Annotated in this window: 51 protein-coding genes and 1 pseudogene (2 of these 52 only partly in view); 38 read left to right on the top strand and 14 right to left on the bottom strand. The window is 62.5% G+C overall.

Translation table 11 applies throughout. The features are described 5' to 3' along the window. The 8 genes from ACNQP3_RS14335 to ACNQP3_RS14300 all read left to right on the top strand — a co-directional run. Positions 1 to 462 carry the end of a glycosyltransferase family 2 protein gene (locus ACNQP3_RS14335; protein WP_012272357.1) on the top strand. It extends 495 nt beyond the left edge of the window, so 462 of the gene's 957 nt are visible here — the last part of the coding sequence; its start codon lies off the left edge, out of view; it ends in the stop codon at positions 460 to 462. Between the two features lie 8 nt (positions 463 to 470). After that, the gene (locus ACNQP3_RS14330; RefSeq protein WP_012272356.1) at positions 471 to 995 is read left to right on the top strand and encodes a serine O-acetyltransferase; all 525 of its coding nucleotides are present in this window, start codon (positions 471 to 473) and stop codon (positions 993 to 995) included. 5 nt (positions 996 to 1,000) lie between these two features. Further along, positions 1,001 to 1,978, top strand: coding sequence for a glycosyltransferase family 2 protein (locus ACNQP3_RS14325; RefSeq protein ID WP_012272355.1), 978 nt, complete (start codon positions 1,001 to 1,003; stop codon positions 1,976 to 1,978). 9 nt (positions 1,979 to 1,987) lie between these two features. After that, entirely contained in the window at positions 1,988 to 2,992 is a 1,005-nt protein-coding gene (locus ACNQP3_RS14320; RefSeq protein WP_264317268.1) for a VirK/YbjX family protein, read from the top strand. A 49-nt stretch (positions 2,993 to 3,041) separates the two neighbouring features. Beyond that, positions 3,042 to 4,244 carry a glycosyltransferase gene (locus tag ACNQP3_RS14315; protein WP_264317267.1) on the top strand — a complete coding sequence of 401 codons (1,203 nt, stop codon included), beginning with the start codon at positions 3,042 to 3,044 and terminating at the stop codon, positions 4,242 to 4,244. Continuing rightward, positions 4,241 to 5,428 carry a glycosyltransferase family 2 protein gene (locus ACNQP3_RS14310; RefSeq protein ID WP_264317266.1) on the top strand — a complete coding sequence of 396 codons (1,188 nt, stop codon included), beginning with the start codon at positions 4,241 to 4,243 and terminating at the stop codon, positions 5,426 to 5,428. Before ACNQP3_RS14315 ends, ACNQP3_RS14310 begins: the two co-directional genes overlap by 4 nt. Beyond that, positions 5,428 to 6,180: a WecB/TagA/CpsF family glycosyltransferase gene (locus tag ACNQP3_RS14305; RefSeq protein WP_060494289.1), complete on the top strand. Its 753-nt coding sequence runs from the start codon at positions 5,428 to 5,430 to the stop codon at positions 6,178 to 6,180. The genes ACNQP3_RS14310 and ACNQP3_RS14305 overlap by 1 nt, the downstream gene beginning before the upstream one ends. A 177-nt stretch (positions 6,181 to 6,357) precedes the next feature. Further along, a complete protein-coding gene (locus ACNQP3_RS14300; RefSeq protein WP_060494290.1) occupies positions 6,358 to 7,779 on the top strand; it encodes an undecaprenyl-phosphate glucose phosphotransferase in 1,422 nt (473 codons plus the stop codon). 10 nt (positions 7,780 to 7,789) lie between these two features. On the opposite strand, the gene ACNQP3_RS14295 is transcribed toward ACNQP3_RS14300, so the two are convergent. Next, positions 7,790 to 8,731 carry a LysR substrate-binding domain-containing protein gene (locus ACNQP3_RS14295; protein WP_012272349.1) on the bottom strand — a complete coding sequence of 314 codons (942 nt, stop codon included), beginning with the start codon at positions 8,729 to 8,731 and terminating at the stop codon, positions 7,790 to 7,792. Between the two features lie 146 nt (positions 8,732 to 8,877). Here ACNQP3_RS14295 and ACNQP3_RS14290 point away from each other — a divergent pair, with 146 nt between their 5' ends. Next, positions 8,878 to 10,254, top strand: a complete 1,377-nt coding sequence (locus tag ACNQP3_RS14290; protein WP_264317265.1) for an L-serine ammonia-lyase — start codon at positions 8,878 to 8,880, stop codon at positions 10,252 to 10,254. A 69-nt stretch (positions 10,255 to 10,323) separates the two neighbouring features. Here the strand turns inward: ACNQP3_RS14290 and ACNQP3_RS14285 are convergent, their stop codons facing one another. From ACNQP3_RS14285 to ACNQP3_RS14270, 4 genes are all read right to left on the bottom strand, one after another. Beyond that, positions 10,324 to 11,001, bottom strand: coding sequence for a DUF3313 domain-containing protein (locus ACNQP3_RS14285; RefSeq protein WP_264317264.1), 678 nt, complete (start codon positions 10,999 to 11,001; stop codon positions 10,324 to 10,326). A gap of 169 nt (positions 11,002 to 11,170) precedes the next feature. Continuing rightward, complete coding sequence (locus ACNQP3_RS14280) at positions 11,171 to 12,466, bottom strand: NAD(P)/FAD-dependent oxidoreductase (RefSeq protein ID WP_012272346.1); 1,296 nt, start codon at positions 12,464 to 12,466, stop codon at positions 11,171 to 11,173. Positions 12,467 to 12,479: 13 nt separating this feature from the next. Beyond that, entirely contained in the window at positions 12,480 to 13,568 is a 1,089-nt protein-coding gene (locus tag ACNQP3_RS14275; RefSeq protein WP_060514988.1) for a polyamine ABC transporter substrate-binding protein, read from the bottom strand. Between the two features lie 65 nt (positions 13,569 to 13,633). Next, the gene (locus tag ACNQP3_RS14270) at positions 13,634 to 14,992 is read right to left on the bottom strand and encodes a glutamine synthetase family protein (RefSeq protein WP_012272344.1); all 1,359 of its coding nucleotides are present in this window, start codon (positions 14,990 to 14,992) and stop codon (positions 13,634 to 13,636) included. 183 nt (positions 14,993 to 15,175) lie between these two features. On the opposite strand from ACNQP3_RS14270, the gene ACNQP3_RS14265 reads away from it, so the two are divergent. Together ACNQP3_RS14265 and ACNQP3_RS14260 are read left to right on the top strand one after the other, a co-directional pair. Continuing rightward, positions 15,176 to 16,075 carry a helix-turn-helix domain-containing protein gene (locus tag ACNQP3_RS14265; RefSeq protein WP_012272343.1) on the top strand — a complete coding sequence of 300 codons (900 nt, stop codon included), beginning with the start codon at positions 15,176 to 15,178 and terminating at the stop codon, positions 16,073 to 16,075. A gap of 59 nt (positions 16,076 to 16,134) precedes the next feature. Further along, the gene (locus tag ACNQP3_RS14260; RefSeq protein ID WP_264317263.1) at positions 16,135 to 18,045 is read left to right on the top strand and encodes an AAA family ATPase; all 1,911 of its coding nucleotides are present in this window, start codon (positions 16,135 to 16,137) and stop codon (positions 18,043 to 18,045) included. A 38-nt stretch (positions 18,046 to 18,083) separates the two neighbouring features. Here the strand turns inward: ACNQP3_RS14260 and ACNQP3_RS14255 are convergent, their stop codons facing one another. After that, the gene (locus ACNQP3_RS14255; RefSeq protein WP_012272341.1) at positions 18,084 to 19,469 is read right to left on the bottom strand and encodes an aldehyde dehydrogenase family protein; all 1,386 of its coding nucleotides are present in this window, start codon (positions 19,467 to 19,469) and stop codon (positions 18,084 to 18,086) included. Between the two features lie 107 nt (positions 19,470 to 19,576). Between ACNQP3_RS14255 and ptrR the strand changes: the two genes are divergently transcribed. The 4 genes from ptrR (at position 19,577) to ACNQP3_RS14235 (ending at position 22,542) form a co-directional block, all read left to right on the top strand. Continuing rightward, entirely contained in the window at positions 19,577 to 20,446 is an 870-nt protein-coding gene (ptrR, locus tag ACNQP3_RS14250) for a putrescine utilization regulator PtrR (protein WP_012272340.1), read from the top strand. Positions 20,447 to 20,579: 133 nt separating this feature from the next. Then, the gene (locus tag ACNQP3_RS14245; RefSeq protein WP_264317262.1) at positions 20,580 to 21,023 is read left to right on the top strand and encodes a carboxypeptidase regulatory-like domain-containing protein; all 444 of its coding nucleotides are present in this window, start codon (positions 20,580 to 20,582) and stop codon (positions 21,021 to 21,023) included. A 54-nt stretch (positions 21,024 to 21,077) separates the two neighbouring features. Continuing rightward, the gene (locus ACNQP3_RS14240) at positions 21,078 to 21,824 is read left to right on the top strand and encodes a phytanoyl-CoA dioxygenase family protein (protein ID WP_069942667.1); all 747 of its coding nucleotides are present in this window, start codon (positions 21,078 to 21,080) and stop codon (positions 21,822 to 21,824) included. Positions 21,825 to 22,020: 196 nt separating this feature from the next. Next, positions 22,021 to 22,542 carry an acyloxyacyl hydrolase gene (locus ACNQP3_RS14235; RefSeq protein WP_012272337.1) on the top strand — a complete coding sequence of 174 codons (522 nt, stop codon included), beginning with the start codon at positions 22,021 to 22,023 and terminating at the stop codon, positions 22,540 to 22,542. Between the two features lie 71 nt (positions 22,543 to 22,613). Here ACNQP3_RS14235 and ACNQP3_RS14230 read toward each other — a convergent pair whose 3' ends face one another. Continuing rightward, positions 22,614 to 23,504 carry a universal stress protein gene (locus tag ACNQP3_RS14230; protein ID WP_012272336.1) on the bottom strand — a complete coding sequence of 297 codons (891 nt, stop codon included), beginning with the start codon at positions 23,502 to 23,504 and terminating at the stop codon, positions 22,614 to 22,616. A gap of 288 nt (positions 23,505 to 23,792) precedes the next feature. Here ACNQP3_RS14230 and mntP point away from each other — a divergent pair, with 288 nt between their 5' ends. From mntP to ACNQP3_RS14215, 3 genes are all read left to right on the top strand, one after another. Then, on the top strand, positions 23,793 to 24,359 hold the full coding sequence (gene mntP, locus ACNQP3_RS14225; RefSeq protein WP_264317261.1) for a manganese efflux pump MntP: 567 nt from the start codon (positions 23,793 to 23,795) through the stop codon (positions 24,357 to 24,359). Between the two features lie 62 nt (positions 24,360 to 24,421). Then, positions 24,422 to 25,213: a histidinol-phosphatase gene (gene hisN, locus ACNQP3_RS14220; protein ID WP_264317260.1), complete on the top strand. Its 792-nt coding sequence runs from the start codon at positions 24,422 to 24,424 to the stop codon at positions 25,211 to 25,213. A gap of 223 nt (positions 25,214 to 25,436) precedes the next feature. Next, complete coding sequence (locus ACNQP3_RS14215) at positions 25,437 to 26,168, top strand: hypothetical protein (RefSeq protein WP_264317259.1); 732 nt, start codon at positions 25,437 to 25,439, stop codon at positions 26,166 to 26,168. Positions 26,169 to 26,170: 2 nt separating this feature from the next. Here ACNQP3_RS14215 and ACNQP3_RS14210 read toward each other — a convergent pair whose 3' ends face one another. Both ACNQP3_RS14210 and ACNQP3_RS14205 read right to left on the bottom strand, forming a co-directional pair. Further along, on the bottom strand, positions 26,171 to 27,055 hold the full coding sequence (locus tag ACNQP3_RS14210) for an alpha/beta hydrolase (protein ID WP_012272332.1): 885 nt from the start codon (positions 27,053 to 27,055) through the stop codon (positions 26,171 to 26,173). A gap of 93 nt (positions 27,056 to 27,148) precedes the next feature. Then, a complete protein-coding gene (locus tag ACNQP3_RS14205; protein ID WP_060493652.1) occupies positions 27,149 to 28,129 on the bottom strand; it encodes a LysR family transcriptional regulator in 981 nt (326 codons plus the stop codon). Between the two features lie 361 nt (positions 28,130 to 28,490). Between ACNQP3_RS14205 and ACNQP3_RS14200 the strand changes: the two genes are divergently transcribed. The 16 genes from ACNQP3_RS14200 to ACNQP3_RS14125 all read left to right on the top strand — a co-directional run bounded on the left by ACNQP3_RS14200 (position 28,491) and on the right by ACNQP3_RS14125 (position 46,164). Further along, positions 28,491 to 29,651, top strand: a complete 1,161-nt coding sequence (locus ACNQP3_RS14200; RefSeq protein WP_012272330.1) for a quaternary amine ABC transporter ATP-binding protein — start codon at positions 28,491 to 28,493, stop codon at positions 29,649 to 29,651. Positions 29,652 to 29,694: 43 nt separating this feature from the next. Then, the gene (proW, locus tag ACNQP3_RS14195) at positions 29,695 to 30,648 is read left to right on the top strand and encodes a glycine betaine/L-proline ABC transporter permease ProW (RefSeq protein WP_012272329.1); all 954 of its coding nucleotides are present in this window, start codon (positions 29,695 to 29,697) and stop codon (positions 30,646 to 30,648) included. Between the two features lie 70 nt (positions 30,649 to 30,718). Beyond that, entirely contained in the window at positions 30,719 to 31,747 is a 1,029-nt protein-coding gene (gene proX, locus ACNQP3_RS14190) for a glycine betaine/L-proline ABC transporter substrate-binding protein ProX (protein ID WP_060493653.1), read from the top strand. Between the two features lie 78 nt (positions 31,748 to 31,825). After that, a complete protein-coding gene (locus tag ACNQP3_RS14185; RefSeq protein WP_264317258.1) occupies positions 31,826 to 32,881 on the top strand; it encodes a GlxA family transcriptional regulator in 1,056 nt (351 codons plus the stop codon). 223 nt (positions 32,882 to 33,104) lie between these two features. Then, on the top strand, positions 33,105 to 34,061 hold the full coding sequence (locus ACNQP3_RS14180; protein WP_012272326.1) for an AraC family transcriptional regulator: 957 nt from the start codon (positions 33,105 to 33,107) through the stop codon (positions 34,059 to 34,061). Between the two features lie 127 nt (positions 34,062 to 34,188). Continuing rightward, on the top strand, positions 34,189 to 35,547 hold the full coding sequence (benA, locus tag ACNQP3_RS14175) for a benzoate 1,2-dioxygenase large subunit (RefSeq protein ID WP_069942614.1): 1,359 nt from the start codon (positions 34,189 to 34,191) through the stop codon (positions 35,545 to 35,547). Next, positions 35,544 to 36,029 carry a benzoate 1,2-dioxygenase small subunit gene (gene benB / locus ACNQP3_RS14170; protein ID WP_012272324.1) on the top strand — a complete coding sequence of 162 codons (486 nt, stop codon included), beginning with the start codon at positions 35,544 to 35,546 and terminating at the stop codon, positions 36,027 to 36,029. Before benA ends, benB begins: the two co-directional genes overlap by 4 nt. 72 nt (positions 36,030 to 36,101) lie before the next feature. Then, entirely contained in the window at positions 36,102 to 37,112 is a 1,011-nt protein-coding gene (benC, locus tag ACNQP3_RS14165) for a benzoate 1,2-dioxygenase electron transfer component BenC (protein WP_264317257.1), read from the top strand. Positions 37,113 to 37,257: 145 nt separating this feature from the next. Continuing rightward, entirely contained in the window at positions 37,258 to 38,019 is a 762-nt protein-coding gene (locus tag ACNQP3_RS14160; protein WP_012272322.1) for a 1,6-dihydroxycyclohexa-2,4-diene-1-carboxylate dehydrogenase, read from the top strand. Between the two features lie 57 nt (positions 38,020 to 38,076). Further along, on the top strand, positions 38,077 to 39,405 hold the full coding sequence (locus ACNQP3_RS14155) for an MFS transporter (RefSeq protein ID WP_012272321.1): 1,329 nt from the start codon (positions 38,077 to 38,079) through the stop codon (positions 39,403 to 39,405). 28 nt (positions 39,406 to 39,433) lie between these two features. After that, positions 39,434 to 40,348, top strand: a complete 915-nt coding sequence (gene catA / locus ACNQP3_RS14150) for a catechol 1,2-dioxygenase (protein WP_264317256.1) — start codon at positions 39,434 to 39,436, stop codon at positions 40,346 to 40,348. Positions 40,349 to 40,464: 116 nt separating this feature from the next. Continuing rightward, complete coding sequence (locus tag ACNQP3_RS14145; protein WP_041166493.1) at positions 40,465 to 41,664, top strand: benzoate/H(+) symporter BenE family transporter; 1,200 nt, start codon at positions 40,465 to 40,467, stop codon at positions 41,662 to 41,664. Between the two features lie 54 nt (positions 41,665 to 41,718). Next, positions 41,719 to 42,969 carry an OprD family porin gene (locus tag ACNQP3_RS14140; RefSeq protein ID WP_012272318.1) on the top strand — a complete coding sequence of 417 codons (1,251 nt, stop codon included), beginning with the start codon at positions 41,719 to 41,721 and terminating at the stop codon, positions 42,967 to 42,969. 74 nt (positions 42,970 to 43,043) lie between these two features. Beyond that, a complete protein-coding gene (locus ACNQP3_RS14135; protein ID WP_060515000.1) occupies positions 43,044 to 44,102 on the top strand; it encodes a metal-dependent hydrolase in 1,059 nt (352 codons plus the stop codon). 69 nt (positions 44,103 to 44,171) lie between these two features. Further along, on the top strand, positions 44,172 to 45,083 hold the full coding sequence (locus ACNQP3_RS14130; RefSeq protein ID WP_012272316.1) for a LysR family transcriptional regulator: 912 nt from the start codon (positions 44,172 to 44,174) through the stop codon (positions 45,081 to 45,083). A 100-nt stretch (positions 45,084 to 45,183) separates the two neighbouring features. Continuing rightward, positions 45,184 to 46,164, top strand: coding sequence for an LLM class flavin-dependent oxidoreductase (locus ACNQP3_RS14125; RefSeq protein ID WP_264317255.1), 981 nt, complete (start codon positions 45,184 to 45,186; stop codon positions 46,162 to 46,164). A gap of 47 nt (positions 46,165 to 46,211) precedes the next feature. Here ACNQP3_RS14125 and ACNQP3_RS14120 read toward each other — a convergent pair whose 3' ends face one another. The 4 genes from ACNQP3_RS14120 to ACNQP3_RS14105 all read right to left on the bottom strand — a co-directional run bounded on the left by ACNQP3_RS14120 (position 46,212) and on the right by ACNQP3_RS14105 (position 51,523). After that, positions 46,212 to 47,309 carry an alkene reductase gene (locus tag ACNQP3_RS14120; RefSeq protein ID WP_264317254.1) on the bottom strand — a complete coding sequence of 366 codons (1,098 nt, stop codon included), beginning with the start codon at positions 47,307 to 47,309 and terminating at the stop codon, positions 46,212 to 46,214. A gap of 95 nt (positions 47,310 to 47,404) precedes the next feature. Next, entirely contained in the window at positions 47,405 to 48,415 is a 1,011-nt protein-coding gene (locus ACNQP3_RS14115) for an aldo/keto reductase (protein WP_060493662.1), read from the bottom strand. Between the two features lie 72 nt (positions 48,416 to 48,487). Then, on the bottom strand, positions 48,488 to 50,008 hold the full coding sequence (locus ACNQP3_RS14110; protein ID WP_060515001.1) for an FAD-dependent oxidoreductase: 1,521 nt from the start codon (positions 50,006 to 50,008) through the stop codon (positions 48,488 to 48,490). 186 nt (positions 50,009 to 50,194) lie between these two features. Continuing rightward, positions 50,195 to 51,523 (bottom strand): MFS transporter, encoded by a 1,329-nt coding sequence (locus tag ACNQP3_RS14105; protein ID WP_012272311.1) that lies wholly within the window; start codon positions 51,521 to 51,523, stop codon positions 50,195 to 50,197. Positions 51,524 to 51,686: 163 nt separating this feature from the next. On the opposite strand from ACNQP3_RS14105, the gene ACNQP3_RS14100 reads away from it, so the two are divergent. Both ACNQP3_RS14100 and ACNQP3_RS14095 read left to right on the top strand, forming a co-directional pair. Continuing rightward, on the top strand, positions 51,687 to 52,784 hold the full coding sequence (locus ACNQP3_RS14100) for a sugar diacid recognition domain-containing protein (protein WP_012272310.1): 1,098 nt from the start codon (positions 51,687 to 51,689) through the stop codon (positions 52,782 to 52,784). A 125-nt stretch (positions 52,785 to 52,909) separates the two neighbouring features. Further along, a complete protein-coding gene (locus ACNQP3_RS14095) occupies positions 52,910 to 54,055 on the top strand; it encodes a glycerate kinase (protein ID WP_264317253.1) in 1,146 nt (381 codons plus the stop codon). A 6-nt stretch (positions 54,056 to 54,061) separates the two neighbouring features. Here ACNQP3_RS14095 and ACNQP3_RS14090 read toward each other — a convergent pair whose 3' ends face one another. Further along, a complete protein-coding gene (locus ACNQP3_RS14090; RefSeq protein ID WP_012272308.1) occupies positions 54,062 to 54,961 on the bottom strand; it encodes a LysR family transcriptional regulator in 900 nt (299 codons plus the stop codon). Between the two features lie 127 nt (positions 54,962 to 55,088). Here ACNQP3_RS14090 and ACNQP3_RS14085 point away from each other — a divergent pair. Both ACNQP3_RS14085 and ACNQP3_RS14080 read left to right on the top strand, forming a co-directional pair. After that, positions 55,089 to 55,649: pseudogene (locus ACNQP3_RS14085) on the top strand (SDR family NAD(P)-dependent oxidoreductase); the annotation flags it as partial. 54 nt (positions 55,650 to 55,703) lie between these two features. Next, positions 55,704 to 56,771: the 5' portion of an SMP-30/gluconolactonase/LRE family protein gene (locus ACNQP3_RS14080; protein WP_223296415.1), read on the top strand. The gene runs 42 nt beyond the window's last position; only the first 1,068 of its 1,110 coding nucleotides appear in the window; it begins with the start codon at positions 55,704 to 55,706; its stop codon lies beyond the right edge, outside the window.

Below are 56,771 nucleotides of genomic sequence, written 5' to 3'. Positions count from 1 at the left end.
TCGGTGCGCGAGTGTGACTGGCTGCCTGGCTGCTTCTACCTGGTACGCCGCGAAGTGCTCGACACGGTGGGTTTGTTCGACCCACGCTACTTCCTTTATTACGAAGAGGTGGACCACTGCAAACGGGTGAAGGAGGCTGGCTGGAAGGTGGTGTTCTACCCGCATACCACGGTGGTGCACATCGGTGGCGAAAGCTCCAAGTCGGTGGCGGAACTGGAAGCGGCCAGCCGGCAGATCTCGTCCTACCAGATCGAAAGCGAGTTGCTGTACTTTCGCAAGCATCACGGGGTGGCGGGGCTTGCCCTGCACATGCTGTTGGTCACCCTGGGCGACCTGGTGCTGGCACTCAAGGCGCTGTTGAAGCGACGCGGCTGGGGCGCGATACAGGCCTGCTGGCGTCATTGCCGGGCAACCTGGTCACTGTTGTACAAGACCCGGTACGCCAGCCAACCGACAAGGTAGGTGGAGCCATGTTCGAGAATATTCGGGCCGACCTGCGGGCCCATGGCGGGGATTGGGGCGCCCAGGGTTTCTGGGTATTGCTGGTGTACCGCTTTGGCCGCTGGCGCTATACCGTGCGCCCGGCACTGCTGCGCAAACTGTGCTCATTGATCTACAAAGTACTGTTCAAATTCGTCCAGATCATCACCGGTATCGAACTGCCTTGCGAAGTGGTGATCGGGCGCAACTTCGTCATCGACCATTTTGGCGGCATTGTCGTCAGTGGCTATGCCCGCTTTGGCGACGACTGCCGCATCCGCAACGGCGTGGTGGTGGGCCTGAAGAATGTCGAGGAGCCGATTGCCCCGATATTCGGCAACAACGTCGATATTGGCACCGGTGCCAAAGTGCTCGGCAGCATTCGCATTGGCAACAACGTGATCATCGGCGCCAATGCTGTCGTGCTGGTGGATGTGCCTGACAATTCTTTGGCGGTGGGGGTACCGGCCATCATCAAGGCTCGGCAACCGGCTGCTGCAGCGCCAGTCGAGTGAGGCCCATGGCGACTGTGATCGGTGTGGTAGTGATCGGCCGCAATGAAGGCCAGCGCCTGGAGCGCTGCCTGCGTTCGTTGGCCCAGGGGGCGGACAAGGTCATGTATGTCGACTCGGGTTCCACCGACGGTTCGCTGCAGTTGGCCGCCAACCTGGGGGTGGAGGTGCTGGCGCTGGACATGAGTACCCCGTTCACTGCGGCACGTGCTCGCAACGAAGGCTTCGCCGCCTTGCAGCAGCTGTTGCCACAGATGCAACTGGTGCAGTTCGTCGATGGCGACTGCGAGGTGGATGCCAGTTGGTTGGCCACCGCGCAGGCATTTCTTGAGCAGCACCCTGCAGTGGCGGTGGTGTGTGGTCGCCGGCGAGAGCGCTTCCCTCAGCGCTCGGTGTACAACCTGCTGTGTGACCTTGAATGGGACACCCCTGTCGGTGAGGCCAAGGCCTGTGGCGGCGATGCGCTGATGCGCGCAGATGCCTTTGCTGCGGTTGAGGGCTTTCGCCCTGACCTGATCGCGGGAGAAGAGCCAGAGCTGTGCGTGCGTTTGCGGGCCAACGGCTGGAAAGTCTGGCGCCTGGCCGCCGAAATGACCCTGCACGACGCCGGCATGACCCGCTTCAGCCAATGGTGGCGGCGTAGCCTGCGCGCTGGGCATGCCTATGCCGAGGGTGCCTACTTGCATGGCCAGCCACCCGAACGGCACTGGCTGCGCGAGTCGCGCCGGGCCTGGATATGGGGGCTGGGCATACCCGTGTTGATCGTACTGGCCTGCCTGGTGTCAGGCGGCTGGGGCCTGCTGTTGCTGTTGATCTACCCACTGCAGGCGCTGCGCCTGGCCCGCCGTGGTGGCAAGTCGGCGCGCGAGAACTGGCTGCAGGCGGTGTTTCTGGTGTTGGGCAAGTTCCCGGAAATGCTCGGCCAGCTGAAGTTCCTGCGCCACCGCCTGGCGGCTGGTAAATCGGCTTTGATCGAGTACAAGTGAGAGAAACCCATGATGCTCGGCACCCTCGTGAAAAGCGTGTTCACCTTGCAACCGGGTTACTCGTTGCGGGCGTTGCACAACAAGTACAAGTTGACGCGGCAGATCGCCAGGCAGTGGCCTGAGCTGAACGGGTTCATGCGGCGCATGACCTCGGCGCTGGGCCCGGATGGTTTGCATCGGCTGGGTGTGGATTGCATTGGTGTCGTTCAATGGCCTTACATCAGCCAATGTTGGGAGGCCCCACAGCGTTTGGATGTGGTGGCTACGCACTTCGAACTGGTGACTGGGCAGTTTCCGGCGTTGTTACTGCTGGGGCGCGACGAAAGCCTGCGGCTGTGTGACCTGTCCAGCCATTCGCCGGGCTGCAGCCTGGTGCTGGACCGGCCGATCTGGTTCAAGCGCGAAGGCGAGCTGGTGTTGAACCTGTTCCAAGGCGACCTGCGCGTGGCATCCCTGGCCTTTACCCTGGGCCATGGCCAAGGTGAACCAAGCCTGTTCATCGGTGCGGTGCAGGGCATCCATAAAGGCATCGACAGTGAAACTTCGCTGGCCATCTACCGCGACCTGACCAAGGACTTCGAAGGGCTGCGCCCACGCAGCCTGCTGCTCGAAGCATTGAAATGCCTGGCCAGGAGCTTGGGTGTGACGCGGCTGTATGCCGTCAACGATACCTGTCGGCACCATCGACACCCGTATTTTGGCAACGACAAGGGCCAGGACCTTGCAGCCAACTATGACGTGATCTGGCAGGAGCACGGCGCCACCGCGTCTGACCGTGAGGACTTTTTCACCCTGCCGCTGGCCCCGGCGCAACGGGCGCAAGCCGACATCCCGGCGAAGAAACGGGCGATGTACCGCCGCCGCGAGGCGTTGCTCGACGATGTTTTTACCCGCTTGCAGGCAGCATTGCCAAGCAGCAATCACAACCTTGGACTACAAGGAAAACAGGGGGATGCATTTGCTGTGAGTGCATCGGCAGTGGACAGACCTCCCGTGGTCGACAGCCTGAAGTGAAGGTTGCCAGGGAAGGTACGTCATCAAGCGGGTTTGGATCTGGATTCGTATGCGCATTGCTTACTTCATCAATCAGTACCCGAAGGTCAGCCACAGTTTCATACGTCGCGAAATTCTGGCGCTGGAGCGCCAGGGGATGGATGTGCAGCGTATAGCGCTGCGCGGGTGGGACGCCCAGGTGCAGGATGCCGAGGATGCAACCGAACGGGACAAGACCCGCTACGTACTGCAAGGCGGGCTGAAGGGGCTGCTGGGGCCTACGTGGCAAGTGCTGCGTGCGCAGCCGCGGCGGTTTTTCCAGGCGCTGTGGCTGGCCATGCGCCTTGGTTTACGGGCCGATCGTGCCTGGCCCTACCATCTGGTCTACCTGGCCGAGGCCTGCCAGGTGCTGCAGTGGTTGCAGGCAGGGGAGGCGACACACGTGCATGCACATTTCGGTACCAACTCTACTGAAGTGGTGATGCTGGCCAACGTCCTGGGCGGGCCGGCTTACAGCTTCACCGTGCATGGGCCGGAAGAGTTCGATAAACCACAGTTCCTGCACATGGGTGAGAAGGTGCGGCGTGCCGCCTTTGTCGCGGCGGTAAGCTCGTACGGGCGCAGCCAACTGTACCGGTGGGTGGCCCACGAGCATTGGGGCAAGGTGAAGGTGGTGCATTGCGGCCTGGAACGTGGTTTCCATGATGTGGCGCCGGTTAACGTGCCTTGCGCACCACGCCTGGTGTGTGTCGGGCGCCTTTGCGAACAGAAAGGCCAGTTGTTGCTGCTTGAGGCGGCGCACCGCCTCGCGGCCCAATCAATCGACTTCGAGCTGGTGCTGGCAGGTGACGGGGAAATGCGCGAGGAGATCGGGGCGTTGATTGCCCGACACGGCCTGCAGGCGCAGGTGCGCATCACCGGCTGGATCAGCAGCGCGCAGGTGCGCGAAGAAATCCTTGCCGCCCGTGCGCTGGTGCTACCCAGCTTCGCCGAGGGCTTGCCCGTGGTCATCATGGAAGCCATGGCCTTGCGCCGACCCGTGCTGACTACCTATGTGGCGGGTATCCCTGAGCTGGTACGCCCTGGCGAGAACGGCTGGTTATTCCCTGCCGGTGCCGTGGACGAGCTGGCGGCAGCCATGGCCGACTGCCTGGCGCAACCGGCCGAAGTGCTGCAGCACATGGGCGAAGCGGCCTACCAGCGAGTCTTGCAGCGGCATGACATCGACACCGAGGCGGCCAGGCTGGCCGGCTATTTCAAGGCATACGCATGATAAGTGTATTGGGTTGGTTACTGGGCCTGCTGGCGATCATCGTCCTGGTGCCGGTGTTGGTGCTGTTGCTGCAGGTGTTGCTGGCCTGCCTGCCGGCGCGGTCTAAGCCCCAGGGCACTGGCGGGCGCCCGTCGGTAGCGGTGTTGGTGCCTGCCCACGATGAGGCTTCGATCATTCGCGCGACGTTGGCCAGTATTGTCCCGCAACTGCTGGACGGTGACCGCTTGCTGGTGGTGGCGGACAACTGCTCGGACGACACTGCCCAGCTCGCGCGAGAGGCTGGTGCGCAAGTGGTCGAGCGCTACGATACGCGGTTGCGCGGCAAAGGCTACGCCTTGGACTTTGGCGTGCGTCACCTGGCTCAGCGGCCACCCGAAGTCGTCATCGTGGTGGATGCCGACTGCCAGGTGGGCGAAGGGGCAATCGACTGCCTGGCGCGCCGCTGCCGCGAAGTTGCCCGCCCAGTACAGTCGCTGTACCTGATGCGTGCCTCGGCAGGTGCTGGGTTGAAGGTGCAGGTGGCCGAGTTCGCCTGGCGCGTCAAGAACCTGGTGCGGCCACGCGGCTGGTCGCGCCTGGGCCTGCCATGCCAGCTGATGGGTGCAGGCATGGCGTTTGGTTGGCATGACCTGAGCCTGATCAACCTGGCCAATGGTCACCTGGTCGAGGATGTGAAGCTTGGCCTGGACCTTTGCCAGCAGGGCAAGCCCCCTGTGTTCTGCCCCGAGGCATTGGTTACCAGCCAGTTTCCGCTCAGCCAGCAAGGCCTCAACAGCCAGCGCACGCGCTGGGAGCACGGCCATCTGGGTTTGATGCTGGCCGACGCGCCCAAACGGGCGCTGGCTGCCATTACTCAGCGCAACGGCAGCCTGGCGGCCATGACCCTGGACTTGCTGGTGCCCCCCCTGGCGTTGCTGGTGTTGTCCTTGCTCGGGCTTAACCTGCTGGCCTGGCTGGCGTACCTGCTGTTCGGCCTGGCGGCACCGGCGTGGCTGGCACTTGCCGCCTTGGCCATGCTGGGCTTGGCCGTGGTGTTGGCCTGGGCGCGTTTCTGCCGTGAGCTGATACCGTTCTCGGTACTGTTGTACGCGCCGTTCTACGCGGCAAGAAAGGTCCCCTTGTACTTGAGTTTCCTGATCAAGCGCCAGGTTGAATGGGTGCGTTCAAAACGGGATGACGACTGATGGCACAGTGGCCACATCGCTGGAAGCGTGTTATCGAAAAGCTGGAAGTGGTCGTCGACGACGCTGCCGCGCAGCACCTGCTCGAGCGCCTGGCCACGCCGGAGTCGGCCACCGTGCTGGGCTTCGTCAATGCCCATGCGATGAACCTGGTGGTGCGCGATGGCGCCTACTGCGGGGCACTAACTGCCGCGGATGTGCTGCTGCGTGATGGTTCTGGCATGGCGATCCTGTATCGCCGGTTGGGGCTGGAGCCTGGGCTGAACATGAACGGCACCGACTTCATTCCCCGCCTCATGGCTGCATACCGTGGGCGCAAAGTCGCTTTCTGGGGCACACGGCAACCTTATCTGGGCCAGGCGGTACAACGCTGTGAAGCCGAGTTTGGCATTGTGCCGGTGTCAGTTCACGATGGTTTTGCCAACGTTGAAACCTATCTGCAGCTGGCCCGCGAGCAGCAGCCCGAACTGATCGTACTGGGCATGGGCATGCCCAAGCAGGAAGCGGTAGCGGCAGAATTGGCAGCCATTGGCGTGCCCTGCCTGATCGTCTGCGGCGGGGCGATTCTGGACTTTCTCGGCGGCAAGGTCAGCCGGGCCCCCGAGTGGTTGCGGCGTCTGGGTGGCGAGTGGCTGTACCGGTTGTTGCGCGAACCCAAGCGCCTGTTCCTGCGTTATGTGGTGGGTAACCCGCTGTTCCTGTTGCGCACGTTGTTGTACCGGCGGGCGGCGGTTTCGGCCAGGCGCACCGTATGAATCGGCCAAAATGCGTAGCAGCGGCGATTCCGGGCACGCCAGCGGCGGGTGGCTGCTACAGTGAGATCAATGGCTTGGGGGCCCCGCGAACCTGCTTCACTGGCTTTGCATAAGCTGGTTTCAAGACTTGCTGTTTGATGGAAGGCACTTGCTACGCTCAAATTGATGAGGTCTGAAATGGTTTTCGAACCCAGAAGCAGTCGTTCCTTACTCCAGAGAAGAAGCAGTGTCAGTAACGCCATTCAGGCCGGCCTCGATGGCATTGCCGTGACCGGTATCGCCTGGTACCTGATCTACGACCAGTTCGGCTACATCACCTCCGATTACGTGATCATGCTGCTGTTGCTGATTGGCGCACTGGCCGTGATTTATGATCATTACGCCATTTATCGCACCAACGTGGGGCTTTCGATCAAGGCCTTCCGCCTGTTCAAAGCCTGGTCGGCAACCTTTTGCTTCCTGGTGGTCATGGCCTTCCTGACCAAACAGAGCGAAACCTATTCGCGGCTATTGGTGGGGCAGCTATTCGTCATTGGCTATATCGCCCAGTTGTTTTTGCATTTTGCCGTACGCGAACTGCAAAAACGCTTTAGCGCGCATGCGCGCCTGGACAATGCGCTGATCATTGGCGCCGGCGACCTGGCCAATTTCCTGTACCAGAAGATCAGCAACAACCCCTGGTTTGGCGAGCGGGTGCTAGGTTGTGTACTGATCGACAAGGCCGATGAGCAGGGGCGCGAGAATGCCGAGGGCAAACAGCGCCTGCCAGTGTTGGGGCACATTGCCGACCTCGACGAACTGGTGGCCCAACATGCAATCCGCACCGTGTACCTGGTAACGCCATTGGGCGGCTCTGAAGTCATCAATGACGTGTATTTCAAGTTGCTCGACAAGTGCATTGCGGTCAACTGGGTACCGGATATCTTCTCGTTGCGCCTGATCAACCACAGCGTGCGGGAAATTGCCGGCATTCCGGTGCTGACCTTGTCGGAAACGCCGCTGACGGGCATGAGTCTGTTCTTGAAAAACCTCGAGGACCGGGTGCTGGCAGCCTTGATTCTGCTGTTCGCATCACCGGTGCTGTTGGCGGTTGCGTTGGCTATCAAGCTCGACAGCCGCGGCCCGGTGTTCTTCCGCCAGGAACGCACCGGTTGGACAGGGGAATCATTCCGTATCTGGAAATTTCGCAGCATGCACGTTCACCAGCCAGAGAATGGCGAGGTCAAACAGGCGCAGAAAAACGACCCACGGCTCACGCGTATTGGCGCGTTCATCCGCCGTACCAGCCTGGATGAACTGCCGCAGTTGTTCAATGTGCTGACCGGGGAAATGTCGCTGGTCGGGCCCAGGCCACATGCCTTGCAGCACGACACCTTGTATTCGCAGGATATCGTCGACTACTTTGCCCGCCACAACATCAAGCCCGGCATGACAGGCCTGGCGCAGGTGCGCGGGTTCAGAGGGGAGACCAAAGACATCGAGCAAATGATCCAGCGGGTGGACTCGGACATCGAGTACATCAACAACTGGTCGTTGTGGCTGGACTTCGTGATCCTGGTGCGCACGCTCAATGCGTTCACAGGTAAACAGGCCTATTGAACCTGTTGGGCTATTCCTTGTTCAGCGGATGCAGCTCCCTGAACACACGCGCTTCCTCCACCAGCCAGTCATGCACTGCCCGCGCGCCTGGCTGGTTCAAGCCACCTGGCGGGTAATGCACCACATAACGCTTGTGGTTGGCGATTGGCACACCAAACGGCACGATCAAAGCGCCGCGCTCCAGTTCGTCGTTGAGTAGCGTGCGCCGGGCGATCGCTACGCCGATGCCGGCAATCGCGGCCTCGATGGTCAGGTGGTTGCGGTTGAAGGTATGCCCACGCCGCACATCCAGCCCGACGGCGCCAATGCCTTCCAGATAGAACTCCCACTCGGCATATTCCGAACTACCGCGCCAGGCAGTGATGTCGTGCAGCAGCGGGTAGTGCGCCAGATCGGCGGGCCCGTGTAACGGCGGGCGCCCGCGCAACAGCATGGGTGAGCACACCGGGAAGATCTGCTCGTCCAGCAGTGGCGTCGAGAGCATGCCGGGGTAACTGCCATCGTTCAGGTCGATGGCCAGGTCGAAGTCACCCGGGGTCAGCGCCTGGGCGCTGTCTTCGGCTACCAGACGCAGTTCGATATCCGGGTAACGCTGTTGAAAACGCGGTAAGCGAGGCGTGAGCCATTTGGCCAGGAATGAGGGGATTGAACGGACGCGCAACGTGCCGCGAATTTCTCCTGCGTCCAGCCGCAGCAGCTCGGCCTCGATGCTGCCATAGGCCTCGGCCACAGTCTGGGCGAGGCGTTGCCCCTCGGCGCTCAGTTCCACGCCCCGCGCTCGACGCAGAAACAGCCGATAGCCCAGGCGTTCTTCCAGCTGACGCATCTGCTGGCTGACCGCGCCCGGGGTGATGTGCAGTTCTTCGGCGCAGCGGGTGAAGGATAGGTGCCGGGCTGCGCAGGCGAATACATGCAGCCAGACGAACATCTGACCATTGAGTTGTCGTCGCATCGTTTAGTACCACTAAAGCCTTGCTTAGAAAGTTTCGTTGGTCATCCGTGAGTCAGCGCGTCAGTATCGCGCAAAATCGCAATATCGCTCAATTTCTTCAGACAACCGTACTGTGGATGCATATCAGGGTACGGTCAGGCATTAGCATGGCTATCAGTGTTTTCGACCTTTTCAAAATCGGCATCGGGCCGTCCAGTTCTCACACCGTCGGCCCGATGCGGGCGGCCGCTACCTTTGCCCAGGCCCTGCGCGAGCAGGGGCTGCTGGCGCGGGTAACGCGCGTGGAGGTGCGGCTGTATGGCTCGCTGTCGGCGACCGGGGTTGGCCATGCCACCGACCGTGCGTGCCTGCTTGGCCTGATGGGCCAGTGGCCAGACCGCATCGACCCAGCCACTATCGAATCGCGTATAGGCCAGGCCCTGCAGGAGCACTGCCTGATGCTCGATGGCAGCCATCCGCTGGCCTTCGAATATGGCCGTGACATGCTGCTGCTCGACGAGAACCTGCCTTATCACCCCAATGCCATGAGCCTGGAGGCCATGGACGGGCAGGGTAGCCTGTTGTGCCAGACGTATTATTCGGTGGGCGGCGGTTTCATCGTCGAGCAGGCCGAGATCGATGCGCCGGCAGGCGAAACGAATGCAGTGCGACTACCCTATGAGTTCGACAGTGGCGCCCAATTGCTGGCTTTGTGCAAGGGCCATGACCTGAGCGTGGCGCAACTGATGATGGCCAACGAATGCGCCTGGCGCCCGGAGGCCGAGGTCCGGGAAGGGTTACTGCGCATCTGGGCGGCCATGCGTGAGTGCGTGGCGAACGGTCTGCGCAATGAGGGCATCCTGCCAGGCGGCTTGCACGTCAAGCGTCGCGCCGCGCGGCTGCACCGCAGCCTGCAGGAACTTGGCAAGCCCAACGTGATTGGCTCGACCCTTGGCGCCATGGAATGGGTCAACCTGTTCGCCCTGGCGGTCAATGAAGAGAATGCCGCCGGTGGGCGTATGGTTACCGCGCCCACCAACGGTGCCGCCGGTATTATCCCGGCGGTATTGCACTACTACATGAAGTTCAATCCCAACGCCTGCGACGCTGATGTCGTGGACTTCCTGCTTGGCGCAGCGGCAGTCGGCATCTTGTGCAAGAAGAATGCATCGATCTCCGGTGCCGAAGTGGGTTGCCAGGGGGAGGTCGGCTCAGCCTGCTCGATGGCCGCTGCTGGCCTGGCGCAGGTGCTGGGGGCTACGCTGCCGCAACTGGAAAATGCGGCCGAGATTGCCCTGGAGCACAACCTTGGGCTGACCTGCGACCCGGTGGGCGGCCTGGTGCAGGTGCCGTGCATCGAGCGCAATGCGATTGCTGCAGTCAAAGCGATCAACGCTGTACAGATGGCGCTGCGGGGAGATGGCGAGCACTTCATCTCGCTCGACAGGGTCATCCGCACCATGCGTGATACCGGTGCGGATATGCATGCCAATTACAAGGAAACCTCGCGCGGCGGTTTGGCTGTTGCGTTTGTTGAGTGCTGAGTTTTAACGCAGTCGCTTGCAGGCGTGCTCCTGCAAGCGACCGCATTGAACAACCGGGTCAAAACCGCATCAGCGAGCTTTCTGCTTCGCCGCCAGGAAGCTCGCACGCATGTCCTTGGCCCAGCCATCGAGCACTGGCTTGACATCATTCAAGGTCAGCTTCTGGGTATCGTTTTCCAGCTCCTGGCCGGTACCTTTGCGTACCACCTGGGCCAGTACCTTCTGGCTGGCACCATCGAGGAATGCTGCTTCCACGCCGACATCCACCTCCTGATCACGGCCACCCATGGCGGTGTTCACCCCCGCCGAAATCAGCGCGATAGGGATCACCTCGTACGGCTTGAGTCCCTCGTTGCTGGTAGACACCGCGGTGATTGCAGGGCGCACCACGATCACCCCGGGGCCTGGCCCCTTGGCCAAGGGCACTACGCTACCCATTTCACGGCGCAGAGCTTCATTGAAGTAGCGGGTGATCTCCTGCAAGGTCTGCTGCGAGATCACCGCTGTCGGCTGCGGCTTGGGGTAGAACTGGCTGGGCTCGATGAACACCTGGCTGTACTGGTTGACGTTGACCTTGGGGTCGATCCAGCGCATTACCGGGTCACCCGACGGGCTCTTGGCCTCCTGCAGCCGGCTGTAATCCTTGAGGAAGCCGGAGTAATCCTTGGGGTCCACGCGATTGCTGGAGCAAGCGGCCACCGCAAGCAGGGCGGCGCACAACAGGGTAATGCGATGCAGTGATTTCATGATGAAGAGGCATCCTTGAGAGGTCGGCCTCAACAACGCTAGCAGGTGCGTGACAGTTGGCCAGTGGGTTTAATCCCAAGTGCTCGTCTTGGATCATCTGGTGCCTGGAAGACCGAGCGCCGCCCGCGCGGCGCTCGATCTCCCGGGCGCCGCAAAATCCACCCCGAACTCACCCCAGCGCTTCGCGCAACCGGTACCACAGCATGCCCAGTGCCAGCAACGGCGAGCGCAATGCCTTGCCGCCAGGGAAGGTGAGGTGCGGCACGGCGCTGAACACATCCAGGCCGTGGCTGTGACCAAGGGCGATGCTTTCTGCCAGCAGCTTCGCTGTCCAGTGCGTCACGTTCAGCCCGTGCCCGGAATAGCCCTGGGCGTAATAGACGTTGGGGTGCTGGTTCAGGCGCCCGACCTGGGGGAAACGGTTGGCGGTGATGCCGATCATGCCACCCCATTGGTAGTCGATGCGCACGTTGGCCAGTTGCGGGAATACCTTCAACACCTTGGGCCGCATGTACGCGGCAATGTCCTTGGGGTCACGCCCGGAATAGTGGCAGGCCCCGCCAAACAGCAGGCGCCGGTCGGCGGTGAGGCGGTAGTAGTCCAGGCCGACCTTCTGGTCGCACAGCGCCATGTTCTGCGGGATCAGGCTGCTGGCCAAAGCTTCGGGCAAGGGCTCGGTGGCCACTACATAGCTGCCGGCCGGCAGCACCTTGCCGCTCAGGCGCGGCTCCAGCTCGTCGAGGTGGGCGTTGCAGCCCAGCACCAGGCTGCTGGCGCGCACCTTGCCACGGGCGGTGTGCAGGGTCACGCTGGGGCCGTGCTCGATGCGCAGTACCGGGCTTTGTTCGAAGATGCGCACCCCCAGGCTGTGGGCTGCGCGGGCTTCGCCCTGGACCAGATCAAGTGGGTGCAGGTGGCCCGAGCCCATGTCCACCAAGCCGCCAGCGTACTGGTCGCTGGCAACGACCTCGTTCAGTTGCGCAGCACCGACCAGGCGGGTTTCATGGCGATAGCCCAGGGCGGCCAGGTCGTCCTGCTCATCCTTGAAGGCGGCGAACTGCGCCGCTGTGTTGGCCAGCTCGCAAAAGCCCCAGCGCAGGTCGCAGTCAATGCCATAGTGGGCGATACGGTCGGCCACCAGCTCCACCGAATCGATGCCGGCCTGCTTGAGGTAGCGCACACCGTCCTGGCCGACATGCCGGGCAAAGCCGCTGACATCATGGCCAATACCGCGAATCAGCTGGCCGCCATTGCGACCACTGGCGCCCCAGCCGATGCGCCGGCCTTCCAGCAGCACCACCGAGAGGCCGCGCTCGGCCAGCTCCAGGGCCGTATTGACCCCGGTCAGCCCGCCGCCCACCACGCACACGTCGGCTGTCAATTCGCCGTCCAGGCTAGGGTAGGGTGCCGCGTCGCGCGCCGTGGCGGCGTAGTACGAAGCGGTGTGTTGGTTGTTCAAAGGCATGGGCGTTCTCGACTCAGCGGTTGGACTTGATCTTGCTCCAGGAACGGGTCATGACGCGCATGATCTTCGGGCTCGGGGTGCTGGAGATGTACAGTTTGTCCAGCACCTCCTGGGGTGGGTAGATTTCGGGGTTGTTCACCAGCGATGCATCCATGTAGGCGTTGGCGTCCGGGTTGGCGTTGGCATAACCGACCGTGGCGCTGACCTTGGCAATCACCTTGGGGTCGAGCAGGTAGTTGATGAACGCCAGGGCTTGCTCGGGGTTGTTGGCGTCCTTGGGGATGGCCAGCAGGTCGAACCACAGGTTGCTGCCTTCCTTGGGAATGCTGTAGGCCACCTTCACGCCGTTTTTCGCCTCCACAGCGCGGTTGGCGGCCTGGAACACGTCGCCGGAGTAGCCGAACGCCACGCAGACATCACCGTTGGCCAGGTCGGAGACGTACTTGGAGGAATGGAAGTAGGTGATATAGGGGCGCAGTTCGAGTAGACGGGCCTCGGCCTTTGCATAGTCGCCCGGTTTTTCGCTGCGTGGGTCCATGCCCAGGTAGTTGAGGATGGCCGGGAACAGTTCGTCGGGCGAGTCCATGAATGCCACGCCACACTGCTTGAGCTTTTTCAGGTTTTCCGGCTCGAACAGCACCGCCCACGAATCGATATGGTCCACACCCAGGGCTGCCTTGACCTTGTCGACGTTGTAGCCAATGCCATTGGTGCCCCACAGATAGGGTACGGCGTACTGGTTGCCGGGGTCATTCTGTTCAAGCTGCTTGAGCAGCTTGGGGTCCAGGTGCTGCCAGTTCGGCAGCTTGCTGCGGTCCAGCGGCAGGAAGGCACCGGCCTGGGCCTGGCGGGCGAGGAAGTGGTTGGACGGCACCACCACGTCATAGCCGGTGCGCCCGGCCAGCAGTTTGCCTTCCAGGGTTTCGTTGGAGTCGAACACGTCATAGACCACCTTGATTCCGCTGCTGGCCTGGAAGTCGGCCAGGGTGGTGTCACCGATGTAGTCGGTCCAGTTGTACACGCTTACCGAAGGGGTGGCGTGGGTGGTGGTGGCGAACAGCAGGGTGAATGCGGCGGGGATCAGGGCTTGCAGATGACGCATGGGGACACCTCGTTGGTCTTGTTCTTCGAGTTAGGTGCAGGGGGCTGCAAAGCCCCCATGGTGGATCAGACGCTCAGCATCAGGAATTCACGCTCCCACGAGCTGATCACACGCTTGTAGTTTTCGTGCTCGGCCCGTTTGACCGCCACGTAGCCCTGGACGAACTGCTTGCCCAGGTACTGCTGTACGGTCTCGCAGTCTTCCATGTGCTGCAGCGCGTCCTCGATGGTGATCGGCAGGCGCAGGTTGCGCCGTTCATAGGCGCGGCCCTGTACCGGCGCGCTCGGGTCGATCCGCTCCACCATGCCCAGGTAGCCGCACAGCAGGCTAGCGGCGATGGCCAGGTACGGGTTGGCATCGGCGCCTGGCAGGCGGTTTTCCACGCGCATCGCCTCGGGGCTGGACGTGGGCACGCGCAAGCCGGCGGTGCGGTTTTCTTCACCCCACTCGACGTTGACCGGCGCCGAAGTGTCCGGCAGGAAACGGCGGAACGAGTTGACGTTGGGCGCGAACATCGGCAGCAGTTTGGGGATGTACTTCTGCAGGCCACCGATGTGGTGCAGGAACAGCTGGCTCATGCTGCCGTCTTCGTTGGCGAAGACCGGTTTGCCGGTGGCGATGTCGACCACGCTCTGGTGCAGGTGCATGGCACTGCCCGGTTCGTCGGTGATCGGCTTGGCCATGAACGTGGCGGCCACGTTGTGCTTGAGTGCCGCCTCGCGCATGGTGCGCTTGAACACGGTGATCTGGTCCGCCAGGTCCAGCGCGTCGCCGTGGCGGAAGTTGATCTCCATTTGCGCCGGGCCGTCTTCGTGGATCAGCGTGTCCAGGTCCAGGCCCTGGATCTCGCACCAGTCGTAGACGTCTTCGAACAACGGGTCGAATTCGTTGGCGGCATCGATCGAGAACGACTGGCGGCCGCTTTCGGCACGACCGGAACGCCCCAGTGGCACCTGCAGTGGCAAATCCGGGTCTTCGCAGCGCTTGGTCAGGTAGAACTCCATCTCTGGTGCGACAATCGGCTGCCAGCCCTTGTCGGCGTAGAGCTTGAGGACCTTCTTCAATACGTTGCGCGGCGACAGCTCGATCGGGTTGCCTTGTTTGTCGAAGGTGTCGTGGATCACGATCGCGGTCGGCTCGATGGCCCACGGGATCTGGTACACGGCGGTCGGGTCGGGGCGGCAGACCATGTCGATGTCGGCAGCGTCGAGCAGGTTGTAGTAGATGTCATCGTCAACGTAGTCGCCGGTGACCGTCTGCAACAGCACGCTTTCAGGCAGGCGCATGCCGCGCTCGTGGAGGAACTTGGCGGTGGGCGCGATCTTGCCGCGGGCAATGCCGGTCAGGTCGCTGATCACGCATTCGACTTCGGTGATCCGGTGTTCTTTCAGCCAGGTGGACAGCTGATCGAAGGGGGCGTTCATACAGACCTCTTGGTTGGGTTTTAGTGTGGGAGCCACTTCGCTGACGAAAGTCGTTACACGGTTTCGAAGGCGCTGCGCTTCCCAGGTGACGCGCTGGAGACTATCTTGGTCGCAGCCCCCCGGGGCAATCTATCCACTTTCTCCGGTATCGAATGCACCAAAAGAGTGCATACAGGAAGATGCGTGACAATCGCCAATGCGTTGCAGGTCCAGGCTTTCCACACCACCGACGTCACCGAACAAGTGCGCGCCACCCCTGGGTGGCAGCAGCAGTACCGGCAGATGTCACCGGGGCATTTCAGCGGTGAGCTGCGTTGCCTGGGGCTCGATGGCGTGGAGGTGTACGAAGAGCGGCTCAACACCCGGGTGGAGCAGTTTTTCCGTGCGCCAACGGGTTCGCTGGCGTTCTGCTTCGACCGCAGCGAGAACAGCCTGTACCTGCTGAACGAACAAAGCCGCAATATCTGGATCACACCGGAGAACTACCAGGAGGTGGCGGTCGTGTTCGACCAGGCCTTCCTGGCCCGCCATGGGCTGGACCCGCAGCGCCTGGAAGGGTTGTTCATGGTGCCGCTGGGCAGCGGCCAGAATGCACTGTTCGGCAGTTGGCTGAGCGCAACGCTGACCCGGTTGGGCGAGGCCGATTGCCCGCTGCAGGGGCAGGCCCTGGCAGAACAACTGCTCGAAGACTGCTTGTTCATACTCGACAACGCCTGCCAGCGCTTGCAGGGCGTGGCTTTGGGGCGGCGTGACGAGGAGCGGGCGATCATGCGGCGGGTCAGCGAATGGGCGGCCGACTGCCCGGAGGAGACGCTGAACCTGGTGGAGTTGGCTGAGGTGGCCGGGGTTTCATTGCGCCAGTTGCAGCAGGCCTTCAAAGCGTTCACCGGTATGCCGCCTGCGCACTGGTTACGGTTACGCCGGCTCAATGGTGCGCGGCGTGATCTCTTGCGCGGGGGTGGGGTGACGGTGGCCGAGGTAGCAATGCGTTGGTCGTTTTGGCATTTGGGAAGGTTTTCAGAGAGTTACAGGCAACTGTTCAAGGAGTTTCCCAGCGAGACGTTGAAGCGGGGCAGGGGTTAAAACCAGCATTCCTCACTGAAAGTTGCTATCGTGCCGCCCTGTTTCCACCCGAGGTGCCGATGTTCTACCTGCCTTTGCCCAGCGACCAGGCCGACCGCCTCGCCAACGCGCCTGACAGCGACTTCTTCACTACTGCCAGCATGCTTGATGCCGCTGCGGTACTGTTTATCCAAAATCTGCCACGCCAGCCCGCCACCGCCTCGGCCGACGCGCAGGAGCGCCGTTTTGCCGAAATCGTGCGCATCGCCAACGAAGTCGAAGGCGTCGCGCCTGGGCGATTCCAAGGTCAGGTGGCGCAGCATTTCGATCATGAGGCGTTCGCCATGGGCCTGGGTATGCTCGGCGAAAATGGCATTGCGCTGCTGTCGGCCGAAGTGGCGTATCAGGCAGTCGAGCTGCTCGATGGCGAGGGCCAGTGGAACTTCCAGTTCGCCGACAGCTACCGCCAGCGTGTCACCCCGCTGCATCCGGTGCACCTGCCGTCGTTGGCCAACGACCTGATGCTCAGCGACCAGCAGAACCGTCTGCTGCGTGAGTTCCTAAGTGGCGTCGACGAATCGGTGGCCGTGCAAGGCTTCGCCGGCACCGGCAAGACCTTTCTGATTCACCAGTTCGCCCGCCTGCTGGAGCCACAGCGCACGTTGCTGCTGGCACTGACCGAAGGCCAGTTGCGCGCCCTGCAGGCGCGGGTCAAGGACGCTTCGGCGTACACCGCGCTGACCTTCGGCCAGCTGGCCGACGAGCTGCTCAACCGCGACCTCACCAGCAACGGCTGGCGCCTGCGTGACCCTTATCGCACCAAACTGTCATGGCGCCCGCAGGACGCGCAGGTGGTGCGCTGGCTGGCCATCCCCGACATAGGGCCGCTCGCTGCGCGTGATGTGGTCGCCTTGTGCATCCGCGCCGTGCGCACGTTCTGCCACAGTGCCGATACCCAGTTGCAGTTGCACCATTTGCCCTGGGCCGGGCCGGGCACCTCGCCGCTGGATCAAGAGGTGCTGCTGGAAAAGGCCCGTTTGTACTGGCAGGAGCTGATTCGTCCGTCGGCGCGGGACATCCAGCTGCCGGTGCGTGACTATCACCGGGTGAAACTGTTGTCGCTGACGGATCATGTGATTGACAGCCGCTACACCCACGTCATCGTCGATGAGGCCCATGAGCTGTCTGCACCGATGCTTGCCGTGCTCGATCGCAGCCCGCAGTCGATCATTGCCCTGGGTGACGAACTGCAGAACCTCAACGGCCTCAGCCCGCATCATGGCAGCTTCATCCGCCAGCGCTGCATCGACCATTCGCTGCGCGCCGGGCCGGCAATGGACAACGTGCTCAACCCGCTGATCCAGGCGCACCCTGCCGCGATTCAGGCGGCCTTCAGTGGCAGCGCCGAGCATTACACCCGGGTCAGTTTCTTCGATACGGTGACAGTGCCGCAGCAGCCCACGGCGCTGATCGTCGACGACGAATGGGGCCTGTTTGGCTGGTTCCAGCGCCTGACGCATCAGGGCGTGCCGTTCATCTTGCTGAAAAGCGCACGTAAGGACTTCGAACTGTTCGTCGAGGACTGTATCGAGCTGTACCGCTACGGCACTCGGGCGCGCCATCCAATGCTGTTCCGTTATCCCAGCTGGCAGGCGTTGGAGCAGGACAAGGGTGACGACAAAGCGTTTCTCGCGGTGGCCAGCATGCTGCGCAAGGGCTATACACCGGAGCACTTCGCCAAGGCCAAGAGCCGTTACCGCTGGGACAAGGCGCCGAAATTGTTCCTGGGCCGGGTGCGGGATGTGAAGAACATGGAGTTTGCCCGGGTGATGGTGTCGCCAGAGCTGATGGTCGCGCCCCAGGTGGCCGGGAACCGCAATGAGCGGGCGCGGATGCTGGCGGGTTTGTATACCGCCTGTTCACGGGCGCGGCATGAATTGATCGTGCCGGGAGGGATGCTGGACTGGGTCAAGGACCAGGTTCGGGATTGAAGCAGTTGGGGCCGCGAACCAGCCCCAATGCCTTTGAATCAGTTACGGTCCAGCCACACGGTCTGGGCATTGGTGAACTCACGCACACCAAAGTGCGACAGTTCACGGCCGAAACCGCTCTTCTTCACGCCACCAAACGCCACACGGGGGTCGGAGGCGCAGTAGCCGTTGATGAACACGCCACCGGTATCCAGCGCGGCGGTCATGCGCTCGGCCAACCCATAGTCGGCGGTGTAGATGGTCGATGCCAGGCCAAACTCGCTGTCGTTGGCCAGTTCCACTGCATGGTCGGCATCGCGTGCGGTGATGATCGCCGCCACCGGGCCGAACAGCTCCTGCTTGAATGCGGTCATGTCCGGGGTAACGTTGGCGAACACCGTGGGGGCGTAGAAGTTGGCCACGCCTTCGACCTTGTTGCCGCCCAGCAGCAGGGTGGCGCCTTCGGCCAGCGTCGCCTGGACCTGGCCATCCAGCTCGTCGCGCAAGTCATAGCGGGCCATCGGGCCGATGTAGGTGTCGTCTTCAAGCGGATTGCCGACTTTCAGCTGGCGCGTGGCTTCTACGAACTTTTGCGTGAATTGCTCGACAATGCTTGCTTCCACGATCAGGCGCTTGGCGGCAGCACAGACCTGGCCGGTATTCTGGTAGCGGCCGATCACCGCAGCCTTGACGGCAGCATCCAGGTCGGCGTCAGCCAGCACGATGAACGGGTCGGACCCCCCCAGCTCCAGCACGCACTTCTTCAGTGCTGCGCCGGCCTGGGCGCCAATCGCCATGCCGGCACGAACGCTGCCGGTCAGGGTCACAGCGGCGATACGCGGGTCGTTGATGGCGCGGGTGACGCCATCCGGGGTCACGTTCAGCACTTCGAACACGCCCTCCGGCAGGCCGGCGTCCTTGAACAGCTCACCCATAAGGTAAGCGCTGCCCATCACGTTCGGGGCGTGCTTGAGCACGTAGGTGTTGCCCGCCAGAATCGCCGGCACGGCGCCGCGCAGTACCTGCCAAACCGGGAAGTTCCACGGCATCACCGCCAGGATGGGGCCGAGTGGGCGGTATTCGATACGGGCTTTTTCCACCTGGGTTGGCTCGGCGGCAAGCATGGCTGGGCCGTGTTCGGCGTACCAGCGGCACAGGCCTACGCATTTGCTGACTTCACCGCGTGCCTGGGCAATCGGCTTGCCGATTTCGCGGCTGATCATTTGCGCGAAGGCTTCGGCCTTGGTTTCGAGGGTGCTGGCCAGGGCGAGCAAATACTCGCTGCGCTGACCCAGCGACACCTGGCGCCACTGGCGGTAGCCAACCTTGGCACGTTGCAGCGCCGCTTCCAGTGCGGCGTCGGTGTCGAATGGGTAGGCGCCGATCTGCTCGCCGCTGTACGGGTCGAGGGAGATGGCGTGGGTCAGGCTGCTGATCGCGCTCATGGCGGGACACTCTCGTTGTTGTTAATCAATGACGCCAGACTAGTGGGCTATGGCTTTAATGAAAACTGAATAATAATGAGCGAAACATTCACGTTTGGAGAAAGGCTGTGGACCTGGTGCAACTGGAGATCTTCAAAGCCGTGGCAGAGCAGGGCAGCATCAGCGCTGCCGCGCAGCACATCCATCGGGTGCCGTCGAACCTGACCACGCGCATCAAGCAGCTGGAAGAAGACCTGGGCGTGGAGCTGTTCATTCGCGAGAAGAGCCGCCTGCGCCTGTCGCCTGCAGGCTGGAACTTCCTCGAATACACGCGCCGCATTCTGGACCTCGTACACGAGGCGCGGCTGACCGTAGCAGGTGAAGACCCACAGGGCACCTTTGCTCTGGGCTCGCTGGAAAGTACCGCAGCGGTGCGTATTCCGGCCTTGCTGGCGGCGTACAACCAACGCTACCCCAAGGTTGACCTGGACCTGTCCACCGGGCCTTCCGGGACCATGCTCGAAGGCGTGTTGTCTGGCCGCTTGGTGGCCGCGTTCGTCGACGGCCCGGTGCTGCACCCGACGCTGGAGGGCATACCGGTCTTTGAGGAAGAGATGATGGTGATCGCCCCGTTGAACCATGCACCCGTAACCCGCGCCCAGGACGTAAACGGCGAAAGCATCTACGCCTTCCGTGCCAACTGTTCGTACCGTCATCATTTCGAAAGCTGGTTCGTGCAGGACCAGGCAGTGCCGGGCAAGATCCACGAGATGGAGTCCTACCACGGCATGCTGGCCTGCGTCAGCGCCGGTGCCGGCCTGGCCATGATGCCACGCAGCATGCTCGACAACATGCCCGGGTGCAGCACCGTCAGCGCCTGGCCGATGTCGGAGGACTTCCGCTACCTGAAAACCTGGCTGGTATGGCGCCGAGGCACAGTATCGCGCAGTTTGAGCATGTTCGTGAAACTACTAGAGGAAGGGCGCACAACCAATTGATAAACAGCTAAATTTACGTTTATTTGATGGCTTAGTGCCGAATATCACGATGACGACCATGCATCAGCACGAACACCACCCCCCTGAGAGGATCAGATAATAGGTAAGCCATCCTCTAAAGGAGGGTCGTACCATGCGTAACCATCACTATGCACTCGGCGCCGCGTTGCTGTTAACCCTGGCCTTGCCATGGACCCTGGCTGCCGCCGCCGATCTCAATGCCCCCATCGACATGCAGGCCGTGCAGTTGCAACCGCAGGAACAGAACGGCGTGCATTACTTGCAAGGCGGTATCGGCCAGGATGAGGCCAATGCGCTGCGCAAGACATCTGGTTATGACCTGCATGTGGAGCTTTCCACTGGCGCGGAAGGCAAATTCCAGAGCGGGGCTTCAGTCGATATCCAGAACGCAAAAGGCCAGCCTGTACTGAGCATCACGGATGCCGGGCCGCTGCTGTATGTGCAGTTGCCTCCTGGCAAGTACAAGATCATGGGCAACGCCCAGGGTGAGACGGTGCAGCAATTGGTGACCGTGAATGGCAAAGCCCCCACAACCGTGAACCTGAACTGGCGTTGATGGATAAACGGGCGGGAGTACAAATGTGCTCCCGTCATGGCGGAGCACATCGTCATGAACCTGGACCTTCAGCTGGAGATGTTGGACGAGCGGGGCTATGTGCTGCTCCCCGGTGTGCTCGAACCCCTGCGCATCGCCTTGTTGCGCTGCGCCATCGATGACCTGCAGCCGATTCACTGGGACTACCAGGGGCTGCTGGAACACTACAAGTGTGTGTTCAACCGCAACCCGTTGTGGTTGCCCTTTCTCGACCTGCCGCCTGTGATAGCCCTGGCTGAAGCGGCGCTGGGCGCTGATTGCCATCTGATCGGGCAAACTGCCTGGCGCAGCCATCCGGGTTACCCGGGCATGGCCTTGCACCTGGATTATCTGCCCATGCAGTTGCCTGATTGGCTAAGCGCGCAAGGCGACTTCACCCAACCCGCACAAATCCTCACTGCGCAGCTGTACCTCAGCGACATCGACCACGGCATCGGCCCGACCTGCATCGTACCCGGCAGCCACCGCGCGGCGCGGCCACCCCAGGCGGGGGAAGATCACTGGCAGGGGCGTGAAGCACAGGCCGTGTTGTGCAAGGCGGGCGATGCACTGGTGTTTCGCAGCGACGTCTGGCACAGCGCCGGGCCCAATTGCAGCCAGGCTCGCGAGCGCGACATGCTGCAGGTGCACTATGGCCGGCGCATGGTCGCGCAGAAGTTCTCGCCGTACTTGAACTGGCGCTTCAACCCGCAGGTGCTGGAGGAAGCCACGCCTCGGCAAAGGCGTTTGCTGGGTGAGCATGAAGAGGCGGAATACGACTGAAGTGCTGTGCACGGCAAGGCACATCTTAAGCAAGCGATTTAGCCAATAGTGGCAATACACTTTCAACTTTCTGATTATCTGGACAATAATCAAAAAACTATTACTTCGTGTGACCGGTCTGGATGCGCCGGTCCACCCTAAAAGATCGAGGGGCCTAAGCCCCCGCTTGCCGTGTAGACCATCAGGAGAGTCGTTGATGAAAACCCGTCTCGCAGCTTCGCTGGCCGCTGCAGTGCTGGCCTTTGCAGGGGCCAACCTGGCCCAGGCCGCGCAGGTATCCGGTGCCGTGGGCGCCACTAGCCAAGGCGACATGACCTACCGTATCGGCCTGTCGTTCGACTGGGACAAGAAATGGCTGGAAAGCAGTACCGGTTACGTGACCGGTTACTGGGATGCCGCCTACACCTATTGGGAGGGCGGTGACGCCAGTGGCGCGCACTCGCTGTCATTCAGCCCGGTGTTCACGTACGAGTTCAGCGGTTTCACCTACACACCGTACATCGAGGCTGGTATTGGCCTGGCGGCGTTTTCCAAGACCGACGTGGGCGACCAGCGCCTGGGCTCGTCGGTCAACTTCGAAGACCGCATCGGTTTTGGTCTGAAGTTGCCGGGCGAGCAAAAAGTCGGGATCCGCGCGATGCACTACTCCAACGCTGGGCTCAAGCAGCCTAACGACGGGATCGAGTCGTACTCGCTGTTCTACAGCAAGGGTTTCTGACACAAGATAGGAGCAGCCTTGCGCTGCTCCTATTCATTCCCGCGAAGAGATCGGTTCAGGCACACTCGCATTCAGCGTAAGGCCTTGATTGCCAGCACGTTACACAGCGGATGCTCCAGCACATGCGCCGTGGTCCCACCCAGGAACGTCTGCATCGCGTCATGCCGGTGGCTGCCCATCACGATCACATCGGCCCGGCTGTGGCCGACGAACTGAGCAATGGCCTTGATCGCTGCGCCCTCCAGGAAATGCCTGCGTTCCAGCGGGATCTGATGATGGTCGCCCAGGCGGTTGAACGCTGCTCGCTGCGCAGTGCGCACGCTGCCCTCGAAGCCGGGCATGGTCACCGTGCCAGCACCGAAGTCGGCAATGTGGGTCTTGGCCGCGTCGCACACATGCAACAGGTGCAGCTCGGCGTTGCATTGCAGGGCCAGGGCGTGCGCGCAGTGGATTACCTGCTCGTCCAGGTGCTCGCCTGCGCCATGGCTGTTCAGGTCCACCGCGGCGGCGACTTGCCGGGGCAGGGGCAGGCGGATGTCGCTGACCAGGTGCACGGCGACCGGGCTGTCCTTGAGCAACTGCCAGTCCAGTGGCGTGACCAGCAGGCGTTTGAGCACCGGTTCGTGCTGTACGTCCTTGACCAGCAGGTCGCAGCCCAGCCGTTCGACCCGCTCCAGCACGCAGCCTAGTGGGTCGCGGGTCAACAACAGCTCGGTGGACACGTCGAGGCCGGCGTTGCCCAGTTGCTCGGCCTCGTCCGCCAGCCATTGGCGGTTGTCGCTGAGCAGCCGCTCACGCTCGCGACCATCGCTCATCAAGCCAAAGGTGTCGACGTCGTCGACGATCACATTGATATCCAGCAGAGCACCACTGGATTCCGCCAGCGCCGCTGCGCGTTGCAGCGCTGGCGTGTGGCGCATTTGCGGGCCGAGCATGACGAACAGACGCTTGAACTGGCTCATCTCACACCTCCACGTGTGGCAGCCCCCCGGTCACCTGGTTCTGTTCAGTCTAGTCCTGTGTGGCCGGTAAAGCCGTTCACGCTTTTTTCACCTGGGGCTGTTATCATCGCCGCACTCTTTGGGGAGTAGCCTGCCTTCGCACCCAAGCGAAGGCGCACCGGTCAACATATTTGGCAACCTGCCATGGCCTGTGCATCCAGCTGGATTGGCGAGACCAACGACCTTTCTGTAGCCAAGCCGGGCCTGCAGGGAGCTGTCGTTGACTCGTAGCCCGGCGGAGCCTGATCGTTGAATCCCATTTCCCTCGTTTTCCTTGCCTTCGCCATGTCCACGGATGCCTTCGCGGCCGCCATCGGCAAAGGTTCCAGCCTGCACAAACCCCGTTTGGCCGAAGCCCTGCGCACCGGCCTGATCTTTGGTGTCATCGAAGCCATAACCCCGATCATTGGCTGGCTGCTGGGCCAGGCGGCTAGCCAGTACGTTGAACAATGGGACCACTGGATTGCCTTCTTCCTGCTGCTGTTACTGGGTGCGCACATGGTGCACGCCGGCCTGAAACCGGATGAAGAAGAGGAAGAAAAGCAAAGCCAGCACTCTTTCTGGATTTTGGCGGTGACGGCGGTGGCGACCAGCATCGATGCCCTGGCGGTGGGCATTGGCCTGGCGTTCGTCGATGTGAACATCTGGGTGGCGGCTGCGGCGATCGGCCTGGCGACCATGACCATGGTCACCCTCGGCACCATGCTGGGGCGGGCCCTGGGTTCGGTGGTGGGCAAGCGTGCCGAGATCATCGGCGGCATCGTGCTGATGCTGGTGGGCGCGACCATCCTGTATGAGCACCTGACGGCTGTTTGAGTGCGGCTGGCACGGCGTGTCGGGTATGATGCTGGCCCCATCATTGTCACGAGGCCTGCCCCATGTCCCTGAGCGCTGAACAGATCGGCGAATTCCGTACCTTCGCCGAGCAGTTGGCCGATGCTGCCGCTGTGGCGATCAAGCCGTACTTTCGCGCCAGCCTGGATGTCGAGGACAAGGGCGGGCGCCTGTACGACCCGGTGACGGTTGCCGACAAGGCCGCCGAGGACGCCATGCGCGAGTTGATCCAGGCGCGTTACCCCGAGCATGGCATCCTTGGCGAAGAAGCTGGCGTGGCCGTCGGCAGCAGCCCGCTGACCTGGGTGCTCGACCCGATCGACGGCACCCGCGCCTTCATCACCGGCCTGCCGCTGTGGGGCACGCTGATTGCCCTTAACGACGGCACGCGCCCGGTGGTTGGGGTGATGAACCAGCCGTTCACCGGCGAGCGCTTTGTCGGCACCCCCGAAGGCGCCTGGCGCAGTGGCACGCCCTTGCAGACCCGTGCCTGTGCCGACCTGGCTTTGGCCACGCTGATGTGCACCACGCCAGACATGTTCGACACCGCCGAGCGCAAGGCCGCGTTCGAGGCCGTTGCCGGCAAGGCGCGGTTGATGCGTTATGGTGGCGACTGCTACGCGTACTGCATGCTGGCCTCGGGCTTTGTCGACGTGATCGTCGAGGCCAGCCTGCAGCCGTATGACGTACAGGCGCTGATGCCGATCATCGAAGGGGCGGGTGGGGTCATTACGGCCTGGGATGGCAGCTCGGCGCAGAACGGTGGTTGCGTCGTAGCCTGTGGTGACCCGGCGCTGCATGCGCAGGTGGTGGAGATGTTGCGTCACGCCATGTGATGGGTGTGTCTCCTATACGGGCCTTTTCGCGGGTAAACCCGCTCCCACAAGTGGGGCACAGTTTTCAAAACTAGTGCTGAACCTGTGGTAGCGGGTTTACCCGCGAAGAGCCCTTACAGGATACTGCTTTCCTGATCACCGCACTTTTTCCAATTTCCGGGCTCTATGCTTGGCCAGGCTGCTCTGATCCCCAGAGCAGCCGCCGTATATTGACCCGGTGCCGATGGTTGCAAGACACCCCAAATTCTTCCCCCGCCTGCTGCTGGCCGGCGCCCTTGCGGGCCTTTGTGCCTGCACGCCGGAACAGGGCCGCGATATGGTCAGCCAGTTCGGCAATGGCAAACCCAGCGAGCTGTTCCAGACCAGCGTCGACCGCCTGGCCACGTTGTCGATGCGCGACAATTTGCAAAGCCTGTACCTGCTGATGAACAAGCTGTACCTGCGCAACCCGAACCAGTGGAAGATGTCGGGCTACGTCGACGCCGCCACTGCCGAGCGCCAGATCCGCATCGCCATCGAGCAGCGCCGGCCGCTGCCGCAACTGGGCAACCGACGCGACCTGGCGGCATTGAGCTACGCCCTTAGCCCCGAGTTTCGCGGCGACCGCGTCGGCGCCTTCATCTACGCCATCGGCAGCATGCTGATCACCGCGCACGGCGGGCGTACCGAGTTCTACATGACCGACACCATCGACCCGCTGTTCATCAACAACGCTGCGCGCAATATCGAAAAGGCGACGTGGATGCTCAGCCAGCGACAGGACGCCAATGGGGTGCTGCTGTTGTTCTCCAACGAAATCTCGGAGGAGGGCAGCAACCTGAGTTTTGCCGTGGAGTTCGGCAAGATCGTCGCGCGGCTGGATTTGCTGGCCGAGCTGCTGGATGAGCGGTATCGGCGGATTGGCTTGAATTATGCGCAGAGCCTGTTGCTGATGAACTTTCTGCCGGTGCAGTAACTTCAGAGCAGCGCTTGTATGGCGCGTTTATAGCGCTGCCCGGCCAGGCTCATGCTGTTGTTATGGGTTGCCCCGGGCACCAGCAGCAATGTCTTGGGCTGGTGGGCTGCTTCATACAATTGCTGGCTGAAACGCGCTGGCACGAATCGGTCATCCAGGCCGTGTACCAGCAGCACAGGCAGGCCAACCCCCTTGATCTTGTCCAGCGAGTCGAACTTTTGCGACATCAACCAGCGCACTGGCAAGGAGGTATTGGCCACTGCCGCCGCGACATCGCCCAGTGAAGTGAAGGTCGACTCCAGGATTAACCCGCGTGCCGGCACACTGGCACCGTTGTTCTGTGATTCGCGTGTCAGCTCACTGGCCAGTTCCACCGCCACCGCGCCCCCCAAAGAATGGCCGAAGATCAGGCGTTTGCCGGCATCTGGCTGCAGCTGGGCGAAGCGCTCCCAGGCAATGCGTGCATCTTCGTAGACCGTGGCCTCGGAAGGTAGGTCGCCACGGCTTCGGCCAAAGCCACGATAATCCACGGCCAACACCGAATAACCCATGGCATGCAGCTGTTCTATGCGGAACAACTGGCCGGTAAGGTTCCAGCGCACGCCGTGTAGGTAAAGGATGGCCGGCGCGTTGGCGCGTTTGGCCGGCCACCACCAGGCGTGCAGGCTCTGGTTATCGCTGAAGCTGTGCGGGCGCAGGTCGAGTTCCTGCACGCCGCTGGGCAGCCCGCGAAACCAACTGGCTTGGCCAGGCTCGATGCGGAACACCAGCTCGCGCTCCTTGTACTGCAGCACGGCGCAGCTGGTGGGCAGGCCGATGACCAGCAGAATGGCGCACACCCAGGGGAGCCAGCGGCGGCGCAGGTGGGTGACGAAGAGAGTAGGCATGTGGGCTTTCTAGCAGAAGCACTGTGCTGGGTGTCGAAAAAGTGACGGGATGGCAGGTTGGTTTGGTTGCAAGCTGTTTCCGAAAGCGCAGGGTTACCGATTACCCAACGACTCCAACAACGGCTGAAACTCGTCCAGCAACCAGTCCCGCAAGCGCAGGCAGCTGGCCTCATGCTCCTTGTCTTCATTGAATGCCAGGAAGTGAAAGGTGTCCTTGAGCACCAGTTCTTCTGCCACTGGCCTTACCAGCATCCCCTGTGCCACCAGCGACTCGACCAAGTGATGCCAGCCCAACGCCACGCCCTGGCCGCCAAGGGCCAGTTGCACCAACAGGTTGTAGTCGTTGGCATTGAAGAAATGCGGTGCGGTACTGGCGCGGCTTTTCAGGTCGACGTCATGGAAGGCCAGCCACACATTCCAGTCCACATGTTCGGCGACTTGCGAGCGGCCGTAGGGGCTGAGGTTCAGCAAGGTACCATCGCGCAACCCTTTAAGGGTTCCTACCTCCGGGTGCTGCGCCAAATACTGCGGCGTGCACACTGGGTAGATCACGTCATGGTTGAGCGGGTGCGAGCTATAGCCCGCCTGCACCTTGCCCAACTTGGTGATGTAGATGTCCGGGCGCACCCCGGGCTCCATCGACAGAAAGTTCTGGGTGGTTACCAGGTTGATGTCGATGTCCGGGTGCTCGGCGAAGAACTTCGGCATGCGCGGCCCCATCCACAAGGCGGCAAAGGCCGGTGAACAGCACAGGGTGACTACCTGCTTGGTATTGGTGTTGCTGCGGATACGCTCGGCCGCCTGGGAGATGTTGACGAACGATAACTGCACCGCATCGAAGAAGATCGAACCGGCCACGGTCAACTCCACCGCACGGCCCACACGGGTGAACAACTCGGCGCCCAGGTAGGTCTCCAGCTCGCGGATTTGCCGGCTGACTGCAGCCTGGGTGACGCACAGCGCCTCGGCGGCACGGGTGAAGTTCTGGTACTTGGCGGCGGCGACGAAGACTTTGACCGCACGCAGCGAGGGCATCTTGATCAGCGTCTGATCGGGTTCGGAGTGTCTGACCATGGGTAGCGGGGAGGTCCTTCATCTAGCCAATCACGCCACTCTAGCCTGTTCCTCGCCAACAGGTAAATGTGCGGGCGGCTCTACCTACGGCCTCAGCGCCCGATTGATAACTTCAGGTAATGGTTAGCGCCATACAAATGTCGTTGGACCCGCTCTGGCGCTGGGCCTAACGTTAACGCCACGGCGCGACATTCGAGACATCGATGTCGGATAACTTTTTGAAGCAGGACATTCTGCGTGCCGGTTTTGACTCACGTTCGAATTTGAACGGACTGCCAAGCGTACTCGCACTGATCGCTACCCGCCTTATTGAAAGTGCGATGTTGATTGATTGGTTAATAAGCATAATAAAGAGGGTCGTATGAGCCATGCCGATGAGATTCTTTCGGTAAACAACATCTTCAAGGTGTTCGGTCCCAACCCGAACATGGCCATGGAGATGCTCCGCAAGGGCGCCGACAAGAACGAAATCTTCAGCAAGACCGGCCACGTTGTCGGCGTGTTCGATGCAAGCTTTTCCGTCAAGCGTGGCGAGATTTTCGTCATCATGGGCCTCTCGGGCTCGGGCAAGTCGACCATGGTGCGGCTGTTCAACCGCCTGATCGAACCCACTTCCGGCAGCATTCACCTCAACGGCAAGGAAATTACCGGTCTTTCAGACAAAGCCTTGCTGGATGTGCGCCGCAAGGAAATGGGCATGGTGTTTCAGTCCTTCGCGTTGATGCCGCATATGAGCGTGCTTGAGAACACCGCCTTCGGCCTGGAAATTGCCGGTGTGCCGGAAGCCGAACGCCACAGCCGCGCCCGTGAAGCCTTGAGCCAGGTTGGCTTGGCCGGTCACGAGAACAGTTACCCGCACCAGTTGTCTGGTGGCATGCAGCAGCGTGTGGGCCTGGCCCGGGCGTTAGCCAACGACCCGGCGATCTTGCTGATGGACGAGGCGTTTTCCGCACTCGACCCGCTGATCCGCAGCGAGATGCAGGGCGAACTGATCCGCCTGCAGGCTGAGCAACAACGCACCATCATCTTCATTTCCCATGACATCGAAGAAGCCATCCGCATCGGCCATCGCATTGCGATCATGGAAGGTGGCCGTGTGGTGCAGATCGGCACCCCACAAGAGCTGATCAACCAGCCGGCCAACGACTACGTGCGTACTTTCTTCAAGAGCTTCGACAGCTCGCGGGTGCTCAAGGCCGGCGATGTGGCCAGGTTCGACCCGGCCGTGGTGTGCAAGGTCAATGGCAAGGCGCCGAGCTTCCAGGCCGGCGTGCCGTTTGGCTACCTGGTCGACGAGCGCGGGCAGTTGCTGGGCGTGGTCGACACCGACGTCAACGGCGCCACTGCCAGTGACCGCTACAGCCTGCACGAACAGCGCCCGGTGTACACCGACACGCCGCTGCACGAAGTCCTCGGGATTGCTGCCGACCTGCCGTACCCGGTGCCGGTGCTCGACCGTCAGGGCGCCTTCAAGGGCACGCTGTCGAAGAACGAGCTGCTGCAGACCCTGAGCCGCAACTAATCCAAGAAGCGCCCGTAGCGTTTATTAGAACAGGTAAGCCCTCATGTCCGAATTCAGCCTGCTTGACCCGTTCCAGGCGGCCACCATCCCCTTGGGCGACTGGGTCACCGCGACCCTGAACTTTCTGGTGCACAACTTCCGCGAGGTGTTCCGCGCCATTCGCTGGCCAATCGACCAGGTGCTCAATGGCATCGAGTTCACCCTGCAGAGCATCCCGCCCACCATCGGCATCCTCCTTTCGTCATTGCTGGGCTGGCAGCTGGCAGGCAAGCGCATGGCGGTACTGTGCTTCATCACCCTGACCTTGCTCGGCCTGATCGGTGTGTGGTCGGAGTCGATGACCACCCTGGCCCTGGTACTGACGTCGGTGTTCTTCTGCGCGGTCATCGGCATTCCGTTGGGTATCGTCTGCGCCCGCAGCAACCGCCTGGAAAGCATTATCCGCCCGCTGCTCGATGCCATGCAGACCCTGCCGGCGTTCGTTTACCTGGTCCCGGTGGTGATGCTGTTCGGCATCGGTAATGTACCTGGCGTGCTGGTGACCATCGTGTTCGCCCTGCCGCCGCTGGTGCGCCTGACCAACCTGGGTATTCGCCAGGTGCCGGAAGACAAGATCGAAGCCGCCCGCGCTTTCGGCTGCACCCCACGGCAGATGTTGACCCGCGTGCAACTGCCGCTGGCCACTTCGACCATCATGGCTGGCCTCAACCAGACCCTGATGCTGTCGCTGTCGATGGTGGTCATCGCCTCGATGATTTCGGTCGGTGGCCTGGGCCAGATGGTACTGCGCGGCATCGGCCGGCTGGACATGGGCCTGGCCACGGTCGGTGGCGTGGGGCTGGTGCTGCTGGCGATCTTCCTCGACCGCCTGACCCAGGCCATGGGCGCCCGCACCAGTGCCGACCCGAGCCTGCGCTGGTACCACACTGGCCCCGCAGGCGTGGTGATGCGCCTGTGTGGCGCAGCGCCCGTGAAAGGGCGGCGCAAGACCGCCTGAGCACAGCAAGACACTTGATACGTTCGATCTGCCGCACTTGAAGATAAAAATCAGAAGAAGGTAAGCGACGATGCACGAATCCAAATTCACCCGCAGCATCCTCAAATGTGCCACGGCATTGACCCTGGTGGCCGCTGCGCTGGGCGCAAACGCTTCGGCGGACAAACCGGGTGATGGCGTGAAGGTAACGCCGATTTTCCCCTCGATCGCCGAAGAGCGTTTCCGCGGTGAAGTGGCCATGGAAGGCCTGCGCGAGCTGGGCTACAACGTGCAGGAACCCAAGGAGACCGAATACGGCGTGATGATGGTGGCCTTGGCCAACGGCGATGCCGACTTCACCGTGCACCTGTGGGAAAAACTGCACGACAAGTTCTACCAGCAGGCTGGCGGCGATGATGTGATGGTCAAGACCGGCAACATTCTGCCGGGTGTCGCCCAGGGCTACTTGATCGACAAGAAAACCGCCGACCAGTACAACATCAAGTACATCACCGACCTGAAAAAGCCGGAAATCGCCAAACTGTTCGACACCGACGGCGACGGCAAGGCCGACATGACCGGTTGCAATCCGGGCTGGGGTTGCGAGCTGGTGATTTCCCACCACATGAAGGCCTACGACCTGGACAAGAGTGTCAACGTCAACCAAGGCTCGTACTTTGCGCTGATGGCCGACACCATCGCCCGTTACAAGGAAGGCAAGCCGATCCTGTATTTCACCTGGGTGCCGCAGTGGATCGCCAGCGTGCTGGTCGAAGGCAAGGATGTGGTCTGGCTGGAAGTGCCGAAGACCGACCTGCCTGATGGCAAGAACGACGTCGACACCACCTACCACGGCAAAAACCTGGGCTTTGCCATCGACAAGGTGGTGGCCGTGCTGAACAAGGACTTTGCCGAAAAGAACCCGGCGGCGCTGAAGTTCCTGTCGCTGGTGCAGATCAACACCGACGACGAGAGCAACCAGAACCTGAAGATGCAGCAGGGCGAGAAGAAGCCCAAAGACATCGAGCGCCATGCCAAGCAGTGGGTTGCCGCCCACCGCCAGCAGTTCGATCAGTGGCTGCAAGCCTCACGCGACGCAGCGGCCCAGGCCGGCAAGTAACCTGTTCCAGCACTGCTGGCTTCTTCGCGGGCAAGCCCGCGTGGAAGCCAATGCAACTCCCGCAGTTGAGTTAAAGCCATGAGCCACTTCGAAAGCATCCTCAAAAGCACCAACCTGGCCCACCTGGCCCCGGCCATCCGCACTTCGCTTTCAATGCCGTGCCAGCGCGTGGCCTTCGTCCTGCGCGAGCACTTCTCGATGATGGCCTTCACAGCTGCGATGGACAGCCTGGTCACCGCCAACCTGATGAGTGCCACGCCGTTGTTCCAGATCCAGGTGGTGGGCGAGGGCGCGCAAGTGATGAGCGACCTGGGCATCGCCTTGCCGGTCAACACTCAGCTCGCTGACCTGGATGTGCACGGCCTTGACTGCCTGCTGGTGTGTGGTGGCTTTCGCGTGCGCCTGGAGGCCGCGCCGCAACTGCGTGCCAAGTTGCGCCAAGCCGACCAGTACGGCTGCCAACTGGGCGGGCTGTGGAACGGCGCTTACTTCCTGGCCGAGGCTGGCTTGCTCAATGATCACGACTGCGCCTTCCACCCCGATGGCCGAGCGATGATGAACGAGCTGTTCCCCAAAGTACGTATCAGCCGCCAGGCCCATGTGCTGGACCGGCGACATATGAGCTGCGCCGGTGCCAGCAGTGCCTTGGACATGATGTTGGCAATGCTTGAACAGTGCGGTGGCGTACCCTTGCGCCGGGCCGTGGAGCAGATGCTGGCCTGTGACCGTGCGCGGGTCATGAGCGACGCACCTGCCAGCGCCCCGGAAATCGACCCCAGCCTGCCCAAGGGGGTGCGCCTGGCCCTGGAATTGATGCATGCCAATATCGAAGACCCCATTGGCATCGACGAAATCGCCGAACATGCCGGCTTGTCTCGCCGGCACTTGGAGCGGCTGTTCCGCCGCCATGTGCAGGCCACACCACCGCGTTACTATCTGGAGCTGCGCCTGACCCATGCGCGCCAACTGTTGCAACACACCAGCAAGTCATTGACCGAGGTGGCAGTGGCCAGCGGGTTTGTCAGTTTCCCGCATTTCTATCGGCGGTTTCGTGAGTTGTTTGCCGTTGCTCCGCGCCAATATCGTGCCCGTAGCCAGGGGTGGGCAGGGCGGCAGGAAGAAACTGTTCGATAAACGAACACAGGCTGCACCTGGCCTGTCCGTTATCCGCCCATCCAATCCCATCGCCGCATTGCCCAACCCCCGCCTTTTTGCTGTAGTGTGCCCATCCACCGGTTGTCGCCTGCCCCCGCGACCCGCAACCGGCCCGATAGAATGACCGTGACGACCGCAACCACAGCCCACAAGGCAGTAGGACGCGGCGACCAGAACAATAACGATACCGAGTGCCTTGCCTATGGAAAGCCGCCTGCTGAGCGAACGCAGTAGCGTGTTTCACCACGCCGACCCTTATGCTGTGTCCGATTATGTGAACCAGCATGTGGGCCAGCATTGCATCGGTCTGTCGCGTACCACCCACCCTCAGGCCAGCCTCAGCCACCGCAAGTTCGCCGAACTCGACTTGTGTCGTATCAGCTACGGTGGCAGCGTGCGCGTTACCTCGCCAGCACTGGAAACCATTTACCACCTGCAAGTGCTGCTCAACGGCAATTGCCTGTGGCGCGGGCACAAGCGCGAACAGCACCTGATTCCAGGGGAGCTGCTGCTGATCAACCCGGACGACCCAGTTGATCTGACTTACTCAGAAGACTGCGAGAAGTTCATCCTCAAGGTGCCGACCCGCTTGCTGGACTCGATCTGCGATGAACAGCGCTGGCATCGGCCAGAAGGCGGCGTGCGGTTCTTGCGCAACCATTATCGGTTGGATGAACTGGACGGGTTCGTGAACCTGCTGGCGATGGTTTGCCATGAAGCGGAAGTGAGCGACTCGCTACCCAGGGTGCAGGGCCATTACAGCCAGATTGTCGCCAGCAAGCTGCTGACCCTGATGAGCACCAATATCCGCCGCGAAAGCCTGGGATCGCCTGGCGTAAGCCTTGATCGGATCATCGAATATATCGATCGCAACCTCAAACTTGAGCTGCCAGCCGAGGCGCTGGCAGAGCAGGCGTGCATGAGCCTGCGGTCGTTGTATGCGTTGTTCGACCGGCATCTTGGTACTACGCCCAAGCAATATGTGCGTCAGCGCAAGCTGGAGCAGGTGCGTGCCTGTCTGGGAGATGCCAGTTGTGCAGTGCGTAGCGTGACTGAACTGGCCTTGGATTATGGCTTCCTGCACCTGGGGCGCTTTTCCGAAGTGTATCGGCACCAGTTTGGTGAATTGCCTTCGGAAACTTTCCGTAACCGGCGCTGAACTTCGCCACCCCCTTCGCGTGCAAGCCTGCACAAAACGGATACTACTGCGCACAAACCGGATACTCCCGCCTAATACCAGCGCCCAAACTGACCAGGTCTAAACAATAACAATGGAGACCCTGGCCATGTCCCTGGGATTCGACTACCTCAATGCCATGCTCGAGGACGACCGTGAAAAGGGCATCTACCGCTGCAAGCGCGAGATGTTCACCGACCCACGCCTGTTCGACCTGGAGATGAAACACATCTTCGAGGGCAACTGGATCTACCTGGCCCATGAAAGCCAGATCCCCGAAAAGAACGACTTCCTCACCCTGACCATGGGGCGCCAGCCGATTTTCATCGCGCGCAACAAGGACGGTGAGCTCAATGCCTTCCTCAATGCCTGCAGCCACCGTGGCGCCATGCTGTGCCGGCACAAGCGCGGTAACCGCTCCAGCTACACCTGCCCATTCCACGGCTGGACGTTCAACAACAGCGGCAAGCTGCTGAAGGTGAAAGACCCGAGCAATGCCGGCTACCCCGACAGCTTCAACTGCGACGGCTCCCACGACCTGACCAAGGTGGCGCGCTTCGAGTCGTACCGGGGCTTTCTGTTCGGCAGCCTGAACGCCGATGTAAAACCGCTGGTGGAACACCTGGGCGAGTCGGCCAAGATCATCGACATGATCGTCGATCAGTCGCCGGAGGGTCTGGAAGTGCTGCGCGGTGCCAGCTCGTACATCTACGAAGGCAACTGGAAGCTCACCGCCGAAAACGGCGCCGACGGCTACCACGTCAGCTCCGTGCACTGGAACTACGCCGCTACCCAGAACCAGCGCAAGCAGCGCGAAGCGGGTGACGAGATCAAGACCATGAGCGCCGGTTCCTGGGCCAAGCAGGGCGGCGGCTTCTACTCCTTCGACCACGGCCACCTGCTGCTGTGGACCCGCTGGGCCAACCCCGAAGACCGCCCGGCCTACGAGCGCCGCGACCAGCTGGCCGCCGACTTCGGCCAGGCCCGCGCCGACTGGATGATCGAAAACTCGCGCAACCTGTGCCTGTACCCCAACGTTTACCTGATGGACCAGTTCAGCTCGCAGATCCGCGTTGCCCGGCCGATTTCGGTGAACAAGACCGAAATCACCATCTATTGCATCGCGCCGAAAGGCGAGAGTGCCGATGCCCGTGCCAAGCGCATCCGCCAGTACGAAGACTTCTTCAATGTCAGCGGCATGGCCACCCCGGACGACCTGGAAGAGTTCCGCTCGTGCCAGACCGGCTACGGCGGCGGCACCGGTTGGAACGATATGTCCCGCGGTGCTAAACATTGGGTCGAAGGCGCTGATGAGGCCGCCAAGGAAATCGAACTCGAACCGCTATTGTCCGGCGTGCGCACCGAGGACGAAGGCCTGTTCGTGCTGCAGCACAAGTACTGGCAGGACACCATGATCCAGGCCCTCAAGGACGAACAGCAACTGATCCCCGTGGAGGCCGTGCAATGAGCCTGTATGAAACCGTGCGCGACTTTCTCTACCGTGAAGCGCGCTACCTGGACGACGCCCAGTGGGACCAGTGGCTGGAGCTGTACGCCAGCGACGCCACCTTCTGGATGCCCAGCTGGGATGATGACGATACCCTGACCGAAGACCCACAGAGCGAAATCTCGCTGATCTGGTACGGCAACCGGGGTGGCCTGGAAGACCGAGTGTTCCGCATCAAGACCGAACGCTCCAGCGCGACCGTGCCCGACACCCGCACCTCGCACAACATCAGCAACATCGAGATCGTCGAACAGGGCGAGGGCAGCTGCCAGGTGCGTTTCAACTGGCACACCCTGAGCTTCCGCTACAAGACCACTGACAGTTATTTCGGCACCAGTTTCTACACCCTCGACCTGCGCGGCGAACAGCCGCTGATCAAGGCCAAGAAGGTGGTGCTGAAAAACGACTACGTGCGTCAGGTCATCGACATCTACCACATCTGACACAAGGTTTTGCGAGCACTGCCCGGTGCGTCCTGCGACGCGCCGTGGGCCGGCTCGCCCGCGAGGTGCAACATGAGCTACCAGATCGCACTGAATTTCGAAGACGGCGTTACCCGTTTCATCGAGGCAAGCGGCCACGAGACCGTGGCCGATGCCGCCTATCGCCAGGGCATCAATATTCCGCTGGACTGCCGCGACGGTGCTTGCGGCACCTGCAAATGCAAGGCCGAATCCGGGCGCTATGACCTGGGCGACAACTTCATCGAAGACGCCCTGAGCGAAGACGAAATCGCCGAAGGCTACGTGCTGACGTGCCAGATGCGCGCCGAAAGCGACTGCGTGATCCGCATTCCGGCTTCGTCGCAGCTGTGCAAGACCGAGCAAGCCAGTTTCGAGGCGGCCATCAGCGATGTGCGCCAACTGTCGGCCAGTACCATTGCCCTGTCCATCAAGGGCGAGGCCCTCAGCCGCCTGGCATTCCTGCCGGGGCAGTACGTCAACCTCAAGGTGCCGGGCAGCGAGCAAAGCCGCGCCTACTCGTTCAGCTCACTGCAGAAGGACGGCGAAGTCAGCTTCCTGATTCGCAACGTGCCGGGCGGGCTGATGAGCAGCTTCCTCACCAACCTGGCCAAGGCCGGCGACAACATGAGCCTGGCCGGGCCGCTGGGCAGCTTTTACCTGCGGCCAATCCAGCGCCCGCTGTTGCTGCTGGCGGGAGGGACCGGGCTGGCACCGTTCACTGCAATGCTGGAGAGGATCGCCGAGCAGGGCAGCGAGCATCCGCTGCACTTGATCTATGGCGTGACCAACGACTTCGACCTGGTCGAACTCGACCGCCTGCAAGCGCTGGCGTCGCGCATCCCCAACTTCACCTACAGCGCCTGCGTGGCCAACCCGGACAGCCAGTACCCGCAGAAGGGTTACGTGACTCAGCACATCGAGCCACGCCACCTCAATGACGGCGATGTGGACGTGTACCTGTGCGGGCCGCCACCGATGGTAGAAGCGGTCAGCCAGTACGTGCGTGAGCAGGGCATTACCCCGGTCAACTTCTACTACGAGAAGTTTGCGGCGGCGGCCTGACTCCTTTACCCCGAACACAACACTGCCCCCTGTAGGAGTGGGTTTACCCGCGAAGAGACCGGCCGGTACAGCGGTTATGTCTTGTCGGACGCATTCGCGGGTAAACCCGCTCCCACAGGGATCGTGGTGAACCGGAGAGATGGATATGAACAATAGATTCCAAGGCAAGGTCGCCCTGGTCACCGGTGCCGCCCAAGGCATCGGCCGGGGTGTGTGTTGGCGGCTCAAGGCCGAGGGCGCGCAAGTGGTCGCGGTAGACCGTTCCGAGCTGGTCCACGAACTGGCCGGCGAGGGCATGCTCACCCTCACTGCCGACCTGGAGCAACACGCTGACTGCGCCCGAGTCATGGCCAGTGCGGTCCAAGCCTTCGGCCGCCTGGACATCCTGGTCAACAACGTTGGTGGCACCATCTGGGCCAAGCCTTTCGAGCACTACGAAGTCGAGCAGATCGAAGCCGAAGTGCGCCGCTCGCTGTTCCCGACCCTGTGGTGCTGCCATGCCGCGCTGCCGTACATGCTCGAACGCGGCAGCGGCGCCATCGTCAACGTCTCGTCCATCGCCACCCGTGGCGTCAACCGTGTGCCCTATGGCGCGGCCAAAGGTGGCGTCAACGCGCTGACCGCGTGCCTGGCCTTTGAAACCGCCGGCCGCGGCATCCGCGTTAACGCCACCGCGCCCGGCGGCACCGAAGCACCGCCCCGGCGCGTGCCGCGTAACAGCGCCGAGCAGAGCGAGCAGGAAAAACGCTGGTACCAGCAGATCGTCGACCAGACCCTCGACAGTAGCCTGATGCACCGCTACGGCAGCATCGACGAGCAGGTGGGCGCCATTTTGTTCCTTGCCTCTGACGAGGCTTCGTACATCACCGGCGTGACCCTGCCGGTAGGGGGCGGCGACCTCGGCTGAGCAGCAACCTCACGGCAACAGCTTTCCTCCACAACAAAAACAAGAGCGACAGATGCCATGCGAACCCTTGACGTACACCCGATCATCGATAATGCGCGCTTTACCCCGTTTCACTGGATGGTCATGGCCTGGTGCGGCCTGCTGCTGATCTTCGACGGCTATGACCTGTTCATCTACGGCGTGGTACTGCCGGTAATCATGAAAGAGTGGGGCCTGACCCCGTTGCAGGCGGGTGCGCTGGGCAGCTATGCGCTGTTCGGCATGATGTTCGGCGCCTTGGCATTCGGCAGCCTGGCCGACCGCATCGGGCGCAAGAAGGGCATTGCCATCTGTTTCGCCTTGTTCTCGGGGGCGACCATTCTCAATGGCTTCGCCAGCAGCCCGAGCGAGTTTGGCATCTACCGCTTCATTGCCGGCCTGGGCTGTGGCGGCCTGATGCCCAACGCCGTGGCACTGATGAACGAGTACGCGCCCAAACGCCTGCGCAGCACGCTGGTGGCGATCATGTTCAGCGGCTATTCGCTGGGCGGCATGCTGTCGGCGGGCGTTGGCATCTTCATGCTGCCGCGCTTTGGTTGGGAATCGATGTTCTTCGCCGCTGCGGTGCCACTGTTGCTGTTGCCGGTGATCCTCTACTACCTGCCGGAATCCATCGGTTTTCTGGTGCGTCAGGGCCGTAGCGATGAAGCGCGCAAGCTGCTGAAACGGCTGGACCCGAACTGTGACGTGCAGGCCGATGACGTGCTGCAGGCGGCTGATCGCAAAGGCAGCGGGGCGTCGGTACTTGAGCTGTTCCGCAACGGCCTGGCGATTCGTACCCTGGCGCTATGGCTGGCGTTCTTCTGCTGCCTGCTGATGGTCTATGCGTTGAGTTCCTGGCTGCCCAAGCTGATGGCCAACGCCGGTTACAGCCTGGGTTCGAGCCTGTCGTTCCTGCTGGCCCTGAACTTTGGCGGCATGGCCGGGGCGATCCTCGGTGGCTGGCTGGGTGACCGCTACAACCTGGTCAAGGTGAAGGTGGCGTTCTTCATTGCCGCTGCGCTGTCGATCAGCCTGCTGGGGGTGAACAGCCCAATGCCCGTGCTGTACCTGCTGATCTTCATCGCCGGCGCCACCACCATTGGTACGCAGATTCTGCTGTATGCCGGCGCTGCGCAAATGTACGGCTTGTCGGTGCGCTCCACCGGGCTGGGCTGGGCTTCGGGCATCGGCCGCAACGGCGCCATCGTCGGCCCGCTGCTGGGCGGCGCGCTTATGGGTATCAACCTACCGCTGCAACTCAATTTCATAGCCTTCGCCATCCCTGGCGCCATCGCAGCGCTGGCCATGGCCGTGCACTTGGCCAGTGGCCGGCGCCACGCTCAGGCCGTTGCGGCGCAGGCCTGAACCGAAAAGAACAAGATGAGGTAAACCCATGACCGTGAAAATTTCCCAAACTGGCGAAGTACAGCAGTTCTTTGCAGAGGCCGCAGGCGTTGGCAACGATGCCGGCAGCCCTCGGCTCAAGCGCATCGTGCAGCGTGTGCTGCAGGACACTGCGCGGCTGATCGAAGACCTGGAGATCAGCGAGGACGAGTTCTGGCATGCCGTCGACTACCTGAACCGCCTGGGTGGCCGCGGCGAAGCCGGGCTGCTGGTGGCGGGCCTGGGCCTCGAGCACTTCCTTGACCTGCTACAGGATGCCAAGGACCAGCAGGCCGGGCTGGTCGGCGGCACCCCACGCACCATCGAAGGCCCGCTGTACGTGGCCGGTGCACCGATTGCCCAAGGTGAAGTGCGCATGGACGACGGTAGCGAGGAGGGCGTAGCCACGGTGATGTACCTGCAAGGCCAGGTGCTCGACCCGCAAGGGCAGCCGCTGCCAGGCGCCACGGTGGACTTGTGGCATGCCAATACCCGTGGCACCTACTCGTTCTTCGACCAGAGCCAGTCTGAATACAACCTGCGTCGGCGCATCGTCACCGATGCCGAAGGGCGTTACCGCGCACGCTCCATCGTGCCGTCGGGTTACGGATGTGACCCGCAGGGGCCAACCCAGGAGTGCCTGGACCTGCTGGGCCGCCACGGCCAGCGCCCGGCGCATGTGCACTTCTTCATCTCGGCGCCGGGTTACCGGCACCTGACCACGCAGATCAACCTGTCGGGGGACAAGTACCTGTGGGATGACTTTGCCTATGCCACGCGCGATGGGCTGGTGGGGGAAGTGGTGTTCGTCGAAGGCGAGGCGGGGCGGCATGCCGAGTTGAAGTTCGACTTCCAGCTGCAGACGGCCCTGGGCGGCGCGGATGAGCAGCGCAGCAACCGGCCACGGGCGTTGCAGGACGCCTGAACCACCGAGTTGGCTGCTACGGGGCTCGCTCCCATAGGGATCGCGCGAGCCCCCGAAACTGCCAACACAGAACAAGAGCCAGCCTCCAAGGCCGGCCGATGCCTTGCGAGAGTCTCATGACAACCTTGATCAAGGACAGCTCGCTGTCCGCCATCATCGCCGGCTGCATCGCCACGATGATCTCCTACGCCGGCCCGCTGGTGATCATCTTCCACGCCGCCGAAGCCGCCGGCCTGTCGCACCAGCAACTGTCGTCCTGGGTCTGGGCCGTGTCCATGGGCAGTGCCGTGCTCGGTGCGCTACTGAGCCTGCGCTACCGCGTACCGGTCGTGATCGCCTGGTCCATCCCAGGGTCGGCGCTGCTGGTCACCGCCTTGCCGCAACTGGGGCTGGAGCAGGCCGTGGGCGCCTATCTCGTGGCCAACCTGGTTCTGCTGCTGATTGGCATCAGTGGAGCCTTCGACCGCATTATTGCGCGGTTGCCGGGCTCCATTGCCGCCGGCATGCAGGCCGGCATTCTGTTCAGCTTCGGCATCGAGGTGTTTCGGGCCTTGCCGATGCAACCCATGCTGGTGTTGGCGATGTTCATCACCTACGTGCTGATGCGCCGGGTGCAGCCGCGCTATGCAGTGGCTGCGGTGCTGTGCGTGGGCACCGTGGTGACCGTGGCCAGCGGTGCGTTCCGTAGCGAAGCACTGGTGCTTGAACTGGCCTCGCCCCAGTGGGTCTCTCCGCAGTTCAGCCTGGCGGCGGTGTTCAGCCTGGCGCTGCCGATGGTGCTGGTGGCGCTTACCGGGCAGTTCATGCCGGGCATGGCGGTACTGCGCAACGCCGGCTACCCCACGCCTGCCAGCCCGCTGATCAGCGCCAGCGCCCTGGCCGGGGCACTGCTGGCGCCATTCGGCTGCCACGGGCTGAACCTGGCGGCGGTCACCGCCAGCCTGTGCACCGGCCATGAAGCCCATGAAAACCCGAGGCGGCGCTACGTGGCGGCGGTAGCTGGCAGTGCGCTGTACCTGCTGCTGGGCATTGCCGGGGCCACCTTGATGTCGCTGTTCGCAGCCTTTCCTGCCGCACTGATCGCCGCCCTGGCCGGTCTGGCCCTGTATGGCGCCATCAGCGAGGCATTGGCCCGCAGCCTGGCAGAACCGGCCGAGCGCGATGCCGGGCTGTTCACCTTCCTGGTCACCGCGTCTGGGGTGGCTTTCCTGGGCCTGTCGGCGGCGTTCTGGGGGCTGTTGTTCGGCCTGCTGGCTCACGCACTGCTCCGGCTGCGCCAGCCACGTGCCCAGGAGGTGCTGCGCCGTAACCCATGACCTGCCGTGTTCCCAACGCTTTACCCATAAAAACAAGATCAAGAGAGCTTCGGAATGAATCACACCCCTTGCGTTGCCCTGGGCCTGACGTTGCTCAGCCAGCCACTGCTGGCTGCCGAAGGCGGCTTCTTCGAGGACTCGAAGGCCACCTTGAGTGCCCGTAACTACTACTTCAGCCGCGATTTCTCCGACATCGTCGGGGCCAACAAGCAGTCCAAGGCCGAGGAGTGGGCCCAGGGCTTCATCCTCGACTTCAAGAGCGGCTACACCCCAGGCACGGTCGGCTTTGGCGTGGATGCCCTGGGCCTGCTTGGCATCAAGCTCGACAGCAGCCCCGACCGGGCCAACACTGGCCTGCTGCCGGTGCATGGCGATGGCCGCGCGGCCGACGAGTACAGCCGCCTGGCACCCACCTTCAAGGCACGGCTATCAAAAACCGAGCTGCGTATAGGCGAGCTGCAACCGAACCTGCCGGTGCTGACCTTCAGTGATATTCGCCTGCTGCCACCGACCTACCAGGGCGCCAGTTTGAGTTCGTCGGAAATCGACGGGCTGACCCTGCAGGCCGGTCACTTGAAAAGCACCCACCTGCGCAACGAGGGCGGCGATGGCAAGATGAACGCGATGCTCGGCCATGTGCCGATGCGCCAGGCTGAGAGTGATGCGTTCAACTACGTGGGTGGCGACTACGCCTTCAATGCCAACCAGAGCAGTGTCAGCCTGTGGTACGGGCAACTCGAAGACATCTACGAGCAGGGCTTCGTCGGCCTGAAGCACAGCAAGCCAGTGGGCGACTGGGTACTCAGCGCCAACCTGGGGTACTTCACTGCACGCGAGGATGGCGATGCTTTGCTGGGCAATATCGACAACCAGGCCTTCTTCTCGATGTTCACCGCCCGGCATGGCGGCCACAGTTTCCATGTGGGTTACCAGGGCATCTATGGCGACAGCCCGTTCCCACGGGTATTCGCCAACATTTCGCCGCTGGGTAACGAGGTGCCGACCTATGAGTTTGCCTATACCGACGAACGCTCGTACCAAGTGCGTTACGACTACAACTTCGCCGCCATGGGCGTACCGGGGCTGACGGCGACCGTTCGCTACATAACGGGTAACAATGTCGATACCGGGCTGGGTTACGAAGGGCGTGATCGCGAGCGTGACCTGGATATTGGCTATGCGGTGCAGAGCGGGGTGCTGAAGGGGCTGGGGATTCGGGTACGCAATGCCATGGCGCGGTCCAACTACCGCAGCGACATCGACGAAAACCGCCTGACGCTGGTGTACACATGGCAACTGTTCTAAGCCATTCAGGGGAATTGCGCATCAGGGGTGTATGCAGGTAGCTTCCGAATACGACTCTTTCAGGAATGCCAACCTTGGACTCCATCACCCAAGCCGTACTGGGCGCGGCCCTGCAAGGGACCGTGCTCGGGCGCATTCAGGGCCGCCGCTCGCTGCTGTATGGCGCCGCACTGGGTACGCTGCCAGACCTGGATGTGATCATTCGCTACGCCGACCCGGTGTCGCAGATGACTTACCATCGCGGCTTCTCCCACTCGCTGTTGGTGCTCACCGGGCTGGCCTTGCTGTTGGCCTGGCTGGTCAACAAATGCTGGCCTGGCAAGGGTTATACCTTGCCCAGGCTTTTTCTGGCGTTTTGGCTAGTGTTGGTCACCCACCCGGTACTCGATGCCTTCACGGTCTACGGCACGCAGTTGTTCTGGCCTTTGCAGACCACGCCGCAAAGCTGGGCGGCGGTGTTCATCATCGACCCGGTCTATACCTTGCCGCTGCTGGCTGGGGTGATATACGCCATCATCAAAGGGATGACCGGCCAGGCTACCCGCCTGCTGACCCTGGCATTGGCATTGAGCACCTGCTACCTGGGTTTCGGCCTGGCCGGGCGCATGGCGGCCGAGCAGCGCTTCCAAGCGGCGCTCGACCAGCAAGGTATCGTCGCGAACGAGGTACGTGCCGTGCCGATCGCATTCAACAGTTTGGTCTGGCGGGTACTGGCCAAGACGCCGAATGGCGATTACTACGAAGGCATCAGCAGCGGGTTCGACCGGCAAGTGCCTGAAATGCAGCGTTTGCCGCGCAACCTGGCGCTGGCGCAAGCATTGAAGAACGATCCTTTGCACCAGCGTTTGCGTTGGTTCACCGATGACTGGTTGCGGTACGACCAGATAGGCGACGCGCTGGTGGTCACCGACCTGCGCATGGGCATCCCCGGGAACTACACCTTCCGTTTCAACATGGCGCACCGTGATCACCAAGGGCACTGGGTGGTCGATGTACCTTCGCAGTGGAAAGGCAGCGGGCCTGGTTCGATGCTTGATGGTGATGATCTGCTGCTCATCTGGCGGCGCATTGTCTATCAGCAACCACCCCTGCCGCTGGCCAGCTGGACAGACCGCTACCTTGAAGGTCGATAGGGGCCAGCACCTTGTATTGGCTGGAATTGCACCCATCTAAGGCGGTCTCATCAGCGTCAGGATAACACCATGGAACCCAACCGCTTCGGCGACATCGCCGCCTTCGTCAGCGCCGCGAAGGCTGGCAGCTTCACCGCCGCCGCTGCCAGCCTGGGCCTGACCCGTTCAGCGGTGGGCAAGAGCATCGCGCGCCTGGAAGCACGCATGGCGGTACGCCTGCTCAATCGCACCACGCGCAAACTGAGCCTCACCGATGAAGGCCTGGTGGCGTTCGAGCGCTGGCGGCAGATTCTGGATGACCTGGACGAAGTTGAAAGCACCATGGCCCAGCGCCGTGGCAAACCCACCGGCACCCTGCGCCTGACCGCGCCGCTGTCGCTCGGCCAGCGCCATGTACTGCCGATTCTCGACCAGTACCTCAAGCAATGGCCCGAACTGCGTGCGGACATCCGTTTTACCGACCGTTTCGTCGACCTGGTGGAGGAGGGCGTGGACGTCGCCGTGCGCATAGGTGCCCCCAAGGAGGACTCGCAGTTGCTGACTCGCACGGTGGCCTGGCAGCAGTTCGTGACCTGCGCATCGCCTGCTTATCTGGAAAAACGCGGCGTACCTCAAGTGCCCGGTGACCTCTACGGCCACGACAAGATTGCCTTCCTCGCGGGCGAAAAGGCCATGCCCTGGCGCTTTCACACCGAAGCCGGCCTGCACCTGTGCGAAGACCCCGGGCGGCTGAACATAGACAGTTCCGAGGCCATGCTCGACGGCGCCCGGGCCGGTTTCGGGCTGATTCACCTGCCCACCTACATCACCGGCGACGACCTGCGCGCCGGCACCCTGGTGGAAGTACTGCATGGCTACCGGCCACCGGCAGACCCGATTCGCATCGTGTACCCGAGCAAGCGCCACTTGTCCCCTCGGGTACGCGGCTTCATCGATTTGCTGGTGGCCAGCTGGGAACCGGGCGTGCCCTGGGAATACTGATTGGGGAATGACAGGCCCCTATGCCGGGCCTGAAGCTGGGTTTATCGCTGGCGGCGGAGCATAGAAACTGTCAGCCACTGATAATCCCACTGGAGACCCCATGACTGCACTGTCCGTACTGGATCTGGTCATGATCGGCGAAGGCAAGACCTTCGCCGACGCGATCGAAGAATCCCGCCAGCTGGCGCGGCATGTCGAGCAACAGCACTACAGCCGTTACTGGATCGCCGAACACCATGACATGCCGGGCATCGGCTCGGCTGCCACTTCGCTGGTGATCAACGAAATTGCCAATGCCACCCAACACATCCGTGTCGGTGCCGGTGGCATCATGCTGCCCAACCATGCACCGTTGGTGGTGGCCGAGCAGTTCGGCACCCTCGACACCTTGCACCCAGGCCGCATCGACCTGGGCCTGGGCCGTGCGCCAGGTACTTCCGGGCCGACCGTGCGCGCCTTGCGCGGTGCCGCGCCAGAGCGTGATTTCAGCCAGGACATCGCCGAGCTGCGGGATTACCTGGCCGACAATGGTAAACGCCGAGTGCGTGGTGTGCCCGGCAGACACGATGTGCCGGTGTGGATCCTTGGTTCCAGCCTGTTTGGCGCCGATCTAGCGGCCAAGCTGGGCCTGCCTTATGCCTTCGCCTCACACTTTGCCCCGCGTTACCTGCTGCAGGCAATTGCCCATTACCGGGCCAACTTCCAGCCTTCCGAGCAGTTGGCCAAACCCTATGTGATGGTGGGCATGAACCTGTTCGCCGCCGCCAGCGATGCCGAGGCGGACTACCTGGCCAGCTCGCACCGCAAGTGGATGCTGGACCTGCACGTCGGGCGCTTGGGCTTGTTGCCCAAACCGCAGGAGGGCTATGTCGAACGCCTGCCTGAGCATGAGCGTGCGGTACTTGAACAGGTCATGGCCTGTACGGTGGCCGGTGGGCCACAGCGGGTACGGGAAGGGCTGCGCTCGCTGATCGAACAGACCGATGCGGACGAGCTGATGATCGACTGCCGCATCCATGACCCGCTGGCGCGGCAGCGCTCGCATGCCTATGCAGCGCAGGCGCTGGCCGAACTGCGTTAAAGCTGCTGGCAAGAAAAACGGGAGCCAGCTGAGCTCCCGTTTCAGCATCAAGCCTGCTTCAGGAACGGATAGTCCGTGTACCCTTCAGGCCCATTGGCGTAATCGAACTGCGCCCTGTGCTCATTCAACGGCGCCTGCAGCCGCAGCCGCTCCACCAGGTCCGGGTTGGCGATGTAGCTGCGCCCAAACGCCACGGCATCGATCAAGCCGCGGGCGATCAGGTCTTCACCTTTCTCGGCGGTGTAGGCACCTGCTGCGATGATCACCCCTGGGTAGGCCGCGCGTATCGCCTGGCGGAATTCGTCACGCAGCGGCTTGCCGCCAGCCCAGTCCGGCTCGGACAGGTGCAGGTAGGCAAGGTTGCGCTTGGCCAGCTCGCGGATCAGATACAGACCAGCGGCTTCCTGGTCTTCGCCATTGTCCACGCCATTGAAGCCACCCAGCGGGAATACACGGATACCCACACGTTCGGCGCTCCAGCTGGCAATGGCTGCGTCCACCGCTTCAAGCACGATGCGTGCACGGTTTTCGACACTGCCGCCGTAGCGGTCTTCGCGCTGGTTGGCGCTTGGCGTCAGGAACTGATGCAACAGATAACCGTGCGCAGCGTGCAACTCGATGAAATCGAAGCCAGCCGCGCGGGCATTGACCGCTGCCTGACCGAAGTCGGCAACGATCTCGGCGATTTCCGCTTCGCCGAGCGCCCGTGGCGCCGAGGTTTCCACGCGCATCAGGTTGCCTTGCTCGTCACGCAGGGTCGTACGCGCACCGGCCGGCAGCGCCGATGGCGCCACCGGCGCTTCGCCGCCAGGTTGCAGCGAGGTGTGCGACACCCGCCCGGTGTGCCACACCTGAACGGCGCTGTGGCCGCCATCAGCATGAATACCTTGGTTGATGTGCTGCCAGGCAGCGATCTGTTCGGCGCTGTGAATGCCGGGCGAGCCGGAATAGCCCTTGGCCTGGAAGGAGATCTGCGTGGCCTCGGTGATGATCAACCCGGCGCTGGCACGCTGGCGGTAGTACTCGGCCATCAGCGCGGTGGGTACGTCGCCCGGTTCCAGGCTGCGCAGCCGGGTGAGGGGGGCCATGAACACACGGTTGGGCAAGGTGAGTGGGCCGATTTGCAGCGGTTGCAAGAGTTTCATTGCAGCTCCAGAGGTGAAAAACCAATGGTGCGCACGATACCGAGGTGATTGGGGAAAGGGGGGACCGGGAGCCCGGCGTTGGGCTCCCCAATGGCTCAGCTACGCGCCATCCGCCCGCTCACATAATGGGCCACATCATTGAACCCCGGTGTCGACGCATGCCCAGGCGTCACCAGTGAATCGATGAAGGCTTCATCCTCTGCGGTTATCTTCACCGCCAGTGCGCCGCCGTAGGTCTCCCACTGCTCTTCGGTACGTGGCCCGACAATCGCAGAGCTCACCAGTTGGTTGTTCAACACCCAGGCAATGGCGAACTCGACAATGCCAACACCCTTGGCCTCGACATACGTTTGAATCTGCCGGGCAATGGCCAACGACTCCTGGCGCCATTCCACTTCCATGATGCGTTTGTCCTGCCGCCCTGCACGGCTCCCGGCGTCCGGTACGGCGCCCGGCGCATACTTGCCACTGAGCACGCCTCGGGCCAGCGGGCTGAAAGGCACTACGCCAAGGCCATGGGCCGCTGCGGCGGTGAGTTGCTCGGGCTCGGCCTGGCGGTTGACGATGTTGTACAGCGGCTGGCTGACCACCGGCTTGGGTATGCCCAGGCGCTCGGCAATGTGGCAAACCTCGGCAATGCGCCAACCACGGAAGTTGGACACGCCCCAGTAACGGATCTTGCCCTGGCGCAGCAAGTCGCCAACGGCCTGCACGGTTTCTTCCAGCGGCACCTTGTGGTCTTCGCGGTGCAGGTAGTAAATGTCGAGGTAATCCATGCCCATGCGGGTCAGCGTGGCCTCCAGGGCATTGAAGATGTGCTTGCGCGACAGCCCGCTGCGGTTGGGCAGGCCGTCGGCCGGGCCGAAGCCGACCTTGCTGGCGACGATCCAGTCGTGGCGATGGCGCGCCACGGCTTCACCGACGATTTCTTCCGAGCGCCCAGCGTTGTACACATCGGCGGTATCGATGAAATTGATGCCCTGATCCCAGGCCTTGTCGATGATGCGCAAGGCGTCCTCGGTGCTGGTCTGCTCGCCGAACATCATGCTGCCCAGGGTAAGGGCGGAAACCTGCAGGCCACTGTGGCCGAGTGGGCGGTAGATCATGCGCGGGGGTCCTTTTGCAGTCGGCTGATCCACCTGTTTTACACACAACCGGGACGCATTGAAAGGCGGCCTTCAGCCAATCACCTGCAACGCCTCCTGCAGGCTCAATGGCCGCTTCATGCGTTGCGACAGCGCCGCCATGGCATCGGAGTAACCCTTGGCGATCACGGCTTCGACCCGTTCATCCACACACTGCAGGGCAATGAAATCGCCGTTCTCGGGCTCACCGACGAACTCGATCCGGTTCCAGTCCTGGGCATGGCCGAGTACTTCATAGGTGCGGCCGTGCTGGTAAGTCCAGAAGAACGGCACATCGGCATAGCGGCGTTGTTCGCCAAGCATGTTGGCGGCAGCGATCACCCCATGTTGCTGGGCCAGGCGCCAGTGCTCGATACGCACTGGCCGGCCACTGAACGGAAAGGTGGCGATATCACCTGCAGCCCACAGCCCATCGGCAGCGCGCATTTCTGCATCGACTCTCACGGATTTGTCCTCGGTCAGCGGCACACCTTGAAGGAAGCCAGTGGCCGGTTTGACGCCAGTCCCCAGCAGCACCAGGGGTGTCTGCAGCCGTTCACCGTTGGCCAACTGCACGGCTTCGACGCTGCCCTGGCCCTCGATGCGTTGAACGTCAGTGGGGCCGTGGAAAGTGACACCTTTGCGTTCATGCAGCTCACGGATGCTGCGGCCGATACGTTCACCCAACTGCCGGGCCAGTGGGGCTTCATGGCGAGTGACCACGTGTACTTGTACGCCATATTTGCGCAATGCCGAGGCGGCTTCGAGGCCGATAAAGCCGTCACCGACGATCACCACGGGTTGGCCAGGCTCGGCAGCGTCCAGCAACTGGGCGGCATCCTCCCGAGAGCGAAGGGTGAACACCCCGGGCAGATCAACACCGGCAATGTCTGGGCGCAGGGCTTTGGCGCCGGTTGCCAGCAGGCAGGCGTCATAGTCGATCTGCTGGCCATCGGCGAGCGTAAGTTGGCGTTTCTGGCTGTTCAGTGTGCGCACCTTGCCATGCTTGCGCTCCAGATGGCCCTTGCGCAGGGCGTCGGCTTCGAACAGTGCGGGCACCTCATCGGGCGCCATCTGCCCGGCAATCACGAATTTGCTCAGGGCCGTGCGGTCGTAGGCTGGCTGGCGTTCCTGATCGACCCACACCAACCGGCCAGCGAAGCCATGGGCCAGCAAGGTGGCAACCGCAGCGCTGCCGGCGGCACCGGCACCGACCACCACGAAGCAGCGAGCATCGCTGTGCCTGGGCGGCTCGATCACTGGCAGTGGTTGGTCATCGACCCAAATTTCATCGTCCTTGACCCAAGCCTTGTAGCGTCGCAGGTCGGCCAGCGCAGGGGGTTCACAAACAACCCCGTCGTCTACGGCGAAAGCCGCTTTGTGCCAGGGGCAGACCAGCAGACCGCCGCAAACCACGCCTTCATCCAGAGGGGCACCTGCATGGGGGCAATTGCCCTGGTAGGCATGCACCTGATCGCCCTGGCGGATGAGGATGAGTTCTTCGTTGCCGGCCTGTACGCGCAGGGGGCGGTGTTCGTCGAGCTGGGCCAGGCGGGCCACGGCGTGCTGGGTCATGGGGCTACTCCAAAGGGGCCTTTGGAACCATTTGACGCCTGGGATGAGGAGGAAATGCGTTGAGCTGACGATCGGTGGACAATCCGGCCTGGGCGGGCCTCGTCGCGGGTAGGCCCAACCCCACAGGATCACCTCAGTCTTTGAGGTTGTGGTATCCCTGTGGGGCCGGGTTTACCCGCCAATGCCTTAATTGGCCCGTGCAGTATTCAACGCACCCGCGCGGGTAACGCGCAAGGCCACCAGGCTACCCAGCACGATCAGCGCCGCCAGCGAATACAGCGCGGCGTCGGTGGAGCCGGTCTGGTCCTTGATGAAGCCCACCAGGTAAGGGCTGAGGAAGCCGGCCATCTGGCCCACCGAGTTGATCAACGCCAGGCCCGCGACCGCTGCACCGGCACTGAGTAACGCGGTTGGCATTGGCCAGAACATCGGCAGGCCGGTTAGCGCGCCCATGGTGGCGATCGACAGGCCAAGAATGGCGATGGTGGGGTTAGCCGCAAAGTTCACCGCAATCAACAGGCCGACGGCACCCATCAGCATCGGCACCACAAGGTGCCAGCGGCGTTCGTTGCGCAGGTCTGCCGAGCGCCCGCAAAGGATCATGAACACACCGGCCAGCAGGTACGGGATGGCACTGAGCCAGCCGATCAGCAGCGGGTTGTCGAAGCCCATGCCCTTGATGATCGATGGCAGCCAGAAGTTGATCGCGTACACGCCGCTTTGGATACAGAAGTAGACGAAGCCAAAGGTCCAGATCAGCGGGTTGGTCAACACCGCCAGCACGCTGTCACCGGTGGTGGTCGGCTTGCTGGCGGCATCGGCCTCCAGGTCGGCGGCGATCAGTTGGCGTTCGCTCGGGCTCAGCCAGGTGGCTTTCTGGTAGCCGTCACTGAGCAGGAACACCGCCAGTACGCCCAGTGCAACAGTTGGCAAGCCCTGGATCAGGAACATCCACTGCCAGCCGGCCAGGCCGTGCTGGCCGGCGGCGAAGTGCTCGAGAATCCAGCCGGAGAACGGCCCGCCGAGCAGGCCCGACACCGGGATCGCCGACATGAACAGGGCCATGATGCGCCCGCGTCGGGCCGCCGGGAACCAGCGCGAGAGGTACAGCACCACACCCGGGAAGAAGCCGGCTTCGGCGGCACCGGTGAGCAGGCGCAGGGTGTAGAACTCGGTTGGGGTGGTGACGAACAGCAGGCAGGTGGAGAGGCTGCCCCAGGCGATCATCATCAGCGCGATCCAGCGCCGTGGGCCAAAGCGGTTGAGCGCCAGGTTGCTCGGCAAACCGCACAAGACGTAGCCGATGAAGAAGATGCCAGCGCCAAGGCCGTACACCGTTTCGCTGAACTTAAGGGCGTCGAGCATCTGCAGCTTGGCAAAGCCGACGTTGACGCGGTCCAGGTAGTTGAACAGGTAGCAGATGAAAATGAACGGAATCAGCCGCAGGGTGATGCGCCGGTACAGCGCGTTGCGGGTGGTGTCCGTGCCTTGGTCAGGGGCGGGGCTGTGTGCCATGATCGGGTTCTCTGTTGTTATGGTTTTCGCCGCGTCGCCTGTTCCGGCGCTCGCCCTGACGAGTCTCGGGGACTGCGGCTAGCCTGTCTTTGTGCTTTTGCACAGTGCTCGGCCCAAGCTGCTGTGCCCGAGCCCAAAAGCCTAACACCTAAAGGACCACGCAATGTTCGAGCTCGACCATGACCTGGCGCAGGATATCGTTGACCGGGCGATGGCCATCCTGCCGTGCAACGTCAATGTCATGGACAGCCAGGGCCTGATCCTGGGCAGTGGCGAACCGGAACGCATCAACACCCGTCACGAGGGGGCACAGCTGGTGTTGGCCAACGGCCGGATCGTCGAGCTGGATACCGACGCAGCCAAATGCCTGAAGGGCGTGCAGCCGGGGGTCAACCTGCCGTTGATGCTCGATGGCCGGCTGATGGGCGTGCTGGGCCTGACCGGTGACCCGCAACAGGTGCGCACCTATGGCGAACTGGTACGCATGACCGCCGAAATGCTGCTGGCCCAGCGCAATCTACAGGCAGACCAACAGTGGCGAAGGCAGCGCTGTGACGACCTGCTGGCGCTGTTGCTGGGCGGCAGCGGTGACTCCCCGCGCTTGCTTGACGAAGCTCGCCAACTTGGCCTGAAACCCCAGCTACCGCGGGTACCGTGCCTGTTTGAAATTGCCTCGGGGTCAACGGCCGAGGCGCTGGCCGCATGGTTGACGAGCCGATACCCGGATAGCTGGTGCGTAAGCCCGGCGCGCCAGTCGTTGTTGTGGTGCCGCCCGGCAGGAGTAGCACTGGATGAGCTGCGCCTGCTGGAGCGCCTGCAACGCCATGGCTGGGAGGTCGAACGGCTGGCCCTGGGCAGTGTTGCTCAGAGCCTGGAGCAGGTACGTCGGGGTTACCGCCGGGTACGTGACCTGTTGGCCTATGGCCGCGAGGTATTGCCCACCCAACGCTTGCTTAGCCTGCAGCGTTACCGGTTGCCGGCACTGCTGTGGCGCCACCGCAACGATGACGCACTGGATGAGTTGCTGGAGCCGCTACAGCGTATTCGCAGCAAGGACGGCAGTGGCCAGTTGCTCACCACCCTACGCGCCTGGTGTGCCCATGACGGCCAGAGCCAGGCCTGTGCCGATGCCCTGGGCATTCACCGCAACAGCCTGCGCTACCGCCTGGAGCGGATTGCCGAACTGGGCGAGGTCGACCCGTTGCGTATGGAAGGGATGCTTAGCTTGTACCTGGGGCTACAGCTGTTGCCGGCAGACTGAAGCGCAAGCAGGGTGCGTCACGAAGGCATCCGCCCAAACAACCTGCCCGGCGTTTTGTGCATTTGACCGAGGCGACCCAAGCGGGCACCTGTCAGCATGCCGCTCATCAGGACAGGAGAAACCCCATGAAGATCGTCATTGCCCCCGACTCGTTCAAGGACAGCCTCGACGCTGCAGGTGTCGCCCGCGCCATCGCTGCGGGCCTTGGCCAAGTGTGGCCGGACGCTGAACGGGTCGAGTGCCCGATGGCCGACGGCGGCGAAGGCACCATGGAGGCGATCCTTGCTGCCAGCCATGGCGAACTTCGCCGTCAGGCCGTGCGCGGGCCACTGGGGCACTGCGTCGAGGCCGGTTGGGGCTGGTTGCCACAAAGTCGCACGGCGATCATCGAGATGGCCCAGGCCAGTGGCCTGCAATTGGTGCCAACCGGCCAGCGCGATGCATGCCGCAGCAGCACCTGGGGCACCGGCGAGCTGATCGCAGCGGCCCTGGCCGCTGGCGCGCAGCGGGTGGTGCTGGCCATCGGCGGCAGCGCCACCAATGACGCCGGCAGTGGCATGTTGCGCGCGCTTGGCCTGCGCCTGCTGGATGCCGACGGCCATGCGCTGGAGGAGGGCGGCCTGGCCCTGGCCAAGTTGGCACGTATCGATGCCAGCGACCTCGATCCGCGCTTGGCCGAGGTGCAATTTGAAGTGGCCGCAGACGTCGACAACCCGCTGTGCGGCGTCAACGGGGCATCGGCGATCTTCGGCCCGCAGAAGGGTGCCAGCGCGCAGCAGGTGGAGGCGCTGGACATGGCACTGGGGCATTTTGCCGACCATTGTGCACGGCTGCTGGGGGAAGATGTACGTGACTATCCGGGTTGCGGCGCCGCAGGTGGCATGGGTTTCGCCGCGCGGGCCTTCATGGGCGCGCAGTTCCGCCCAGGCGTGGAGGTGGTGGCCGAGCTGGCCGGCCTCGATGCGCTGGTACACGGCGCAGACCTGGTGGTAACCGGCGAAGGCCGTTTCGATGCGCAGACGCTGCGCGGCAAAACCCCAATGGGGGTGGCTCGAGTGGCCAAGCGCCATGGCGTGCCGGTGGTGGTACTGGCCGGGACCTTGGGTGAGGGCTATCAGCAGTTGTATGCCCATGGGGTGGATGCTGCATTCGCCCTGGCCAGCGGGCCGATGAGCCTGGAACAGGCGTGTGCCAATGCGGCTGAATTGTTGCAGGCTCGGGCTTGCGACATTGGGAGGCTGTGGCGTAGCGCGACCCAAGGCCACGCCTAGAAAGCCTTATGCCTGCGTGTTGAACATGGCAATGAAGTTGGCCAGCGCCGGCGAAGCGTTCTGGGCGCTCCACTTCATGTACAGCCCAAGGCCTGGGGCCGGTTGATCATCGATCGGCCGGATCGGGCGAAACCGCACGCGCTCGCGCGGCGTTGAACTGGCAAACGATTCCGGCACCAGCGCCACGCCAAAACCGCAAGCCACCAGGCCAAGCAGGGTATGGATCTGCGCGGCCTCCTGTACCACCTTTGGGTAGAAACCCGCCGCCTCGCACAGGGCAACCAACTGCGCGTGATAGCCGCCGCCCAGTGCTTGCGGGGTAAAGACGAAGTCTTCCTCGGCAAACTCGCGCAGGTCGATTTCTTCGTGCTGAGCCTTCGGATGGCTTGCGGGCAGGGCCATGACGATCTGCTCGTCAAGCAGCAACCGTGCTTCAAGGGTGCCCACCGGCAGCGGCAACCTGCGCATGAAGCCGATGTCCGCCTCGCCGGCCAGCAACGCTTTGGCCTGCGAGGCCGATGGCATCTCGCGGATGGTCAGTTGCACGTTTGGATAGGTCTCGCGAAAGCTGCGCAGGCTGCTGAGCAGCGAGTCGTAATAGGCGATGGAAATGGCTGTGATGGTCAGCTTGCCGCTGACCCCCGCGGACACATTGCGGGCGTACTCGATCCCCTGTTCCAGCTCAGCCAACGTGCGGTAAGCCGTATCTAGAAAAGCTGTACCTGCCGCCGTCAGACGAACACCGCGCTTGTTGCGCAGAAACAGGCCAAAACCGAGCTTTTCCTCGAGCCGGTTGATTGCCTGGCTCAATGGCGGTTGTGCCATGTGCAGGCGCTCGGCGGCCTTGTGAAAATGCAGCTCTTCGGCCACGGCGATGAACTGCCTCAGCAAACGTGTTTCGATCATCCTGCATTCCTAACAGCACGGCGATTTGGCGGTGATATCTGTGAGATATCAAAGTTGCATGCTTTTAATATTAAGTCATTGATTTTTTTGTTGATATCGTAAAAAGGAGAATTGAAGGTAGCCAGAAATGCCCGTTACAGACCCTTTCCACAATAAAGTTGCGGTCATTACAGGTGCCGCACAGGGCCTGGGCCTGGCCTACGCCATGGCGTTGGCCGAACGCGGCGTGCGGGTAGTGATCAGCGACCTGGGCACCGACCGTTCGGGGCAAGGGCAGGACGCCTCGGCGCTCGAGCACGCACTGGCGGCCATGCGCGCCAAGGGCTTCGCGGTGGTTGGGCACGCAGGGCAGCTGGAAAACGAGGCCGCCTGCAAGCAACTGGTCGAGCTGGCCGTCGCGCATTTCGGTGCGCTGGACATCCTCATCCACAATGCCGGTTGGGTCGACTATCAGCGTATCGAGGCCCAGGACGACGCCTTCTTGCAGCGCGCCTTGGGCATCAACGTGCAGGCACCGGTGTGGCTGGCCAAGCATGCCTGGCCACACCTCAAACGCTCCGCAGCACCGCGGATAGTGCTGACCACCTCCGACCGCGCCATGTACCAACGCTATGCCCAGCCTGGCCTGGTGGCCTATGCCGCTGGCAAGATGGCCCAGGTCGGTATCATGAACGCCCTGAGCATGGAGGGCCAGGAGCACGGCATCCTGGTCAATGCCATTTCACCGGTGGCCAAGACCCGCATGTGGGGCATCAGCCAACCGCCAGAAGAGCTGAAACCCGAGTGGGTGACGCCGGGCGTGCTGTACCTGGCCAGTGCGCTGTGCCATGACACGGGTTACATCTTGCGCGCCAGCAACGGCCAGTTCACCGCCACACGTTTCAACGAAAACAGCGGCGTCAGCTACCCCCGAGACCTGGGCCGTGTGCAGGCCAGCGACCTGGCGCAGGTGGCCGAGCGCTGGAACCGCATCAAGGAATGCAACTACGTGCCAGTCAAAGTCGCCAACACGCGCGCGGACTTGGGTGAAAGCCTGGTCTGGGATGAGCGCAGCGGCGTGTTGTACTTCGTCGATATTTCTGGCGGGCGCATCAACTGCCTGACGCCCGATGGTGAAGTCGAGAGCCTTTACGAATCAGCCGCCCGCATTGGCGCCCTGGCACTGACCGACCGGGGTAACCTGATCTTCACCGAAGATGCCAGCGTGGCCATCTTCGATGTGCCATCACGCAAGGTGTGTCAGCATTCGGCATCGGTCCATCCACGCTCGACCTACCGTTTCAACGACGGTGCCTGCGACCCGCAAGGCCGCTTCGTGACCGGGTTGATGGACGATGCCTACAGTGGCAATACCGGGGCATTGTTCCGCTTCGACGGGCAGTTGAGCGACCAGGTGATCCACGACGACATAGCGTTGCCCACTGGCATTGCCTGGTCGCAGGATGGCCACACGGTGTACTTCGTCGATTCGGCGGCGCGTGCGATCTACCGTGCCGAGTACCTCGTCGAGGGCCGGCTGGGCGAGGTTACGCTGTTTGCCGAAACGCCCGCCGAACTGGGGCGGCCGGATGGCTTGGCGCTGGACCGCGACGGTGGGTTGTGGGTGTGCCAGTACCATGGCAGTTGCCTGCTGCACTACGATCGTCACGGCCACCTGACCGACCAGGTGTTGATGCCGGTGCCGTGCCCCACCAGTTGCTGCTTTGGCGGCCCGGGGATGAACACCTTGTACATCAGCACCGCGCGCTTCGACATGAGCCCCGAAGACCTGCACCACTATCCCGATGCTGGCGACCTGTATGCCATACGC

The sequence above is a fragment of the Pseudomonas sp. LFS074 genome (genome assembly GCF_047978165.1).
GTDB classification, from domain to species: Bacteria; Pseudomonadota; Gammaproteobacteria; order Pseudomonadales; family Pseudomonadaceae; genus Aquipseudomonas; species Aquipseudomonas putida_P.
This window is presented reverse-complemented; position numbering and strand designations above follow the sequence as displayed.

Bases quoted from the DNA above. Each gene is read 5' to 3' on its own strand.
- ACNQP3_RS14330 (WP_012272356.1), top strand. From the start codon at position 471: ATGTTCGAGAATATTCGGGCCGACCTGCGGGCCCATGGCGGGGATTGG.
- ACNQP3_RS14240 (WP_069942667.1), top strand. From the start codon at position 21,078: ATGAACCTGGACCTTCAGCTGGAGATGTTGGACGAGCGGGGCTATGTG.
- ACNQP3_RS14180 (WP_012272326.1), top strand. From the start codon at position 33,105: ATGGAAAGCCGCCTGCTGAGCGAACGCAGTAGCGTGTTTCACCACGCC.
- ACNQP3_RS14235 (WP_012272337.1), top strand. From the start codon at position 22,021: ATGAAAACCCGTCTCGCAGCTTCGCTGGCCGCTGCAGTGCTGGCCTTT.
- ACNQP3_RS14245 (WP_264317262.1), top strand. From the start codon at position 20,580: ATGCGTAACCATCACTATGCACTCGGCGCCGCGTTGCTGTTAACCCTG.
- ACNQP3_RS14320 (WP_264317268.1), top strand. From the start codon at position 1,988: ATGATGCTCGGCACCCTCGTGAAAAGCGTGTTCACCTTGCAACCGGGT.
- ACNQP3_RS14110 (WP_060515001.1), bottom strand. From the start codon at position 50,008: ATGACCCAGCACGCCGTGGCCCGCCTGGCCCAGCTCGACGAACACCGC.
- ACNQP3_RS14105 (WP_012272311.1), bottom strand. From the start codon at position 51,523: ATGGCACACAGCCCCGCCCCTGACCAAGGCACGGACACCACCCGCAAC.
- ACNQP3_RS14155 (WP_012272321.1), top strand. From the start codon at position 38,077: ATGCGAACCCTTGACGTACACCCGATCATCGATAATGCGCGCTTTACC.
- benB (WP_012272324.1), top strand. From the start codon at position 35,544: ATGAGCCTGTATGAAACCGTGCGCGACTTTCTCTACCGTGAAGCGCGC.
- ACNQP3_RS14125 (WP_264317255.1), top strand. From the start codon at position 45,184: ATGACTGCACTGTCCGTACTGGATCTGGTCATGATCGGCGAAGGCAAG.
- ACNQP3_RS14290 (WP_264317265.1), top strand. From the start codon at position 8,878: ATGGCTATCAGTGTTTTCGACCTTTTCAAAATCGGCATCGGGCCGTCC.
- ACNQP3_RS14210 (WP_012272332.1), bottom strand. From the start codon at position 27,055: ATGCCTACTCTCTTCGTCACCCACCTGCGCCGCCGCTGGCTCCCCTGG.
- ACNQP3_RS14160 (WP_012272322.1), top strand. From the start codon at position 37,258: ATGAACAATAGATTCCAAGGCAAGGTCGCCCTGGTCACCGGTGCCGCC.
- ACNQP3_RS14310 (WP_264317266.1), top strand. From the start codon at position 4,241: ATGATAAGTGTATTGGGTTGGTTACTGGGCCTGCTGGCGATCATCGTC.
- ACNQP3_RS14090 (WP_012272308.1), bottom strand. From the start codon at position 54,961: ATGATCGAAACACGTTTGCTGAGGCAGTTCATCGCCGTGGCCGAAGAG.
- ACNQP3_RS14285 (WP_264317264.1), bottom strand. From the start codon at position 11,001: ATGAAATCACTGCATCGCATTACCCTGTTGTGCGCCGCCCTGCTTGCG.
- ACNQP3_RS14315 (WP_264317267.1), top strand. From the start codon at position 3,042: ATGCGCATTGCTTACTTCATCAATCAGTACCCGAAGGTCAGCCACAGT.
- proX (WP_060493653.1), top strand. From the start codon at position 30,719: ATGCACGAATCCAAATTCACCCGCAGCATCCTCAAATGTGCCACGGCA.
- catA (WP_264317256.1), top strand. From the start codon at position 39,434: ATGACCGTGAAAATTTCCCAAACTGGCGAAGTACAGCAGTTCTTTGCA.
- ACNQP3_RS14130 (WP_012272316.1), top strand. From the start codon at position 44,172: ATGGAACCCAACCGCTTCGGCGACATCGCCGCCTTCGTCAGCGCCGCG.
- proW (WP_012272329.1), top strand. From the start codon at position 29,695: ATGTCCGAATTCAGCCTGCTTGACCCGTTCCAGGCGGCCACCATCCCC.
- ACNQP3_RS14255 (WP_012272341.1), bottom strand. From the start codon at position 19,469: ATGAGCGCGATCAGCAGCCTGACCCACGCCATCTCCCTCGACCCGTAC.
- ACNQP3_RS14305 (WP_060494289.1), top strand. From the start codon at position 5,428: ATGGCACAGTGGCCACATCGCTGGAAGCGTGTTATCGAAAAGCTGGAA.
- benA (WP_069942614.1), top strand. From the start codon at position 34,189: ATGTCCCTGGGATTCGACTACCTCAATGCCATGCTCGAGGACGACCGT.
- hisN (WP_264317260.1), top strand. From the start codon at position 24,422: ATGTCCCTGAGCGCTGAACAGATCGGCGAATTCCGTACCTTCGCCGAG.
- ACNQP3_RS14100 (WP_012272310.1), top strand. From the start codon at position 51,687: ATGTTCGAGCTCGACCATGACCTGGCGCAGGATATCGTTGACCGGGCG.
- ACNQP3_RS14230 (WP_012272336.1), bottom strand. From the start codon at position 23,504: ATGAGCCAGTTCAAGCGTCTGTTCGTCATGCTCGGCCCGCAAATGCGC.
- ACNQP3_RS14200 (WP_012272330.1), top strand. From the start codon at position 28,491: ATGAGCCATGCCGATGAGATTCTTTCGGTAAACAACATCTTCAAGGTG.
- ACNQP3_RS14140 (WP_012272318.1), top strand. From the start codon at position 41,719: ATGAATCACACCCCTTGCGTTGCCCTGGGCCTGACGTTGCTCAGCCAG.
- ACNQP3_RS14300 (WP_060494290.1), top strand. From the start codon at position 6,358: ATGGTTTTCGAACCCAGAAGCAGTCGTTCCTTACTCCAGAGAAGAAGC.
- benC (WP_264317257.1), top strand. From the start codon at position 36,102: ATGAGCTACCAGATCGCACTGAATTTCGAAGACGGCGTTACCCGTTTC.
- ACNQP3_RS14205 (WP_060493652.1), bottom strand. From the start codon at position 28,129: ATGGTCAGACACTCCGAACCCGATCAGACGCTGATCAAGATGCCCTCG.
- ACNQP3_RS14325 (WP_012272355.1), top strand. From the start codon at position 1,001: ATGGCGACTGTGATCGGTGTGGTAGTGATCGGCCGCAATGAAGGCCAG.
- ACNQP3_RS14260 (WP_264317263.1), top strand. From the start codon at position 16,135: ATGTTCTACCTGCCTTTGCCCAGCGACCAGGCCGACCGCCTCGCCAAC.
- ACNQP3_RS14145 (WP_041166493.1), top strand. From the start codon at position 40,465: ATGACAACCTTGATCAAGGACAGCTCGCTGTCCGCCATCATCGCCGGC.
- ACNQP3_RS14275 (WP_060514988.1), bottom strand. From the start codon at position 13,568: ATGCGTCATCTGCAAGCCCTGATCCCCGCCGCATTCACCCTGCTGTTC.
- ACNQP3_RS14295 (WP_012272349.1), bottom strand. From the start codon at position 8,731: ATGCGACGACAACTCAATGGTCAGATGTTCGTCTGGCTGCATGTATTC.
- ACNQP3_RS14280 (WP_012272346.1), bottom strand. From the start codon at position 12,466: ATGCCTTTGAACAACCAACACACCGCTTCGTACTACGCCGCCACGGCG.
- ACNQP3_RS14185 (WP_264317258.1), top strand. From the start codon at position 31,826: ATGAGCCACTTCGAAAGCATCCTCAAAAGCACCAACCTGGCCCACCTG.
- ACNQP3_RS14095 (WP_264317253.1), top strand. From the start codon at position 52,910: ATGAAGATCGTCATTGCCCCCGACTCGTTCAAGGACAGCCTCGACGCT.
- ACNQP3_RS14215 (WP_264317259.1), top strand. From the start codon at position 25,437: ATGGTTGCAAGACACCCCAAATTCTTCCCCCGCCTGCTGCTGGCCGGC.
- ACNQP3_RS14115 (WP_060493662.1), bottom strand. From the start codon at position 48,415: ATGATCTACCGCCCACTCGGCCACAGTGGCCTGCAGGTTTCCGCCCTT.
- ACNQP3_RS14120 (WP_264317254.1), bottom strand. From the start codon at position 47,309: ATGAAACTCTTGCAACCGCTGCAAATCGGCCCACTCACCTTGCCCAAC.
- ACNQP3_RS14270 (WP_012272344.1), bottom strand. From the start codon at position 14,992: ATGAACGCCCCCTTCGATCAGCTGTCCACCTGGCTGAAAGAACACCGG.